Here is a 57,671-nt window from a genome sequence, read left to right as displayed (position 1 = left end):
AGTCCGCGGGTGTAGGGGTGCCGGGGCGCCGCGAACAGCTCGTCCACCGTGGCCTGTTCGACAGGCCGCCCGGCGTACATGACCAGGACACGGTCGGCGGTCTCCGCCACCACGCCGAGGTCGTGGGTGATGAGGACGATGGCGGTGCCGAGCCGGTCCCGCAGCGACTTGAGCACGTCGAGGATGCCCGCCTGCACGGTGACGTCCAGTGCGGTCGTCGGCTCGTCGGCGATGAGGACGGCCGGGTCGCAGGCGACCGCGATGGCGATCATCACGCGCTGGCGCATCCCGCCCGAGAGCTGGTGCGGGTACTCGTCCACGCGCCGGTCGGGCGCGGGGATGCCGACCAGGTCGAGGAGTTCGACGGCGCGGGCCCGGGCCTCCTTGCGGCCGAGTCCCTGATGGCGGACCAGCACCTCGGAGATCTGGCGTCCCACGGTCAGTACCGGGTTCAGCGAGGTCATCGGCTCCTGGAAGATCATGGAGAGCCGTCGTCCGCGCAGGGAGCGAAGGGTGCGTTCACCGGCACCGACTAGTTCCCTGCCGTCCAGGGTGATGGAGCCGCCGACCCGCGCGGTCGGCGGGAGCAGGCCCATGACCGCCATGGACGTGACGGACTTGCCGCAGCCGGATTCGCCGACCACGGCGAGCACCTCACCGGGGGCCAGGTCGTAGGAGACCCCGTCCACGGCGTGCACGGTGGACTCCGGGCCGTGGAAGGCGACGGTCAGGTCGCGGACACTGAGGACCGGTGGGCCGCCACGCCGGGCGACTGCCGCCGGTGCGGCGGATGGTGCGGTGGGGGTCACCGGGAGCCTCCACGGGGGTCGAGGATGTCGCGGACGCCGTCGCCGAGCAGGTTGAACGCCAGGGTCGCCAGCACGATGACGAGCCCGGGGAAGACGGCCATCCAGGGGGCGGTGGCGATGAACGGCTGGGCACTGGAGAGCATCACGCCGAGGGACGGCGAGGGCGGCTGTACGCCCAGGCCGAGGAAGCTGAGGACCGCCTCGCCGATGATCGCGGTCGGGACGCCGACCGTGGCCTGGACGATGAGCGCCGAGGTCGCGTTGGGCAGCACGTGCCGGAAGAGGACCGTGCGGTCACCGCCTCCGTTGGCGACGGCCGCGGCGACGTAGTCCAGATGCTTGAGCCGCAGGGTCTCGGCCCGGGTGATCCGGACGATCGCCGGTATCTGCGAGATGCCGATGGCGATGGTGGCGTTCTCCAGCGACGGGCCGAGCACCGCGGCGAGTCCGACCGCGAGCACCAGGAACGGGAAGGCCAGCATCGTGTCGGTGAGCCGCGACACCACGGAGTCGGCGAACCGGCCGTAGTACCCGGCGAGCAGTCCCAGCGGCACCGCGACCACGAAGGCCAGCGCCACGGAGACCACACCGACCTGCATCGACGCGGTGACGCCGACCAGGACCCGGGACAACTGGTCGCGTCCGAGGTCGTCGGTGCCCAGCCAGTGCGCCCAGCTGGGCGGTGCCAGCGCCAGGTCGAAGTCCGGCCGCGCCGGGTCGTACGGGGCGATCAGCGACGAGAAGACGGCGACCAGGACGAAGACGGCCGCGAGGACCGCCCCGACGAGGGCCAGCTTGTTGCGCCGGAGCCTGCGCCAGCCGGCGCCGATCCGCTCGGCGGTCCGGCCGGCCACGCCCCCCGCACGGGCGTCGTCCGGTGCCGGGCCCGAAGGCCGGGGCAGGGCGGGGGAGTTGACGGTGGTCATCGGGAGCCTCCCAGCCGGATGCGCGGGTCGATCACCGAGTACAGGAGGTCGACCAGCAGGTTGATCAGGATGTACGCGCCGGAGGTGAAGAGCACGACGCCCTGCACCATCGCGTAGTCACGGGTGAAGACGGCGTCGATGGTGAGCTTGCCGAAGCCGGGCAGGACGAAGACCTGCTCGGTCACGACCGCGCCCGAGATGAGTTGGCCGAGCTGGAGGCCGAGCACCGTGATGACCGTGACCAGCGAGTTCCGGAGCGCGTGCGTGCCGATGACGGACCGCTGCGACAGGCCCTTCGCGCGGGCCGTGCGGACGTAGTCCGAGGACATCGCGTCGAGCATCGCCGCGCGGGTCTGCCGCATGACGACGGCGGCCAGGCCCGAGCCGAGGACGATCGCGGGAAGCACCAGACGGCTCAGGTTCTCGACCGGGTCCTCACCGAACGGGACGAAGCCCGAGGCCGCGAACACCGGCACGGCGATCGCGAACGTGAGGACCAGCAGCATGCCGAGCCAGAACGTCGGCACCGACATGCCCAGCAGAGCCACGGCGTTCGCCAGCCACTCCTCCGGCCTGCCGCGCCGGACCGCGGCGACCACACCGGCACCGATCCCGAGCACGACCGCCAGGAGCAGCGCCAGGGCCGCGAGTTCGAGCGTGATGGGCAGGGCGTCCAGGATCGAGTCGAGAACCGGCAGACCGCTGCGGGCGGAGGTACCGAAGTCCCCGGTGACGGCGTGCCGTACGTAGTCCCAGTACTGGACCGCGATGTTGTGGTCGAGCCCGTACTCCTCGCGGATGGCGGAGAGGACCTCGGGGGAGGTCTGCTCGCCGGCCAGGGCCTGCGCGGTGTCGCCGGGCATCGCACGGACACCGGCGAAGACCGTGATGCTGACGAGCACCATGGTGAGCAGCGCCTGGCCGATGCGCCTGCCCGGGTAGGACGTCAGAAGTCTGGCGACGGGGTTCATCCCTGGCCCCCCTTCACGTAACCGGCCTCCTTGACCCTGATGAGTCCGTCGCCGGAGAGCGCTATGCCGCTGATGTCCTTGGACGCGACGGCGTAGTTGATGTTCCGGTAGAGGTAGATCACCGCGTGCTGGCGGTTGATGGCGGCGGTGAGCCTCCGGTAGATGTCGCGCCGCTTCGCCGGGTCGGCGGTGCTGCGCCCGGCCTCGATGAGCCGGTCGACCTCGGGGTCGGAGAGCTTGCCCTGGTTGTTGCTGCCGGTGGTGCCGACGAGGCTGTCGATGTTGCCGGCCGGGTCGGGCTGCCCGCCCCAGCCGCCGGTCCGCGCCTGGAAGTCGCCGGCCAGCGTGCGGGTGAGCCCGGTGGCGAACTCGGTGGGCCGCAGCCGCACGTCGAAACCGGCGTCCTTGGCCATCGCCTGGATGACCTGGCCGAGCCGGTTGTCCTCCGGCGTCGTGTTGATCATCAGCTCCAGCGGGACGGGCGTCCTGACCCCGGCCGCCTTCAACAGGCGCTTGGCCTTGTCGACATCGCGCCCGGGGCAGGTCACCGGAGTGCTGAGCGGCGTCCCCGGCGGCACCGGCCCGCACGCGGGCTCGTACATGTCCTGGAAGACGATCTTGTTGATGAGGGCTCGGTCCAGCGAGAGGTCGAACGCCTCACGGACCCGCACGTCCCGCGAGAACGGCGTGTTCACCCGGCCGGGCTTCTCGGCGATGCCGTGCGCGTTGCCGACGTTGAGCGTGACGGCCATGTAGCCGAGCGAGGGCGTGTTGAGCAGTTGCAGGGTCTTGTCGCCCATACCGCTGCGCACCTCGACCGGCCCCATCTGGTCGCCGATCTGCACATCGCCGGAACGCAGGTTGGCCAGACGGATGTTGCCGTCGGTGATGGTCTTGTAGACCACGCCGTCGAGATGGACCTTGTCCGCGTCGTAGTACAGCGGGTCCTTCGTGAGCTCGATCCGGTCTCCGATGACCCGCTTGACGTATTTGAACGGTCCGACGCACGACGGATGCGCGGCGAAGGCGCTGCCGTACTTCGCTATCGCCTTCGGCGACATGATGAGCCCCGCCGTGTTGGCCAGCCGTCCGAGCAGCGGGGTGTCCGGGTGCCTGAGCGTGAGACGCACGGTGTACGGGCCGACGGTGTCGACCTTCTCCACCGAGTCGATCTCCGACGCCCGGCCGGATCCGCGCAGGTGCAGATGGCGCTCAAGGGAGGTCTTCACGGCCTGCGCGTCGAGCTTCGCCCCGTCGCTGAACCGCGCGTCACGGCGTACGTCGAACGTGAACGTACGGCCGCCGTCGCTGATCTTCGGCAGTGAAGCGGCGAGTTGGGGAACGAACCGGTTGTGCCGGTCGACGTCGTAGAGCTGCTCGCACATGGACGTGAACACCGTCCGCGCCACCAGCGTGCCGGTGAGGCTGGGGTCGAGCTTGTCCGGATCGGACTTGAGCCCGATGACCGCGACGCCGCCGTCACGGACCGGCCGCGCATCGACGAGTCGGGGCGCGGCGGCGGTGTTCTCACCGGGCGGCGACAGTGAGCCGCAGCCGGTGGCGAACGTCAGCAATGCGGCCGCCGCGAGCGCGATGGGTAGGCGACGCACGGGACCACACCTCCTTCACGAATGGCGGGACGCGCGCCCGGTCGGGCGGCGCTGTTGGGGCGACACGGTATACCGGAGCGTCGTTTCACCGATTGGACGACCGCGACGTTGTGGGCAGGTGTGGCGCGAATGTCCCGTACGAATAGGGATATTGCACCCGCCTCCGTTCATGGTGATCGTTATCTTTTCGAGTCCTTGGTATACCAGGCGATTTTTGGCTCCCTGTCGCGGCGGAGTTCGGTCGGCCGGAATCAACTGGCCACGGGAGCAGGCGGGTTGATCGTCCGCGTCGGCCGTGGTCCCCGCCGCGCACCGTCTTCCGGGGTCACCTGCCGTACCGGAGCCGGGATCCCCGGCCATGAGCCCCCGGTGTGCACCGCGGCGGTGTCGCACGTGCCGTCCGCGGGCCGGTGGGGGAGGATGCGCGGGAACGATCAGCTCGAGGTGGAGGTGCGGTCCCGTGGGGGATGACTGGCTGTCGCGGCGTGCACGGGCGGCGGAGCAGGCGGTACCGGGCGGATTCGACCTGTCGGAGTGCGTCCGCGAGCCGATCCATCTCCTGGGCGGTGTCCAGTCGTACGGCACCCTCCTCGCCGTCGACGCGGCGACCGGCCTGGTCGACACGGCGGCGGCGAACACGGGCCCGCTGCTCGGGGTGCCGGCCGAGGACCTCGTCGGCGGTCCCGTCACCCGGGTCGTGGGGCCCGACGACTGGCTGGAGGCGCTGGAGGCGACGAGCGGTGCCGACGCGCCCTCCGCGGCCCTGCCGGTGACGGCCGGCACGGGCTCGTCGCGCGGCACCTTCGACCTGTCCGTCCACCGCCGCGGCGAGCTGCTGGTACTGGAGTTCGAGCCGCGCGACGAGCGGCAGGCGTTCCTCTTCTCCGGCTTCTACCAGGGCGTCCGCCGGGCGCTGGCCCGACTGCGGTCGGCGTCGACGGTCACGGACGGCTGTCGCACCGCCGTGAAGGAGATCCGGTCGCTGACGGGCTTCGACCGCGTGGTGGCCTACCGTTTCGACGGCCCGGACGGGCCCGGTGAGGTCGTGGCCGAGGAGGTCACGGAGGCCTGGGAGCCATGGCTCGGACTCTGGTTCCCGGCCACCGACATCCCTCCGCAGGCGCGTCGGCTCTACCAGGACAACTGGATCCGGGTCATCACCGACGTGGACGACCCGACCGTCCGTCTCCACCCCCAGGTCAGGCAGAGCACAGGGCGGCCCCTGGATCTGTCGGGCGCCGCGCTGCGCACGGTCTCCGAGTTCCATCTGGAGTACCTGCGCAACATCCGGGTCCGCTCGTCCATGTCCGTGTCGGTCATGCGGGAAGGCAGGCTGTGGGGGCTCATCGCCTGCCACGGGGCCGACCCCAAGGTGCTGGCACCGGAGGTCCGCTCCGCCTGCGAACTGTTCGGCGCCGCGTTCTCCCTTCAACTGGCCGCGATCGAGGAGCGCGAACGGGCCGACGGTTTCGCCCGCTCCGGTGCCCGCGCGGGCGCCGTCGCCGAACTTCTGGACGCCGATGTCGAAGCGTCACTGCTGCGCCACGAGGAGGCCTTCCGCGGACTGACGAACGCCGACGGGGTGGCCCTCGCCCGTTCTGGCCGGCTGGTCACCGCCGGACTGCCGCTGCCCGACCGGCTCGCTTCCGAACTGGGCCGTCGTGCCGCCCTGATGACGCCCGGCACGGTGTGGGCGACGGACCGGCTGCCGGAACTCCTCGCCGACACAGACACAGACACAGACACAGACACAGACACAGACACAGACACAGACACAGGCGCAGACGCCGACCGCGAGGTCGAGCGCGGGCCGATCGCCGAGCCGGACGGGGTCGCGGGCCTGCTGATGGTCTCCCTCGGCAGGTCGGGCGAGTTCCTCGCGTGGACCCGTGCGGAGCGGCCGATGCCCCGTGAATGGGCCGCCGACCCCGCGTCGCCCGTCCGCGTCGGTCCCCGCGGGGAGCGCCTCACGCCCCGCGGATCGGGCGCGGTGTTCCGCTCCGTCATGCGCGGCCGCAGCCTGCCGTGGACCGCCCAGGACCAGTCGGCGGCACTGGAGATGTGGCGCCTGCTCACCGGCCTCGTCCTGCGCCACGCGAACGAACTGGGCCGTCTCAACGACGAACTCCGCATGATCAACGTGGACCTGGACTCCTTCGCCCACGCGGCGGCCCACGACCTCAAGGAACCGCTGCGCGGCATCTCGAACGCCGCCACCTTCACCCTGGAGGACGCGGCGGACGGCCTCGACGCGACCAGCGTCCGGCGGCTGGAGACCATGCAGCGGCTGGCCGGCCGCATGGACGAACTCCTCAACTCCCTGCTGCACTACGCGCGGTTGGGCCGCGGTGGGGTGCAGCGCGCCGACGTGCCGCTGGACGACGTGGTCGACGCCGCCCTGGAGGTGGCAGGACCGCGCCTCGCGGACGAACACGTCACGGTCCTGCGCCCCGCCACCCTCGGCCGGGTCCGGGCCGACCCCGACCGGCTCTACGAGATCCTCGTCAACCTGCTGGTGAACGCGGCCAAGTACGCCGCCGACCGCCCCGACCGCACCGTCGAGATCGCCGTGGCGACCGTACCCACGCAGGACGGCCCGGGACGCGAACAGGCCGTCCTGGTACGGGACAACGGCATCGGCATCCCGCCCGGCCGGCAGAGCGAGGTCTTCGACCTGTTCCGGCGGCTGCACGGGCCGGCGGAGTACGGCGGCGGAACCGGCGTCGGACTCGCCGTCGTGAAACGGATCGTCGAACGCCACGGCGGACGCATCTGGCTGGAGAGCGAACCGGGGCAGGGAGCGTCGTTCTACTTCACGCTCGGAGACCCGGGCCCGGCGGCGTCCGGCTCCGCCTGAGCCTTCGTCTGCTGCCAGTAGTCGATCGCCCCCTTGAGGACGGTGCGGAACAGCGCGAAGTTCACCGGCTTGTAGATGTAGCTGTCCGCGCCTGCCGCGTAGCAGGCGTCGACCTCGGCGGGCGCCGTCGACGACGTGAACACGATCAGGGTGACCTCCGCGAGCTGCGGATGACTGCGGATCGCGCTGAGCACGGAATGCCCGCTCGGACCCGGCATGTTGAGGTCCAGCAGCACGAGGCCGGGCAGTTCGGCCGCGTCCAGGAGCCGTTCGGCCACTCCCTCGCCACGGTCGGTGAACTCCAGCCGCAGATCCGGGTGCGTGCGGTTCAGCGCCCGCTCGATGGCCTCGGCGTCCTCGGCGGAGTCCTCCACCACGAGGATCCACTGGTTGTCGACCCGCCGGCCGTCCTCGTCCGCGTGCCCCATGGTCATTCCTTCACCTCGGCGATCAGTACGGCCGTGTCGTCGTCCCCTGTCGCGCGGAACTCCGAGGCCAGGGAGATCAACCGGTCGGCGGCGGACGGTCCCCCGCCGCTGCGCCGCACCGCCGCGGCGAGCTGTTCCTCGAAGAAGGTGCCGTCCGCGCCGCGCGCTTCGAGGAGCCCGTCCGTGAAGAGCACCAGCGACTCACCCCGGCCGAGCCCCAGACGCAGGGGCTCGTACGTGGACCGGGCGAGCACCCCGAGCAGGACGCCCCCCGCCGTGAGCTCCTCGACCACCTGGCCGTCGGCGCCGCGCACCAGCGGTCTCGGGTGTCCGGCATTGGCCAGTTCGACCTCCCAGCCGTCCGGCGCGGGGGTCAGCACCGCCACGAGCGCGGTGACGAACCGGGAGCTCCGCTCCGCGATGAGCGCACGGTTCAACCGCGCCAGTGCCTGCCCCGGCGGAGTCCCGTCCTCCAGGAGCGTACGGAGGGTGTGCCGCGCCAGACCGGTCAGCGCCGCGGCCTCGGCCCCACGCCCGCACACGTCCCCGATGATCAGGGCGAGCCGGCCGTCTCCGGTGACGACGGCGTCGTAGAAGTCGCCGCCGACCTCCAGCGACTCGTCGGCCACCTCGTACGCGCTGCTCAGGATCAGCCCCGGCACCTCGGGCAGGGCCCGGGGCAGCAGATGCCGCTGCAGGATCTCCACGTGGCGGCGCCGCTGCTCGTACAGCGTGCTCGTGTCGATCGCCAGCGCCGCCCGGCCGGCGAGGTCACCGAGCATGCGCAGGTTCTCGATGTCGTCGGATCCGTGGTGCAGGAAGGTCAGGGTGCCGAGGGCGCGCCCCCTGGCACGCAGCGGACTGATGCTCAGGACGCGGACAGCGGCGCCGTGCCCCTCGGAACCGGGGCCGAACGGGCCGCCGGACAGGTCTGCGCCGCGCAGCAGCGCGCCCTCTGCCTGCTCCGAAGCGGCTCGCAGTGCCTTGCCGAGCCATGCGTCGTGCAGTGACACGTCCGCCAGCCAGTCCTGGGCGGGTGCCGCCACATGGGCCCACGCCACCGGCGCGAGCCTGCCGTCCGCTCCGAAGAGGTGGACGACGCAGCCCTCCGCCATCGCCGGGACGGCGAGGCGCGCGACCCGGCGCAGCGTCTCCTCGACGTCCAGGCTGGAGTCCATCTGGAGCGACGCCTCGGCCAGGAAGGCGTCCTCGACCTGTCGGCGTTCATGAGCCCGGTGGTCCAGCAGGCGACGGTTGCTCACCATCAGAATCTCCGCGACCTGTTCCAGCCGTGCCCGCAGAAGCGGGAGGTTCTCCGGAGGCGCGTCCAGGCCCAACCACAGCGCCGCCCGGTCGGCACCGAGCGGGAAGTCGCACTCCAGGACCGTGGCGGCGTCGCCGAACACGTTCGGGGAGTCGCCGGACCCGAGCGCGGCGTCCAGTGCCGGAGCCCCGTGCTCGACGACCACGGGGCCGTCCACGGCGGCACCGCGCCGCCGGATCCTCTCGGGGACGGTCCAGCGCTCACCCGCCGCCGGCCGCCGGGTGTCGGGCGCGTTCATGCCCGTCGTGAGCGTCCGGGTATAGATGAGTCCCTCGGCGTTCCACCGTGCACCGGCCGCGACGACGGCGCCGGGCTGGGTCAGCAGGGCCCGGTACACCAGGTGGGCGAGATCGGTGACGTCCTGGACGCCGTTCGCCGCCATCCAGAGGCTGTGCAGCTCCCTGGGCCAGCCGTCGACGTCCGGGGATCCGGTCGTCCCGGGTACGCCCTGCTCCGTCTGCTCGGGTTCTTCCGGCATGGCCCCGCTTCTTCCTCCGAGCCGCGTCGGGGGGCCTGGACCCGCCCCGAACCCCATCAGTTGTCATGAGGAAACTACCTGAACCGGGAGCCGTACGGCTTCCGGCCTGTCGGGACCGACGCCCCGGCCCCGACTCCATCCTGCGGTGCGGCCGCGCTCCGTGCGAGCGGCACGCCTTCCGCGCCACGACGCCGGCCGGGCGAGCGGGCACCCGGGGAACCTCACAGCCCGCTGCTGCTGGGCTGTCTGTGGGGGAGTGCGCGCCACGCGGCCCGTGCGCTCCGGGAAGGTGCGACCCGGCTGTTAGCTTCATGATCGTCAGTGGCCGCCCGGTCCACGGGTGAGCCCGTGTCGGGCGAACGTGGAGGCTGCGGTGACGGAGACGAAGAGATCCCCCGAGGAGCCGGCGGCCACCGCGCTCAGGCGTCGCAGTTTCCTCGCGTCCGCCGCTCTGGCGGCGACCGCGCCGGTTGCGGCGTCCGCCGTCGCCCACGCGTCCGTGCGGTCGGCACCGGGACGGCTCCCCACTCCCGAACGCGGGCCCGCGGAACGCCTGCTCGCCGTACCGATGAAGAACCGCCGTGACGACTGGCTCCAGGAGGCCCTGCAGATCGCCGTCGCGGTCGAGTTCTCGACCATCCCGCCCTATCTGTGCGGCTGGTGGTCCATCAAGGACCGCAAGAGCGAGGTCGCGCAGCTGATCCGGCGCGTGGTGCTCGACGAGATGTTCCACCTCGGCGTCGTCTGCAATCTGCTCGTCGCGGTGGGCGGCCGGCCCGACATCCACGCGGCGGCGCCCCTCTACCCCGGCCCGCTGCCGGGCGGAGTGCACCCCGGCGTCGACGTCTACCTGTCGGGACTGACCAAGCCGTTCGTGCACGACGTCATGATGGCCATCGAGGCCCCCGCCGCGCCGCTCACGGACGGCGGTGACGACTCGCTCAGCATCGGCACCTTCTACGGAGAGCTGCTGAAGACGTTCCGGTCGGCGACGCCCGATCTGTCCACGGCCCGCCAGGTGCAGCAGCAGGTCGGCGGGGACGACCTCAAACCCGTGAGGACGCTCGATGACGTCGAACACGCCATCGACATCGTCCGTGAACAGGGCGAAGGAACCTCCAGCTCACCCGCGGACGCCCCCGGCGACGATCATGTGGCCCACTACTACGCGTTCGCCGAGATCTACCACGGCCGGCAGCTGCGCGAGGAGGACGACGGCTGGCGGTACAGCGGACCGGTCGTGCCCTTCCCCGACGCCCGGCCCATGGCCAGGGTTCCGGCCGGCGGCTGGGACAGTCCGCCCGACGATGCCGGGCGACTCATCAGCGCCTTCGACAGCGCGTACGCCGGTGTGCTGGATTCGCTCGACGCCGCGTGGGGCGACGGTGGCGCGAGCAGTCTGAACGCGGCGGTGCGGGCCATGGGCAGGCTGGAGTCTCCCGCCGTGGAACTGATGGAGATGCGGATCCCCGGCTCACAGGAGACGTACGGCCCGCAGTTCCGCCCGGTTTGACCGTTCGATTCCTTCGACCCCGCGCGGACTCGGGGCTACGGCAGCGCGGCGGTGGGGGTCACTCCACCGGATTCTCGATCAGCGTGATCCGGTTGCCGTCGGGGTCGTGGAGCGCGGCAAAGCGTACGGTCTGTGCGCCGGGCTGGACCGTCCCTGCCGTGAGACCGCGTGCCGCGAGGTCGGCGAGTGCCTGGTCGAGGTCGTCCACGTTCAGGTTGAGCAGCGTCGAACCGGCGTGTTCGGGGTCATGGAACACCTGGATCCAGCCGGTGGAGGTGAGGTGCCAGTCCGCGAGCCCGGGCATGGGCCGCAGGTCGGCGGGCCGTCCCAGGAGCCGTTCGTACCAGGCCACCGCCCGCTCGATGTCACTGACCGGGGCGACCGCGAGAACGCGTGTGATGGTCATGGGGCAGATCTCTTCTCGCTCTGGGTGCGGTGTGTTCGGGACGGCCGGGTACCCAGGCCTCACGGCTTCTGACCCCAAGCCATCGCCATACCCGGTCCGAACTCGGCCAGGTCGGGAGATGCCAGGTAGGCCAGGGCTTCCTCGACGACGGCGGAGTCGACGAGACCTGTCTCCATCAGGGCGGGCCGCATCCTGTTCCACGTCTCGGACCAGAAGCGGGCCAGGGCGCGGTCGGCGGCCAGAGGCGGGCAGACGAGCTCTCCGGCGACCTGGCGGAGGCCCTCCTCGCGCAGGAAGTGCGGATAGGCGGGGACGCTGGACGTGTCGGTGCCGATGGTCGTCCTCAGCGCCTGCCACATCGCGTCCATGGTCCGGCGGTAGGCCGACCCCGGGTCCAGGACGTTCGGCATCTCCACGGCGTCGCCGAGCACGAGCCAGCCGCCCGGGTTGAGCCACTCCGCGAGCCGTGCGACGAGCCGGCGGCGTTCGGGGAGGTGCATGAGCACGAACCGGGCGTGAATCAGGTCGAAGCCGCCGAGGTCCAGGCCCTCGTCCCGGAGATCCGCGGTGACCACCCGCAGGCGTGCGTCGGCCAGGGTGCCGAGGCCACTGGTGTCCCGGTCGAGGGCGACCACCTCGCGGGCGCCCGCCTCGTCCAGGAGCCACCGCAGGACGGTGCCGGTCCCGGCTCCCACCTCCAGGCAGCGGCCGTCCCGCGCCGCGCCCAGCGCGAGCAGCCGACGTACGGTGACCGGGTCGTACACGAGCGCGGCCGCGTCGATCCGTCCCGCTTCCTCGGGGTGCTCCGGTTCGAACAGGTCCTTGCCGTAGTCGCCCTCGGAGACCGGAGCGCCGCTCACGTCCCCGACTCCCCGCGCCGACCTCCCGTGGCCGCCCTGTCCGTCCATGCCATGAGAACTCCCTGAGCAGTGAAGATCCGCCGTCTCCCAGGGTGGCAGCAATCCGTTGGGGTCGCAGAGCGCCGGGGGGGCGGGAACGCTCGGCCCCCGCCTCCGGTGTGAGCGCCGAAACCCGCCGGCACCTCTCCGATAACATCATCGGTCTCACGGTGATCGTCCTGATCGCCCCACCTTCACCAGAAGGCACCTGCGGTCTGGCCAGAAGGGTGAGCCCGGATGACCAGCACCCAACACATCGGCCAGAACAGTTGATATCAGGAACATCGCGAGAGCCCTCGCCAGCCAACAGCAGCATCGTGTCCGCCGTACGGCGTCGGCCCCAAGCGGTTCTGTGGGCCGTGGCGGCCGTGGCGGTCCTGGGCTTCCTCGTCGCGCTGGAGATCGTCGCGCGGCGGTACGGCGAGCCCGGGCCGATCACCAACCTGGGGCGGGAGTTCGTGCTCGCCCCGCACTCGGGCCCGCTGCTGTACGCCGGACTGGCACTGATGATGGTGGTGCTGTCCTGGCGGGAACGGTTCGTCGCCGCCGGGGCGGCCATCGGTATCGACGTCGTCCTCACGCTGGTGCGCTGGGTAGCCGGCGCCGACCTGAACTTCGGCAGCGGCGCGCTGTGGGTACTCCTGGGCTGCGCGGTCGTCGCCGTCGTACGCCGCACCGGCCGGGAACGTGCCCTGCTGCTGAAGGGCGTCGGGCTGGGCCTGCTCCTCGTGGGGGGCCACAAGACGGGTGACACCTGGCTGCTCATCACCTCGAAGACACGGCACGCGGTGCTCGATCCATACGTGGCGACCGCCGATCACGCGCTGGGCGACCCCTCATGGCTGGTGGGCCGCATGGTCGCGGCCACCGACCCGATCGGCACCCACGTCCTGAACGCGGTCTACGGTCAGCTTCCCCTGGCCGCGGCCCTCTTCGGGCTGTACCAACTGCGCAACGTCGCCGCCGACCGCGGCTTCCCGGGCCATCACCTGGTGCGCACGTTCCTGGTCATCGGGCTGCTCGGCCCGGCCATCTACATGATCTTCCCGGTGGTCGGTCCGGTCTTCGCCTACAGCGCCGAGGGCGGGCCATGGGCGGTGGCCGGTCTGTGGCCGAACACGGCGCCGCCGCTCGGAGCGCTGCACGCGGTCCCGTTCGACGGGATCACCCCCCGCAACTGCATGCCCAGCCTGCACACGGCCTGGGCCACCACGCTCTTCATCCACTCGCGCAAGGCACCGCGCGTCATGCGCTGGGCGGGCGCCTTCTGGCTGGTCGCCACGCTCACCGCCACGCTGGGATTCGGTTACCACTACGGCGCGGACCTCCTGGCCGGTGTGGTGTTCGCGCTCACCGTCGAGGCGGCGATGCGCTCCTTCGACCGTGGCTGGGAACGCGCCGGAGTCCGGTTCGTCACCTACGGGGCGATCGTGTTCACCGCGCTCCTCCTGTCGTACCGCTTCCTGCCACTGGACATGGCCCGGCACCCCTTCGTGTTCGGCCCCCTTCTCCTCCTGGTGACCGGCTCCGTGATCCACCTCTACGTCCGGACCACCGGCCGCTGGGACGCGACACCGGGCCCGAAGCCCGCCCTCGCCCAGCAGAGGGAGCCGGAGCCCGCGCTGCAACAGGCGTAGTCCGCGCCGGTCAGGCCGGGAGGTCGGTCCGGTCCTCGTCGAGTTCGAACCACACGGTCTTGCCCTCCGGCTCCGGGCGGACGTTCCACTGGTGGGCCAGCAGATCGAGGAGGACCAGGCCCCGGCCCGAGGAGGAGAGCTCGCCCGGCGCGCGCCGGTGAGGGACGTCGTCGCTGCGGTCGGTGACCTCCACGCGCAGCCGGCGGTGGTCCGGCGAGCCACTGATCTCGGCCCGCAGGACGGCGGCCTGCTCGGTGTGGACCAGGACGTTGCCGAGAAGCTCGGAGGTGAGCAGGACGGCGGTGTCGACCTGGTCGGGACTCGACCAGTCGTGGAGCAGACCCTGGAGCTCCATCCGCGCTTCGGACAGGCCACGGGCTTGGTCCTGTTCGAGGGTGAGGAAGAGCCGGCGCTCGGGCGGGGCGACTCCCGGCTCGCCCGCGTCACGGCGGAGCAGGAGCAGAGCGATGTCGTCCTCGGTGAGCGACGCGTGCTGCGGGTGATCTCCCGGTTCCTGGGGGGCGACGACCGCGTTCAGCAGGCGGTCCGCCATGCCGTCGAGGTCCTCGGACGAACCGGGGGAGAGGGCGTTGCGCACCCGGAGCCAGCCCGAGTACATGTCGTGACCGCCGGTCTCGATCAGACCGTCGGTGCACAGCATGAGCACCTCGCCCTCGTTCAGGGTGAGGACGTTCACCGGATAGTCGTCCTCCCCGAGATTCAGCCCCAGGGGAAGCCCGCCGCTCAGGTGCTTGAGCAGGCAGGTTCCGTCCGGGAGCCGCAGGACGGGGTGGGGGTGCCCCGCGCGGGCGATCCGCAGGGTGCCGGTGGCCGGTTCGGCCTCCATGTAGATGCAGGTGGCGAAACGGTCCTCGTCCAGCGCCGCGAGGAACTGCGAGGCCCTCACCAGGACGGCGTCGGGCCCGTGCCCCTCGGCCGCGTAGGCGTGGATCGCCGTACGCAACTGGGACATCAGCCCCGCGGCGTGCACGTCGTGCCCCTGGACGTCACCGATCACCAGGCCAAGGCGCCCGTTGGGCAGGCTGAGGCTGTCGAACCAGTCGCCGCCGACCATCAGACCGCCGCCGGTGGGGACGTACCGTGCGGCCACGGTGAGGCCGTCCACGCCGGGGCCGATACGGCTCATGCTGCTGCGCAGGCTCTGCGAGAGGGCCAGATCGGCCTCGTCGGTGTACGTGCGCTCGATGCTCTGGCCGAGCAGGCGGGCCACGGTGGCCAGCAGCGCGCGGACCCCCTCGGTCATCTCCAGCGCCGCGCTGAACCCGGCCACCCATACGCCGGTGACCTGTCCGTAGGTGGTCAGCGGCAGGTAGGCCCAGGCCTCGTGGCCCTTCAGCTCGCAGGACGGTCCGGCGGGGAACCGGGTCCGGTACTCGTCCGACGAGGAGAGGAAGACGGGCCGCCCCGTGCGGACGGCCTGCGCGGCCGGGTGATCGCTGCCGAGAGTGACCCGGAAGTTGTCGACCCCGCAGTCGGTGAATCCGAGCTGGGCCACGCAGTGCAGCCGCTCGCGGTCCGACCGCAGGACCAACTGGCTGCGCAACGGCAGCGACGCGTCGGCCAGCCGGGGGACGAGGGCCAGCGTCTCGCGCAACGTCTCGGCCCGCGCGAGCGCGTGTCCCACCAGGAGATCGGCCTCACGGCCGCGCAGACGGTCCGACGGATCACCCGATCCGTCACCGACGGGGCCCGCCATCCGGTTGAGCGCCTCGACCTGGCGCACCTCGTCGTACTCCTCCGAGCCGCGCCGCTCCCGCCCTTCACCCACCTGCGCACTCCCGTCACTGCTCGGCGGTTTCCGTCCTCCCCATGCTCCGTCGGGCCCGGGCGGGCCGCCTCCCCAGCGCGCCGATCGTCCACGTCCGGTCCGGTGGACCGCACGATCGGGTGCTGCGCCCCGCCACGGCGATCGCGGGCCCGGGCCGGGGATTCCGGCTCTCCGGTGCCGGGCATCCGTACGCGTTCGGCCCACTCGTTCGGCCCACCGGGCGCGCGGGTGTCGTGACCGGACGGCACGGTGGTGGTGCCGACGCGGAGAGGGGTCGGCGGCGTCGTGGAGGCCGCCGCATCGTGCTCCGCGCACGCGGCGACCGGCTCTCGGGAGCGTTCATCAGGAGGTCTCGTGCACGACAAGCCGCTCCTCAAGAGTGTCGGTGAGCTTCTGCACCGGCGGCACGGCGTCTCGACGCGCGCCGCCAGGCCGACGCCGGACGGGTTCGTCCTGGACAACGCGAAGGTCGCCGCGTTCATCTCCGGCACGATCAGCACCGAGGACGAGGTGGCGCTCGCCGACGAGGTGGCCGAGCTGCTGCCGCACCACTGGGACATGCCCACCAAGTCGGTCGAGGCGCTGACCCCGCTCGTCGACCACCTCGGCGGCCAGCCGCAGCTGATGGCCTGGCTCGACCACCAGCCGGGCCTGCCCCGGTTGACGGCGCGGATCTACGTCCTGCTGGGCCACCTCGACCAGTACAGCGAGGACAGTGCCGTCCTCGACGCGGTGCGAGACGCCAGGTCCCAGAACCCCTATCCCACCGGGCTACGCGGCTACCTGACCCCGGAGACCAACGACGAGACCCTCGGCGGTCTCGCGTTCCGGATCGAGGAACTCCTGGGTGACAACCGACAGGAGGACGCCACCGCGCTCGCCCTGACGACCGCGGACTGGCTGCGCCGCGCCGCCCGGGACGCCGAGGGCCCGAACGCCGACGTCCGCGAGATGGGTGAGCTGATGGGCCACCTGCACGACGACATCAGCGCGGCCGCACCGCGTTCGTAGCGCGGAAGCACCAGCGAGCGCGGGTAGGCATGAGCAGGCACCGGTGACCACGAGGAAACCCCAGTCCAGAGGCCCGTGTCCGTCCTCCGCATCCATCGACACCCTGTCGCGCGAAAAGGGTTAAATCGCGCCAAAAGAGGGCGCCGATCGGTGACGAGAGGAACATCATGATCGTCAAGAAGCTGCACGAAGCGGGCGTCCAGAGCGAGCACGCCTATGTGGCGGCCTTCGGCTCCATCGGCCTGTCGCTCGTCTCCTGGCTGGCGTCCAACAAGCAGGAGAACATCGAACGGGCCGACCGGTGGGGGATCTTCGTGGGGGAGTGGGCGCCGACCTTCTTCGCCCTCGGCCTGGCCCTGGCCAACTACGAGAAGGCGGACCTCTACGCGGCCGATGTCTGAGGCAGGTGCGCCGGACTCCCCGCAGGCGGCGAACGGTCGAGAAGTGACCGCGGACGACGGCCATCGGGCAGGATGACCTCATGACAAAGCTGCCCGCACGGTCGGTCGGTCGTGACTCCTCCGGTTCCGTGCTGTCGTTGTGGTCGCAGGACTCCGTCCTGTCCATCGGCTCGGTGGGCTCGGTGCTGTCCGTGGGATCGGTCGGGTCGGCCCTGTCCGTGGGGTCGATCGGGAGTGCCCTGTCCTTCGGGTCGATCGGCTCGTCCCTGTCGCTGATCTCGGCGGGTTCGTGGCTCAGCACGGGCTCCGTCCTGTCCGCGCAGTCCCGCTGGTCGGTACTGTCCTGGCGCTCCTCCCGCAGCTTCCTGGCCGCCGGCGCGGTGGGCGCGGCGGCGGGAGGCGTCGTGCTGGCGGCCCAGTTGCTGCGCACGGCCTGGAGCGACTGACTCGGAGGGACCGCACCGTCGGCCTCCTTACCCCGCCGGTCGGGCCTGGGCGTCGCCGTCGCCCCGTCGACCTGTGGCGCCGCCGTGCCCGAATCGTGCGAGGCGCGGTCGCCGACCAGTCGGGCAACTGCCCGCGCGATGCCGTCCTGGACCCGCCGCACGGCTCGGCGGACCGACCGGCTCGCCGTCGCGTCACCGCTCTCAGGTGGACAGATCCCTGCCGGGATCGATGACCCAGTGGTTGGAATGGATGACGCGCCCCGCGAACTCCACCGCGACCTGGGAGAGCAGCCGGAATCCGACGGAGCGGCAGACGCCGTTCGAGGCCGCGTTCCGGGTCGCCGGAAAGGCGTGCACCCTGCCCCAGCGGTCCTGGTCCCGTGCCTGCTCCAGGAGGACGCGGACGGCGCGCTTGCCCAGACCTCGACCCTGGAACTCGAGCAGGACCATCCAGCCGATCTCGGAGATCAACCCCTCCTCGCCGTCGTGCGACCAGAGGGCCACCGATCCCGCCACGACGCCTGGGTCGCCCGCGTCGGGGACGATCATCCTGATCCACTCCCGGTCGGCCGCCGCCTGTTCGGCGTCCCTGCGGACCTTGTCGGCCATGCCGTCCGCCGGGAGCGGCCCGCCGAGGTCGGCCATCATCGCGGGATCGCACCGCATCCGGACATACGCCTCGACGTCGTCCGGCGTGACATTGCGCAGGTGCACCTGTTCCTCCTCGATCGCCTCCGGGAGACCCTGACAAGGGGCCCCGCGGTCCGCCCCGCGGCTCACGAACCCGTCACACGGACGCCGGCCGGTACGGCCCACCACTGGTCCGGACGGTCCACGACAGGAGAGTTCGGTCCGGTCTCGATGAACCGGGCGAGTCGCAGCAGGTAGGCGGCGATGCCCGACGCCCCCTGCATCCACGCGGTGCCCGGCGGCAGCAGGGGGTCGTCGTCGCGGTACTCCAGGAATCGCCAGCGGGCCCCCGACGCGTCGTGGATCGCGCGCTCCACGAGAGCGTCGCCCATCGTGCGGGCTCCTCGCAGGAGCGTCTCCGACCACTCCGTGTCCGCGCGGTCCTGCGCGGCGTCCAGGAGGACATCGCCGACACCCGCCGTTCCGCAACAGCGGCCGTCGTTGTCCCAGAACCCGGGGCGGAGCCGTTCGGGCACCCCCGACGTGAGGAGGGAGGTCAGGCAACGCCGGCGCAACGCGTCGACCGGGAAGCCGGCCACGTCCGTCACACCCGCGTACGAGAGGGCCGAGAACAGGTGCGAGGTGCCGGCCGGACCGTGGCACCACGTGTACGTGAGCGGCTCCACCTCCCGCTTCGACGGCGGGATGGTGTGCGGGACGACGAAGCCGTCGTCGTCGAGCAGGCCAACCGACAGGACGTGCCGGGCGCCCTCGACCGCGGCCTCGACGAAGTCCGCCCGGCCGAGTGAGGCACCCGCCACGGCCAGCGCGGCGGCCACCCCGGCGGTGCCGTGGGAGTAGTTCGGCGCCCGCGACGCTGTGGTCGGCGCGATGCCCCAGTCCAGCCCCGCCTCCGTGCGGTCGGCCGTGCGCAGCAGTGCCTCGCCGCCGGTCGTCGCGATCGCGTCGGCGAACTCGCCCCCGGCCCAGACGGCCGTCATGACGACACCGGCGGACCCCATGATGATGTCGTTCAGCGGGGCGTCGGAGCCCGGTTCGAAACCGACGGTCGTCTTCCAGCCGTCGGGGGTCGTCAGGTCGTCCAGCCGCCGAAGGGCGATGGACTCCTCGCCGGGTGCGAGCAGTTTCAACGCCGTGGCGTCGCCGGCCAGCCCGTCGTACAGGGACGGCTCGACGCGGCCCTTCGCCTGCGCGGACAGCCTCGTCACGACCCCGTCGGCCAGGGCTCGTTCGCGCTCGCTCAGGTCACGGTGCTGCGCGATCTCCGCCAGTACCGGCGCCAGGCCCGCGATCCCGGAGTAGAGCGAGTCGCGGTCCTTCGCCGGTGTCACGTCCCTGCCGTCCCCGGACACCGTCTCGGGGAGCCATGGGCCCTCGTCCTCGCGCACCTGGTCCAGCACCCAGGACCACGCCGCCTCGCCCAACTGCCTGTATTCCTCGCTCGTCGCCACCCGGCAACGTTACAACCGGGGCCGCCCCTCCAGCAGGCCGCGGCTAGGGGATGTGAGACGGGTCCGGGACGACCGCGGTGCGGCGCCGGGTCACGAGGAACAGCGTCACTCCACCGGCCAGGACGATGACGCCGACGGCGAGCGGTATCCGCGGGTCCAGCAGGCCGTCGGTGCAGCTGCCGCCGGACGTCGAGGTGGTGCAGTAGGTGCCGGGGCCGTGTCGGTTGAGGTAGCCGAGGAGGAACAGAGGCAGGCTCGCACTCGACACCAGACCCGGCAGGCCCCGCCGGGCGTCATGGCGCGTCGCCAGCACGATGGTGGCGATCAGCGGAACCGGCAGGATGAAGAGCCCGATCGTGAGCACGCTCAGCAGTGCCAGCAGGTAGGCCGCCCCGGTCAGCGCCCATCCCGTGAAGAGCAGCCAGTCACGTCTCCTGAGGGTCATGGGTCCTTCCTTCCCCGCGGACACGCCCCTTCACCGTGCGGGGACGTAGCGCTTGGTCTCACTGTGGGGAGGTCGTCGGCCGGGGCGGGGATCCATGTCCGGCCGGCCCGCCACGGTTCGCGTTTATCGGCGTGCGTCCGCTGGATCGCGCACGTTACGGTGACGTCGTCCGGGTGCGCGGGCAACGGCTGCTTCTCCTGTCAAGAGAGCAACACGGGTTCGAATCCCGTCGCCGGCTCCGGCCGGTGTCGTCCAGTGGCCCAGGACGCTACGTCGCCGTCGCCGACCCTGATCTCCGGACACCCGACGCGGTCGGTCGTCACGGGCGAGTGGCGGCCGACCCGCAGACTCCGATGTAATCGATGTAAACGGTTCGTCCGGAGGTGTCCGGCGTCCCGCCCGGCTCCCTCATCCGCCCGAACTCTCCCGCACCATCAGCTGATGTCCGGCGACATGCTCCGCCGATCCCGTGCCCATGTCGGGCCGCTCGATGCGGTCGAGGAGCAGGTCGACCGCCGCCCGGGCGATGCCCTCCTTGTCGGGGGCCACCGTCGTGATCGTCGGGATGCTGTACCGCGACGCCTCGATGTCGTCGAAGCCGACCACGTCGATGTCGTCCGGCACCCGCAGCCCTCGGTCGTGGAGTGCGCGCACGGCGCCGAGGGCCAGGTGGTCGTTGAGACACAGGAGTGCGTCCGGCCGCTCGGGGCGCTCGATCAACTGGGCCGCGGCGCGTGCTCCGTCGAGCCAGTGGAAGGCGTCCACCGGAGCGACGAGATCACCGTCGAACGGCAGGCCGGCGGCTTTCAGGGCCTCGGCGTAGCCGATGGTGCGCAGTCGGTCGGTGCCCTGCCGGCCGCGCAGCGATCCGCCGACGACGGCGATCCGCCGGCGCCCCCGGGCCAGCAGGTGGGCGGTGGCCTCGCGGGCGGCGGCGATGTTGTCGATGCCCACGTGGTCCAGGCTGCCGGGGGTGTGCCGCTCCCCGAGCAGCACGACGGGCAGGTGCTTCTCGTGGTTGTCGAGGTCGCGCTGGCGCAGGGTCAGGGCGCTGAGGATGACGCCGTCGGTGAACTGGGCGTCGAAACCGTTCAGCGCCGACAGCTCGCGGTCCCTGCGGCTGCCCGTCGCGTGGATGAGGACCGTGCAGCCCCTGCGGTCGGCCGCGGCCATCACGTGTTTGGCCAGCTCGGAGAAGTAGGCGACGTCCAGCTCGGGCACGGCCAGAGTGATCATTCCCGAACGGCCGCGCCGCAGTTGGCGGCCCGCGATGTTGACGCGGTATCCCAGTTCCTCGATCGACTCGCGTACGGCGGCCCGCGTCTCGGGAGAGACGTGCTCGAAGTCGTTGATCACGTTGGACACGGTCTTGGGCGAGACCCCCGCGTGCGCCGCGACGTCCTTGATCCTGACCCTTGCCGCCACTGTGTCCTCCTCAGCCCCCGGCGATCGTATCCGGCATCACGAAGGGGGTCCCGCGTCGGGGCTCGCTTCGCCCAGGGTATTTACATCGATGTAATCGCATGGTGGCATAGGCGCCGCAACGATCGCCGGCACGAAGCGAGACGCACATGAGTTCTCCCCAGCCCCAGGACGTTCCGCGTCCCGAGTACCCCCGGCCCCAGTTCGCCCGCACGGACTGGCTGAACCTCAACGGCAGGTGGCAGTTCGAGATCGACCGGTCGGACTCGGGCCTCGAACGCGGCCTGCGCGAGCGTGACCTGACGGACGCGATCACCGTGCCGTTCTGCCCCGAGTCGGAACTGTCCGGAATCGGCGACACGGACTTCATGGAAGCCGTCTGGTACCGCCGCACCGTCCGGATACCCGAACAGTGGGGCGACGCGCGCGTACTGCTGCACTTCCAGGCCGTCGACCACGACACGACCGTCTGGGTCAACGGCACCGAAGTGGCCCGCCACCGCGGCGGCTTCACCCCCTTCACCGCCGACCTCGACGACGTCGCCGCACCCGGCACCGAGGCCACCGTCGTGGTCCGGGCCCGCGACACCCGGCACGGCCCCCAGGCCCGCGGCAAGCAGGCGACCTGGTACGCCAACACGCACTGCCACTACACCCGCACCACCGGCATCTGGCAGACGGTGTGGATGGAGCCGGTGCCGCGCGCCGCCCGCCTCAAGCGGCCGCGCATCACCCCCGACCTCGGGTCGGGCGCCTTCCACCTGGAACTCCCCGTCACCGCCAACCTCCCGGGCCACCGCGTGCGGGCCGTGCTCACGAGCGCCGGGACCGAGGTCGTACGGGCCGAGGCGCGCGCCGACCTGGACCTGTGCCCGCGTCTCACGCTCACCGTGCCGGCCGACGCAGTCCGTCCGTGGTCCCCCGCCGACCCGCACCTGTACGACCTGCGCCTCGAACTCCTCGACGCCGACGGGGCGTTGACCGACGCCGCCGACTCCTACGCCGGGCTGCGCTCCGTGGCCCTGCGGGGCAAGCAGGTGCTGATCAACGGGGAGCCCGTGTTCCAGCGGCTCGTCCTGGACCAGGGCTACTACCCCGACGGCCTGATGACCGCACCCTCCGACGCGGCCCTCGTCCGCGACATCGAGCTCGGCCTGGCCGCCGGATTCAACGGAGCCCGCCTGCACCAGAAGGTCTTCGAGGAGCGCTTCCTCCACCACGCCGACCGCCTCGGCTACCTGGTCTGGGGCGAGTTCGGCGACTGGGGCTGCGAGACGGGTGTGCGCGACGACAACCAGCAGCCCACCGCCTCGTACACCGCCCAGTGGCTGGAAGCGCTGGAACGCGACTACTCGCACCCCTCGATCATCGGCTGGTGCCCGCTCAACGAGACCTACCAGCACCTGCACGACCGCATCACCCAGCTCGACGACGTGACCCGGGCGATGTACCTCGCCACCAAGGCGACGGACACCACCCGCCCGGTCGTCGACGCCTCCGGCTACGCCCACCGCGTCGCCGAGACGGACGTCTACGACTCCCACTGCTACGAGCAGGACCCGGAGGCGTTCGCCAAGATCATGGGTGGTCTCGCCGAGGACAAGCCCTACCTCAACACCGGTCCCGACCAGGCCGCATGGTCCCTGCCGTATCGCGGACAGCCCTACTTCTGCAGTGAGTTCGGCGGCATCTGGTGGGACCCGCAGGCCGCCGCGACCGCGGCCGGCAACGAGACCGGCGACTCCTGGGGCTACGGCGAACGACCGCGCACCGCGGCTGAGTTCACCTCCCGGTTCACCGGACTCGTCGACGTGCTCCTCGACGACCCGGACATGTTCGGTTACTGCTACACGCAGCTCACGGACGTCTTCCAGGAGCGCAACGGCGTCTACGCCTTCGACCGCTCCGAGAAGGTCGACACCACCCTCCTGCGGGACGCCCAGCGGCGCGCCGCGGCCTTCGAACGCCGCTGAACCCCCTGTCTCCGGTCAGGCGCAGGCCCTGACCGCTCCCCGCTTTTACAACGATGTAAGGAGGGCTCATGAGCGATCTCCCCCCGAACCCCGGAAACGGCGCGCGCCTCTCCCGGCGCCGCCTCCTCACCGCCTCACTCGCCTCCGCGGGAGCGCTGGCCGCCGGCGGTGCGCTGAGCGGCTGCGGCTCCGCGCTGGCCGCCGACGACACGACCGTGCGCCTCTGGGACCTGTTCAGCGGAGCCGACGGCGGACTGTTCAACACCATGGTCGACGCCGGGAAGTCCGACATGCCGGGCACCCGCGTCGACCGCACCGTCCTGGAGTGGGGATCGCCCTACTACACCAAGCTGGCCATGGCCTCGGCCGGCGGCCGAGGCCCCGACGTGGCCATCGCCCACATGTCCCGCCTCGCCGGCTACGCGCCCACCGGCCTCCTCGACCCGTGGGACCTGGACACCCTCGCCGAATTCGGCGTGGGCCAGGACGACTTCGCCGAGGCGGTGTGGGCCCGCACCCAGTACCGGAACCGCACCTACGCGATCCCGCTCGACACCCACCCCTTCATCGTCTTCTACCACCCCGAACCCGCCCGGAAGGCCGGTCTGGTCACCGCCGACGGCACCCTGGACATGGACGCCTTCTCGTCACCCGACCGCTTCCTGGCGGCCGGGCGCGAACTCGCCAAGGCCTCCGGCGAACAGGGCATCGCCTTCGGCTACGTCACCGACGCCTCACAGGGGTGGCGGCTGTTCTACGGCCTCTACCAGCAGACCGGGGGCCGCTTCGAGCTGCCCGAGGGCGGTCCCGCCGAGGTCGACGAGGACCGCATGGCGGAAGTCATCGCCTTCATGGCCAAGCTCGTCGACGGCAAAACGAATCCGCACCGGCTCGACTACCCCTCCGCGATCGCGGCCTTCGCCAACCGGCAGACCGCGATGATCCTGTCCGGCGAATGGGAACTGGGCACCTTCCGCGCGGCGGACAAGAACGTCGAAGCGGCCCCCTTCCCCACCGTGTTCGGCACCCCCGCCGTCTACGCCGACTCGCACTCCTTCGTCCTGCCCCGCCGCCCGAACGCGGACCAGGCCCACCGCAGGCGCACCCAGCGAGCCGTGGCCGCGCTGCTCAAGGCCTCCCGGGTGTGGGCGACCGCGGGCCACATCCCGGCGTACAGCCCCGTCACCCGCACCGCGGAGTACGGCCGTCTGCGACCCCAGTCCCACTACGTCGCCGCGCAGAACCACGTCGTCCTGGACCCGCCCGTGTGGTTCGCGGGCGCCGGCTCCGACTTCCAGAACGCCATGTCGCAGGTCCTCCAGCAGGCCATGCTCGACGGCCTCGCGCCCGACCGCGCGGCCCGCGCGATGGTGCGCCGTCTCAACACCTTCCTCTCGAAGCCCAGCCCGGCCTGACACCGGCCGATCCGTCCGCGCAGGAGGCACAACGATGTCCTCTCCCACCGCTCCACCCCGCACCGCCGCCCGCCCCGCACGCCGTTCGGTTCCGCCGGGCCTGCTCTTCGCGCTCCCCTTCCTCGTCCTGTTCGGCCTCTTCATGGTCTGGCCGTTGGTGCAGGGACTGTGGATGAGCCTGACCGACACGTCGCTGTCGGCGCACAGTCCCTCGTTCATCGGTGCGGACAACTTCAGCGAGGCTCTCCAGGACGCCGAGATGTGGCGCTCGCTCGGTCACACGCTGCTGTTCACCCTGGTCTCGACCGTCCCGCTCGTCGCCGTGGCGCTCGGCATGGCGCTGCTCGTGCACACCGGCCTGCCCGGCCAGTGGGTGTGGCGGCTGGCGTTCTTCGCCCCCTACCTGCTGCCGGTCGGCGTGGTGAGCCTGCTGTGGATGTGGCTCTACCAGCCCGACCTCGGGCTCTACAACCATCTCCTCGGCGTCCTCGGACTGGACGGATACGCCTGGCTGAGCGACGAGTCGGTGGCCCTGTGGGCGATCGTCCTCACCACGCTCTGGTGGACGGTCGGCTTCAACTTCCTGCTCTACCTCGCCGCCCTGCAGTCCATCCCGGACCACCTGTACGAGGCGGCCGCCATCGATGGCGCCGGTGCCTGGCGCCGTCTGTGGTCGATCACGCTGCCCCAGCTCGGGCGTATCACGGGCGTGATCACCGTCCTCCAGATCCTCGCCTCGCTGAAGGTCTTCGACCAGATCTACCTGCTGACCAAGGGCGGCCCGAACAACTCCACCCGACCGGTCATCGAGTACATGTACGACGTCGGGTTCACCGGCTACCGGCTCGGTTACGCCTCGGCGATCAGCTACATCTTCTTCGCCCTCGTCCTGCTCGCCTCCGCAGCGCAGTTCGCTGCCCTCCGCCGCCGGGAGAAGTGATCATGGCCACCACCGAACTGCCCGCCGGGCCACCGAGGACGAGCCCGGACTCCGCCCGTCCCGGCACACCGCGCAGGCGGCCGGCCAAGCGTCCGACGGCACCACGCGAGGGCCGGCCCCTCACCCTCGGCGAGAGCCGCACGGCCCGTGTCCTCGCCCTCGTCGTCCTCGGCGTGCTGGCCCTCGTATGGCTGCTGCCCATGGCCTGGGCCCTGCTGACCGCCTTCAAGTCCGAACAGGACGCCAGCGACCCGGTCCACTGGTTCTGGCCCGGTTCCGGATTCACCCTGGACCGCTTCACCGACGTGATCACCCGGGGCGACCTGCCCCTGTGGATGTTCAACAGCCTCTTCATCTCGGCGGCCGTCACCGTCATCACCGTCGCCGTGTCCGCGATGGCCGGGTACGCCTTCTCCCGGACCCTGTTCACGGGGCGCCGCGCCCTCTTCGCCGTCACCGTCGCCTCGATGCTGGTGCCGCCGCAACTGCTGATCGTCCCCTGGTTCCAGCAGATGCTCACGCTGAACCTGAGCGACACCTACGCCGCGGTGATCCTGCCCCAGACCGTGGCGCCGATCATGGTCTTCATCCTGAAGAAGCACTTCGACTCGCTCCCGAGGGAGCTGGAGGAGGCGGCGCGCATCGACGGGGCGGGCCCCTGGCGCATCTTCTGGTCCGTCCTGCTGCCGCTGTCGCGGCCCATGCTCGCCGCGGTCTCGATCTTCGTGTTCATCGGCGCCTGGAACAACTTCCTTTGGCCGTTCATCTCCACCTCCGACCCGTCCCTGATGACGCTCCCGGTCGGCATCACCTCGGTGAAGAACGCCTACGGACTCCAGTACGCCCAGACCATGGCCTCGGCCGTCGTGGCCGCACTGCCCCTGGTGGTGGTCTTCCTCTTCTTCCAGCGGCAGATCGTCAAGTCCGTCGCCACCACGGGGCTCGGCGGACAGTAGGCCGGGGGCGGGCGGAAGGGAAGGGAGCGGAGGGGAGGGGAGCCGCTCACCGCGAGCGGCTCAGGGCATCCGGCCGCTCATGCCACCCGGTCGTGCTCCAGCTCGCGCTTCAGGTTGCGCAGCGTGATCTCGATGTTGCGTGCCTGGAAGGCGGCGAACGTCCTGCCCGACGTGACGACCCAGTCGAAGGCGCGGGCCACGAACGCCGGCCACGTCCGGCGGTCGTCGGTCCACGTCTCCGTCACCCGGGTGCCGCCGTCGACCGCCTCGAAGCGGTACTCCCACGTCGCGATCGGGGCCCGCAGCCGGGGGCGGCCGACACCGATCGCGCAGACGCGGAACGCGAAGCGGCTCCCCGGATCGGCCGCCGTGACCTTGCACCGGGTGACCCACCGGAACATCCCGCGCTTGTTGCGTCCGACGAAGGTGGTGCCCAGGGCGGCCGGACCGGTCGGGGACCCGGCCGTCGTGCCCCGGTTCTCCGGACTCCAGCGGCCCATGTCCGCCGGGCTGCTCACTGCCCGGAAGGCGGCCTCGGGCGACACGCCGTCGACGATGATGCTGCTGCTCACGGTGAACACACGGGTCACTGCACGCCTCCCGACCGACCGGACACGAAATTACCGCCGAGTAGGGATCATGGCATGCACGGCTCCCCGCGCCCAGGGCAGGGGCGGCGCGAGGTGACGGGAGGCCCCATGATCCGCCGCGTTCGACGGGTCGATCTTGGAATGTACGGGGCTTTGGCATTGCTGCACGCCTGGGGGCCTCACACTGGTCCCAGAGGTGCTCCGGGCAATGGTGCTCGGCACGACCGGACCCGGGAACCGTCGGCGATCTCCGTCCCGACCGCTCCCACGTCCCCTGCCCGCTGTCCTCGAAAGGTTTCCCCGCACCATGCCCCTGGCTCTGCTGGCCCTGGCCGTCGTCGCGTTCGGCATCGGCACGACCGAGTTCGCCACGATGGGGCTGCTGCCCCAGATCGCCGACGGAATCGACGTGTCCGTACCGCAGGCCGGCAACGTCGTCTCGGCGTACGCGCTCGGTGTCGTCGTGGGCGCTCCGATCCTGACGGGCATCGGCGCGCGCATCCCGCACAAGCGCCTGCTGCTGCTCCTGACCGGCCTGTTCGTGATCGGCAACGTGGCCTCGGCGCTCGCTCCCACCTTCGGCACCCTCTTCGCCGCCCGCTTCCTCGCGGGGCTGCCGCACGGCGCCCTGTTCGGCGTCGGTGCCGTCGTCGCCTCCCGCCTGGTCGCCCCCGACCGTGCGGCACGAGCGGTCTCGAAGATGTTCCTCGGCCTCACCGTCGCCAACATCGTCGGGGTGCCCCTCGTCACGGCCCTCGGCCAGCACCTGGGCTGGCGGTCCGCCTACGGCGCCGTCGGGGTCATCGGCCTCATAGCCCTGGCGGCCCTGGCCGCCTTCGTCCCGCACCAGCCCCGCGGTCAGCAGTCCGGCATCCGCCACGAACTTCGGGCCATGGGCAACCGGCAGGTCGCGATGGGCCTGATCACCGCCGTCGTCGGATTCGGCGGCTTCTTCGCCGTCTACAGCTACCTCGTGCCGATGCTCACGCACCTGACCGGCATCTCCGGCACGTGGATCACCTGGGTCCTCGCGCTCTACGGCGTCGGCATGACGCTCGGGACACTGATCGCCGGACCGCTCACCGACCGTGCCCTGCGTCCGACGCTCTACGCCGGACTCATCCTGCTCACCGCGGGTCTGGTGACGTTCTACTTCACGGTGCACAGCACCGTTCCCGCGCTGCTCACCATCACCTTCATCGGCGCGATGGGATCCCTCATCACCACGCCCGTCCAGATGCTCCTCATGGCCAAGGCGAAGAACGCCCCCACGATGGCGGCGGCCTCGAACCACTCCGCGTTCAACCTGGCCAACGCCGGCGGCGCCTGGCTGGGCGGCCTGGTCATCTCCGCGGGCTGGGGCTGGGCGTCCCCCAACCTGGTCGGCGCGGCCCTCGCCCTGGCCGGGCTCGGCCTCGCCTTCGCCGGCGGTCTCATGGACCGCGGCCGGCGACGGTCCGAGATCATCACGGAAGGCAAGCCCGTGACCGGTCAGGAGACCGCCGTCCACAACGCCTGAGCCGCGGGGACTACTCCGCCGCACCTTCGGCGGCCGGGGCGGCGGGGCGTGCCGCGGCAGCACCGCTCGCGACCCCCGCCCGGTGCGCCGGGGTCGCGAGTCCGCACGGCGTGCAGCCGGACTCCACGTCCGACCGCAGCGGCACACCGTTGCTGCGCAGTACGTCGCGGAGGTCGAGGATGAGCGGGAACACCTCGTGGTTGCGGTCCTCGCCCTGTTCGTCCCAGGCACGCTGCTCCGCCTCGACCGCCGTCCTGTCCTGCGCGAACACGCGCTCCGTGAAGCGCCGGATGAGGGGCCACGCGAGGTGCATCGCCCCCGGTACCGGCGGCTTCGCGATCGTCAGCAGGCCGTAGGCGTGATTGAGGCGCTGCTCCGCGTCCTCGGGAACGTAGGCCGCCCACAGCGAGAACGCCGGGAGATCCGTGCCCTCGGGCACTCCCCGCAGCGTCTGGTACGGGTACTCGGTGCGGATGGTGATGACGTCGGGCGTGTCCCGCCCGCCGACCCCCTCCGCCGACAGCAGACCCGCGCCCCGGTCCTTGCGGCCCCCGGCGGGCACGAACAGATACCGGGCCTCGACGTGCCGGGGCCCCGTCTCGTAGCCGAGCAGCTCCGGCCGGATCCTGCCGAGCACACTCCGGTGCAGGAACTGGTGGTTCATGTCGAGCAGGTTCTCGTGCATGAACGAGTAGTGGCAGCGCACCGTACGCGAGAACGTCATCGTCCGGTGCGCGGGCGAGTGGTACTCGGGCAGCCGCGGGAACGCCGCCGCCTCCGCCAGGGCAGGGTCGCCCGGGAACACGAACACCAGGCCGTACGCCTCGCGCACCGGATAGGAACGCACACCGCGCGGCGGGCGCTCACAGCCCTTCGGCAGATAGGGAATCTGCGAGATGCGGCCGTCGCCCCGGTAGGCCCAGGCGTGGTAGCAGCACCGGAGGATGTCGCCCTCGACCACGCCCATGCTCAACGGCACCTGACGGTGGGCGCAGCGGTCCTCCAACGCGTGCACGGTGCCGCTGCGCCCCCGGTACAGCGCGATCCGCTGCCCGGCGAAAGCCGTCGCGAACGTACGGTTGCGCCGGACCTTCCGCGAGGTCGCCACGGGGTACCAGTGGTCCGGCGCGATGCCGATCCGCCGCAGATCCGGCACCGGCCCCGGGAGGCCTCCGGGACGTCCGTCCACATGATGCGGCGGGAATCCCCCGGGCGAGGGGGCGGACCGCCGGTCCTGCCGGTCTGTTCCGGGTCGGTCGGGTCGGGCCTCGGTCATGGCTGGGGTCCCTTGCGCTCGGGCGGAAGGTCATGTCCTGCGACGACAGGGGGCACCGCGGCTCAGGACGCAGGACGTGCGCACCCACGACGCCGCCACGGCACCCCCGCACCACGCGCGGTGCTCCGCTCGCCGCCCCGCGGGGCTCCACATCCCTACCGTGGCCGGGGGCCCCATGGCCGTCAACCGCGCAGGTGCGCAGGTGTGGCGCACGGGATCGCCGGTACGGGGCCGGCGGCAGCCGGGTGCTCCGGCGCCCTGGGCCGTCCGGGCGCGGCGGTGTTCTGCCCGGCTGACCGCGGGGCCGCTGCTCCGAACGGGGGAGAAGGGCGTGGGGCGCCACCACCGTCGAGTCCGCCGGCACGTACGGCGTCCCTCCGCGTCCGCCGACCGGAGCGCGCCTCGCCGGTCGTGGGGTTCCGGTGGAGATCGTCGTGTGCTCCGCAACGGGTGGGGCCGTCGAGCGGTCGTAGTGCCTGTGGCGGCTCGGAGTGCCACAGACAGGTCGACGGTCGGTGGAGGGGGATGGCGTGGGACGGTGGGGATGGGCCGCAATGGCGGTGCTGATGCCGGCGGTTCTACTGGCGCAGACAGCAGGGGGTGCGAAGGCCATTGCGGCGGGCGAAGACTGCCGCAATCCGCGGATCATGGTTCTGGGAACGCTGAAGTCAGACCGGACGGGCGCCGTTGAGGACATCAGCGCGAGCGGTCTCGCCGTCGGTGTCTCCGGACAGCGGCCCGTGTACTGGACCGGGACGCGGGCGCACAAGGTTCCCGTGCCGGCGGGATTCGACGGCGGGCAGGTCGCGGCGGTCAACGGCACCGGGCTGATGGTGGGTTGGTTCACCGCCGGCGGGGATCCGTGGAACCGCACGCCGTTCAGCTACCGGGCCGGTGCGGCGGCCGCGACCCTGCTGCCGACGGGCGGAGTGTCGGGCTGGGCGGCCGACGTCGACGACCGCGGGTGGATCGTGGGCACGGTGAACGGAGCCGACCGCGGGGCCGTCTGGAGGAAGGGGCACCGGGTCGCGACCCTCCGGGTGGCCGACGGACAGTCGATCACGGAGGTCACGTCGATCGGGTCGGCCGGTACGGTCGTCGCGAACGGCACGGTCTGGAACGCCGGCATGGAGGACTACCAGAGTGTCGTGCTCCGGTGGGAATCCGTCGGCACTCCCGCCGAGATCCTCGGTCCGCCGGTCGGACCGAGTCTCCAGGGATGGGGGCGTCCGGCAGTCGACGGCCAGGGGCGGGTGGTCGGATCCCTGCTGAGCAGTGTCGAGGCCACCGCGATGCACTGGGACCCGCCGGGGTACGACAGCCCCGCCGACGTGCCGAATCTGCCGGGCTTCAACTCAGGCCGGTTCACGGCGATCAGCCCGCACACGCACCTCGCCGCCGGCATCGCGGACACGCGGGACGACGTGGGGCCCGCGGACCAGGCCGAGGTGTGGCCCGGCAGCGGACCCGCCCTCGCCCTGCCGCGTCCGGCCGCCGACCGGGCGTCACACGCCTATGCCGCGTCCGACAACGGATCGGTCGGCGGAGACGCGGCCGACATCCTCGGTGACGCGAAGCCCGTGGTGTGGACATGCGCGCTGAAGCAGGCCTACGTTCCGGCGCGTTGACACGACGGTCGCCCACTGGTCGAAAGCCGCCTCACTCCGGTGGGGCGGCTTTCGCGTGCCGGAAGGCGCGCAACCGTTTGCGTGTGGTCGACGCGGAGATCGACCCCTTGACCGCCCCACGTCTACGCAAGAAATTGCGCACATTGCATCCGCTTGCACGTGGGCTCGAACGTCCCCGGGCGGCAGCCGTGAGGAGAGGCGTCGGGGGAGGGAGTCCCAGGGGTGCTCCACCGCCCCATCTGACCGAAATGCTGTCGACAGGTCATATGGCCGACATGCCGCGGCAGTTGGAGTCCCCTATCCGTGGCTCCTGCTGCCCCGTGCTGGCGGCGGCTTCCCGTTCGTCCGTCTCCCCGCTGGTTCGAAGCCGCGCACGTCACGCCTCCGTGGTCGAGACGCAGGTGCGTCCGGTGAAACTTGTGCCGCACGGACCGTAGACGGACTCGCATTGCTCTGCAATATTGCGATGAAACATTGCAAGAACCTGCGTGTGCGTTCTCCTTGGAGGGCGCGCACAGCTCCAGGGACGACCGCTTCAACCGTCCCGCCCGTCGAACCGCGCCATCGCTCTGCCCAGGAACGAGCCGACCTCGCCGCCCCTCCGGCGCGCGAACCTCCGCAGGGAGTGACCCCGCATGACTCGATACAAGCCGAGATCGTGGAGACGACGCGCAGCGACCGCTGTGCTCGCCTCGACGGTCATGGTTCTAGGCCTGCCCGCCGTAGGCGCCACCGCGGCAGGTGGTCCCAACACCGCCGCGGACGCCCCGACCAAGGCCGGTAGCGCCCGTGACGCCCATGCCGCCGCCAACGTCACCGACGGCGACCTCGACACCTACTGGCAGGCGGGAAAGAAGTCCGCCCAGTGGGTGCAGACCGACCTCGGGCGCACGCAGCGCGTCCGCCAGGTCGTGCTCCGGCTGCCCGAGCACTGGCAGACCCGCAAGCAGACGCTCGCGCTGCAGGGCAGCGCCGACGGGAAGAGCTTCGCCACGCTCAAGTCGTCCGCGCGGTACGTCTTCAGCCCCGGCAACGACAACACCGTGAAGGTCTCCTTCCCCGCGACCCTCGCCCGCTACGTCCGCGCCGACTTCAGCGACAACTCGGTCGCCTCCACCGCCCAGCTCGCCGAGATGCAGGTCCTCACGGCCGCCGCGTCGACCCCCAACCTCGCCCAGGGCAAACCCTTCACGGAGAGCGGCCACGCCGACGTCTACGGCGCGGCCAACGCGGGTGACGGCAACCGGGCCACCTACTGGGAGAGCAAGAACAACGCCTTCCCGCAGTGGATCCAGGTCGACCTCGGGTCCTCGGTCAAGGTGAACCAGGTGGCCCTGCGGCTGCCCGGCGGATGGCCGAGCCGCAGCCAGACGCTCAAGATCCAGGGCTCCACCGACAACCAGAACTTCACCGACCTGACGGCGTCGAAGGCGTACACCTTCGACAGCAGCACCGACCAGTCGGCGACCATCAGCCTCGACACCACCACCACGCGCTACGTACGCGTGCTGATCACCGCCAACACCGCATGGCCCGCAGGGCAGTTGTCCGAGCTGGAGGTCTACGGACCCGCGACCGGTGACACCCAGGCCCCCACCGCGCCGTCGAACCTGAGCTACACCGAACCGGCCACCGGGCAGATCAAGCTCAACTGGAGCGCGGCGACCGACGACACGGCGGTCACCGGGTACGACGTCTACGCCAACGGCCAGCTCCGCGCGAGCGTCGCCGGGAACGTCCTGACGTACACGGACACGCAGCCGGCCGGCTCCGACATCACCTACTTCGTCCGGGCCAAGGACGCGGCGGGCAACGTCTCCGCCAACAGCAACAGCGTCACCCGCAAGGGATCGGGGGGCGACACCCAGGCGCCCACCGCGCCGGGCAACCTCGCCTACACGCAGTCCGGCAGCGACGTGAAGCTCACCTGGCAGGCGTCGAGCGACAACGTCAAGGTCACCGGCTACGACGTCTACGCCAACGACCAGGTCATCAAGACCGTCGCGGGTGACGTCCTGACCTACACGGACACGCCGTCCGCGGCGGCCACCGTCACCTACTACGTGAAGGCGAAGGACGCCGCCGGGAACACGTCCACGGCGAGCAACAGCGTCACGCGGACCGGCTCCACCGGCGGCGGCTCCAACCTCGCCCAGGGCAAGCCCATCGACGCCTCCTCGTCCACCTTCACGTTCGTCGCGGCCAACGCCAACGACGGCTCGACGAGCACCTACTGGGAGAGCGGTGGCGGCGCCTACCCGGCCACCCTCACCACCAAGCTGGGTGCCAACGCCGACCTGAGCCAGGTCGTCGTGAAGCTCAGCCCGGACTCGGCGTGGGCGACGCGCACCGAGAACATCCAGGTCCTCGGCCGCGACCAGGACGCGACGGCCTTCACCAGCCTCGCCGCGGCGAAGGACTACACGTTCAACCCCGCGAGCGGCAACACCGTGACCATCCCGGTCTCCGGCTCCGCCGCCGACATCCAGCTCAAGGTCACCTCCAACACCGGCGCCCCGGGCGCGCAGGTCGCCGAGTTCCAGGTCATCGGCACCCCCGCCGCCAACCCGGACCTCAAGGTCACCGGCATCACGAACTCGCCGGCGGCTCCCGTCGAGTCGGACGCGGTCAGTCTCACCGCGACCGTCACCAACAGCGGCAGCAAGGCGTCCAAGGCCACCGACCTGAACTTCACCCTCGGCGGAACGAAGGTCGCCACGGCGGACGTCCCGGCACTCGCCGCCGGCGAGACGAAGACGGTCACCGCGAGCATCGGCGCCCGGGACGCGGGCAGTTACTCCGTCGGTGCGGAGGTGGACCCGTCGAACAAGGTCATCGAGCAGAACGACGCGAACAACGTGTTCACCCGCTCCGACGCCCTCGTCGTCAAGCCCGTCTCCAGCTCCGACCTGGTCGCCGCCCCCGTGGCCTGGAGCCCCTCCAGCGCCTCGGCCGGTGACGACGTCAAGTTCACCGTCGCGATCAAGAACCAGGGAAGCATCGCCTCCGCGGCGGGCGCCCACGGCGTCACCCTGACGGTCCTGGACTCCAAGGGCGCCACGGTCAAGACGCTCACCGGTTCCTACAGCGGCGCCATCGCCGCGGGCCAGACGACCGCACCGGTCGGCCTCGGCTCGTGGACAGCCGTCAACGGTAAGTACACCGTCAAGACCGTCATCGCCGACGACGCCAACGAACTGCCGGTCAAGCGCACCAACAACACCACCAGCCAGGCCCTGTTCGTCGGCCGCGGCGCCGACATGCCGTACGACATGTACGAGGCGGAGGACGGCACGGTCGGTGGCGGCGCCAAGGTCGTCGGCCCGAACCGGACCGTCGGCGACATCGCCGGCGAGGCGAGCGGCCGCAAGGCGGTGACCCTCAGCGGGACCGGCCAGTACGTCGAGTGGACCACCCGCGCGGCCACCAACACCCTGGTGACGCGCTTCTCGATCCCGGACGGCACCAACACCACGCTCAACGTCTACGTGGACGGCCAGTTCCTCAAGGCCATCGACCTCACCTCGCAGTACGCCTGGCTGTACGGCAGCGAGACCGCGCCCGGCAACTCGCCCGGCTCCGGCGCCCCGCGCCACATCTACGACGAGGCGAACCTGCTGCTCGGCAAGACCGTGCCGGCCGGTTCCAAGATCCGGCTGCAGAAGGACGCCGCCAACACCTCCACCTACGCCATCGACTTCGTCAACACCGAGCAGGCCACCGCCGCCGCGAACCCGGACCCCGCCGCCTACGCCGTCCCCGCCGGCTTCACGCACCAGGACGTGCAGAACGCGCTCGACAAGGTCCGTATGGACACCACCGGCAAGCTCGTCGGTGTCTACCTGCCGGCCGGCGACTACGAGACCGCCAGCAAGTTCCAGGTCTACGGCAAGGCCGTCAAGGTCGTCGGAGCCGGGCCGTGGTTCACCCGCTTCCACGCCCCGTCCTCGCAGGAGAACACCGACATCGGCTTCCGGGCCGAGGCGACCGCGAACGGCTCGTCGTTCGCCGGATTCACCTACTTCGGCAACTACACGTCCCGGATCGACGGCCCGGGCAAGGTGTTCGACTTCTCCAACGTCTCCAACATCACCATCGACAACGTCTGGGTCGAGCACATGGTGTGCCTCTACTGGGGTGCCAACACCGACAGCGTGACCATCAAGAACTCCCGTATCCGTGACACGTTCGCCGACGGCATCAACATGACGAACGGCTCCACGGACAACCACGTCGTCAACAACGACGCCCGGGCCACCGGCGACGACAGCTTCGCGCTCTTCTCGGCGATCGACTCCGGCGGCGCGGACGAGAAGAACAACCTCTACGAGAACCTCACCTCGACGCTCACCTGGCGAGCGGCCGGTATCGCCGTCTACGGCGGATACAACAACACCTTCCGCAACATCCGCGTGGCGGACACCCTGGTGTACTCCGGCATCACGATCTCCTCGCTGGACTTCGGCTACCCGATGAACGGCTTCGGGACCGACCCCACGACGATCGAGAACGTCTCCCTGGAGAGGACGGGCGGGCACTTCTGGGGCTCGCAGGTCTTCCCCGCCATCTGGGCCTTCTCCGCCTCGAAGGTGTTCCAGGGCATCCGGGTCAACGACGTCGACATCGACGACTCCACCTACGGAGGCGTCATGTTCCAGACCAACTACGTCGGCGGCCAGCCGCAGTTCCCGGTCAAGGACACCATCTTCACCGACATCTCCATCACCAACTCCAAGAAGAGCGGAGACGCGTTCGACGCCAAGTCCGGGTGGGGCATCTGGGCCAACGAGCTCCCCGAGCCCGGTCAGGGCCCCGCGGTGGGCGAGGCGACCTTCCGCAACCTGCGGATGAGCGGCAACGCCCAGGACATCCGCAACACCACCAGCACGTTCAAGATCAACGTCGAGTAGACGGCACGGCACGCAACAGCGCGGGGTCGCCCTTCGGGAGGGCGGCCCCGCGCTGCCGTGTTCCGGAGGGACCTCGCCCTGAGCGCTGCGTGCGCCGGCGGGGCACCGTACCGGGAGCGGTCATCCGGTGACGTCGATGTGCTTGGCCAGCGCCGTGACACTCAGGTCGCCGTGGTCGACCCACTCGGGGAAGGCGAGGGTCTTGTGCCGGGTGGCGGCGGGCGGCGTGATCTCGAGGTAGGCCGCGTGAACCGCCTGGGATGTGCCGGTGCCTGCGTGCGTCCAGGAGACGACCGCTTCGGCGCTCTCGCCGTCCTTGAGCGTGAGGGTCCTGGTCCCCGGGTCTGCCGCGTACCAGGTGTCTCCCCACTGCGTGTGGGACGCCAGCGTCCTGTGCGCCGCGTCCTCCAGGCCCAGCCCGGGGAACCCGCGCAGCGCGCAGGTGGTGCCACTGAGATTGCGCAGCCGCACGACGACGCCCTGGTGATTCATGCCGCCGGCCAGCCTCTCGCCGAAGGTCCCCTTGAGCGCCGAGGCGGCACAGGTCGGTGTGGCCTTGGCGGCGCCGCTGTCGCCTGCCGCCCGAGCGACGCCCGCTCCGGTGAGGCCGAGCGCGGCGGCGGCGGCCGCCGCGAGGGCGGCACGGCGCAGCCGGCGGTCCGGGCGGCTGTCCCCCGTGGAACCGGAGACGGCGGTCTGGTCGGCGGTGCTGTGGCGGTCGCTCATGAGCATGCTCTCCACTCGTGTTCGTCGACGCGGGCCGTGCCCCGCACCCGCGTCGCCCTGTGGTGCCGTACACGAGGTCCGATGACCGACTGAACGGAAAAGTTCGCTGGAGACCCAAAAAAGTTCAGACGCGTCCGCATGGTTCCGGCTCGGCTCAGCGTGGCGGGTCTGTCCGGGCGAGGTCGACGTCGTCGAAGAGCTCCAGCATCCGGGCCAGTACGTGGAGGCACGAGTCGACGTCGGCGCCGGTGAGGTCGCCGCCGGTCCGACGCAGGAGTGCGTGCTCGCGGGTGGTCACCTCGGTGATCGCGGTGCGGCCGTGGTCGGTCAGCCGGATCAGCGAGGAGCGCTGGTGCGCGGGATTGGGGACGGTCTCGACGAGGTGGCGCGCCGCGGCCTCGTTGACCATCCGCTGGACGAACTGGCGGCTGAGCGACTGGGCCCGGCCCATCTGGGGGACGGTCATCGGTCCGTGCCCACGCAGGAGGTCCAGCACGGCGCGGATGCCGGCGGACAGGTCCGGCGCGGCGTCCTGCTCGATCTTGCGCTGGACGCGCCGGTAGAGCGGCCCGACCAGAGCGAAGACCTCCATGAGCCGCTCGGGGAGTTCGTCGGGAGCGAGGGGGCGGGAAGCATCGGTCACGCCCCCATCATGACACTCAGGTTGTCATGATGGCGCCATTGTGACACCTTGGTTGTCATGACGGAGACCACGCACCCCGCCCAGGCCGCACGGCCCGTGCCCGCGTTCGACACCTTCGCGTCGGAGGACGGCCTCCTCGCCTACCGCGACGAGGGGCCCCGCTCGGGCCGGCCGCTGGTCCTGCTGCACGCGGGGTTCGCCGACCACACCGAGTTCGACAACCTGGTTCCCCGCCTGGTCGAGCACGGTCACCGGGTCGTCGCGCCCGATGCCCGAGGTCACGGCTGGTCCGCGAACGCGACCAGGCCGTTCCGTCAGACCGACGACCTCGCCGCTTTGTTGGACCACCTCGACCTCGCCGCTCCGGCGGTGCTGGTCGGTGTCTCGATGGGCGCGCTCATCGCCATCGACACCGCCATCGAACATCCCTCTCTCGTAGCGGCGTTGGTGGTGAGCGGCCGAGGTCTGGGTGAGCCCCGCATCGAGGATCCCTGGTCGGCGGCCCGGCAGGAAGCCCAGGCGAAGGCGCTGGCCGTCGGTGACGTCTCCGGCTGGCTGGACGGCCTGGCCCGCTGGGCGGCGGGTCCCTCCCGCACCCTTGAGGATCTCGACGCCGAAGTGGTGCGACACCTGCGGGAGATGGCGACCCGCACGCTGGTCAAGCACACCCCGGACGAGCCGGACCGCACCGTCGCGGTGTCCGACGTGGCCGCGCGGGCCGAGGACATCGCCGTACCGGTCCTGGCCGTCAACGGGGCCCTGGACTCACCCGCGTGCCTGGAGACCGTCGCCGCTCTGATGGAGGTCGTCCCGCACGGACGGACCGTCGCCATCGAGGGGGCCGGTCATCACGCATCGCTGGAGTGCCCGGAACGGTTCGCGCGCGTTCTCGTTGACTTCTTGGACGAGGTGCACGGTGAGGCGGGCCGCCGTTGACGCGGTGCGGGGCCGGACTGCCCGCCCTCCCGGCGCTCTTGGGGTCGGTGCACCCGTAGTTGGTGCACCGCGAGGCGGCTGGTACAGTGGATCTTGAGCTGAACGGCGGAAGCCCGCAGGTTCATGATGCGTCGGTGGTCCAAGGAAAGACGCCCCACTTCCTGTGGGGAGATGCAGGTGCAAGGCCTGCCCGGCGCTCTGTGAAGGCCCTGTCCCCCTGGTGGGGGGCAGGGCCTTTTGCTGTGCGCGGTGACCCGGACTCGTGCGCGTCACACGGCTGTTACCCACTTTCGGGTGATCGTGAAATGACTGCCGGGGTGGCGGGACCTGGCGAAAGTGGCCCCGTGACCAGCGGTGGCAACGGATCGTCGGTCACGCGAGCGTCAACCTGATGCCTACACGACCTAGATGGACGCTGCAATCAAGCGTCACGGAAATGTAGTTGAACGGAAACGCGATCCACGTCTCGTTCACATCGCGGCGATGTGGTGGGCAAGGTGTGAATGCGCGGTCGACCGACCGCCACCCGCACGCCGCACGACCGGCCCGTATTCCTGCCGGCTGTGCCCGCACAATGCAGGGGGAACCTGTGACCGTATCCGTGACTGCCCGCCGTCTGACCGCTGCCGCGCTGACCACCGCGGCCGTGACCGCGGCCATCGCGGTGCCGGCGTCCGCCGCCGACCACCGCCCGCACCGGCAGAGTGTCGAGATCAGCCGAGTGCAGTACGACTCTCCGGGTCGTGAGGACCGCTCCAACCGCTCCCTCAACCAGGAGTGGGTGGAGATCACCAACAACACCCGGCAGGCCGTCAACCTCGACGGCTGGACCCTCTCCGCCCGGGACGGCCGCACCTACACCTTCCACCACTACCGCCTCGACGGCCGCTCGACGGTCCGCGTCCACACCGGCGTCGGCCACGACACCCGCCGTGACGTGTTCCAGGACCGGCGCAACTACGTCTGGGACAACCACGCCGACACCGCGACGCTGCGCAACGACCACCGCCGCTTCGTCGACGACGCCTCGTGGGGGCGCCGCCACCACGACGCGCGCCGCTAGCCGTACCTGAACCGTCACCGTAGGCCGTGGATGCCCACGGCCGCGGTGGGCGGGTGCGTGGTACGCGCTACCTGACGGGCGGTGGAATGGTCCGGGTCGGTGACGGCCTCGGACACTCCACCGCCCGTTGTTCCGCCTCGGTCCGACGGTCGGTGATCTCAACCGTGGGCGCGCCGGGCGGCCTTGTCGCGAGGGCTGCGTCTACGAGGCCGGCCCGGGGGCACCCGTGAGGTGGGTTCGTCGAGGGGGGACGCACATGCTGGAACGTTCGCACGGCCGCACCGTGCCCGCGTGGGCGCGGCCAGGTGCACGGTGGGGGCCGTTCGTGTACGGGCCGCTGCTCTGCATCAGTGCCGGACTCCTGGTCCTGCGGATCGCGGACCGTGCCGGCGCCGCGAGCATCGTGTGGAGCTCGCTCCAGGTGCTGCTGTGGGTGGTGCTGCTGGCCGGCAACCTCGCGGCTCGGCACAGGAACCAGGAGACGTGAGCTCCCCGTGCTCCCCATCTCCTGAAGGCGAGGCCGCCCCGGTCGGCGGCCGGGCCGGAGCCGGTGTCGGTGCCGGGTGCGAGACTGCCCGGCATGATGGATCACGACGCCAAAGCCGATCTGCTCCGCTACTTGCAGGAAGCCCGGGACTCCTTGGTGTGGAAGGTGGAGGGGCTGGGGGAGTACGACGTCCGGCGCCCCCTCACCCCGACGGGGACGAACCTGCTGGGTCTGGTCAAGCACCTCGCGGGCGTGGAGTTGGGCTACTTCGGGGACACCTTCGGACGGCCGTTCTTCGACAAGGAGCCGCCGGCGTGGTGGTACACGGAGGACGCCGAACTCAACGCCGACATGTGGGCCACTCCGCAGGAGTCGCGTGAGCAGATCGTCGACCTGTACCGACGAGCGTGGGAGCACTCGAACGCCACGATCGCCTCACTGACGCTGGACGCGGTCGGCCGTATCCCCTGGTGGCCGCAGGAGCGCGGCGAGGTGACGCTGCATCACGTCGTCGTACGGGTCCTGGCGGAGACCCAGCGACACGCCGGTCACGCCGACATCGTGCGCGAGCTCGTGGACGGGTCAGTCGGTGACAAGAAGGGCAGCGGCAACATTCCGGACGGCGACCAGGCGGATTGGGAGCGCTACCGGGACCGACTGGAGCAGGCGGCACGGGAAGCCGGAGACAGATGACCCCGCGCTGCGCTGCGGCCCTCCCCGGCCGTGAACCAGAGGTGAACCCCGCGGCAATCCCCGCACAACCTCAGCCCCCTCTCGGCTGTCACAGGAGTGCCCCCTGTGTCTGCGAACCGAGTTGGAGCCCCCGTGCGCATACGGACGTACGCCATAGCAGTGACGGTCGCCGTCTCGGCCACCGCCGGCCCGATCCTCGCCCCGCCCGCGAGCGCGGCTGTCCCGAAGGCGTTCGCCAGTGACCTCGACGGCGACGGCTTCGCCGACCTCGCCGTCGGAGTGCCGGACGGCGCCGTCGACGGAAAGGCCAAGGCCGGATACGTCGACATCGTCTGGGGCGGGGCGAAAGGGCTCGGAACGCGCGGCGACACCCGGATCACCCAGGCGAGACCCGGTATCCCCGGCACCCCCGAGAAGGGCGACCGGTTCGGCGCCGCGGTGTCCGTGGCCGACGTGAACGGCGACGGCAGGGCGGACGTGGTCATCGGCGTCCCCGGTGAGGACATCGACGGAGTCGGCGCCGACGCGGGCACCGTCTCCGTCCTGTACGGCGCGCACGGTGGCCTGGGTACCGGCGCCACCGTCCAGAACGGCCCCGGGTCCTCCGCCGCCTACGGAAAGTCCCTGGTGGCCGCCGACTTCACCGGCGACGGCACCACGGACGTCGCGATCGGCGCGACGGACGAGGTCGTGCTCAAGCGGGGCGGCGGTCCCGCGACCACCGTGTTCACCGGCGCCATGGGCGGACGCGCGCCCGTCCTGGCGGCCGGCGATTTCGACGGCAGTGACGACGGCGTCCCCGACCTCGCCACCGGGTACTGGTCCACGGCTCCGTTCACCCAGTCCCACGTACGCCTGTGGAGCTGGTCCCCCGAGGAGAAGTCGCTCGCCAACTTCTGGAACACCGACAACGCCGGCGTCTCCGCGCTGGCCGCGGGCGACTTCGACGGGGACGGCCACGACGACCTCGCCCTCGGCGAGTGCCGGGAGATAGCCGACGAGAACATCGACGACCCCTGTGGCCCGGAGGAGCTCGCCGAGGGCGGCGGCATCCACATCCACTACGGCGCCGGCATCCCCTGGAACTTCGGCTACCGCCGGCAGACCCTCAACCAGGACACCGCCGGTGTGCGGGGCGTCGCCGAGGCCGCCGACCACTTCGGTGCGGCGCTCGTCGCGGCCGACGTCGACGGCGACGGCCGCGACGACCTGATCGCCGGTGCCCCGGGCGAGGCTATCGGCAGCCGCGCGCAGGCGGGCGCCGCGACCCTGCTCCTGGGCGGTCCGACCGGACTCGTCGACGCGCACGGCGAGGCCCGTTCGGTGGCCTACCAGCAGAACACCCCGGGTGTTCCCGGCGCCGCGGAGGCGGGCGACGCGTTCGGGGCGGCGGTCGCGACGGGCGACTACGACCATGACGGCGCGGCGGACATCGCGGTCGGCTCGCCCGGCGAGAACACCGGATCGGGCGGAGTCTGGGTGCTTCCGGCAGCCTCTCCCGACGGCTCCTCCGTGTTCACCCCCGCGAAGCTCGGTCTGCCGTCTCCTTCGAGCGCGCTGAAGTACGGCGGAACGCTGACCAGCGACTGAGGCAGGCCGGACGGCGTCACGGGGTGACCGAGGAGGTGACCTCGCTCGAAGACGCGTGCCGGGCCCGCTGCGTGGGGCCCGGCACGCGTCTCCGAGGACGCGGTGCCGCCGTACCGGCTCGGGATGCGCGTCCCGGGTGTCTCAGCCGATCGAGCCGAGGTCGGTGCCCGTCCAGTGCGTCGGACGCATCCGGACCACCACGTGGTCGTCGAGTTGGGACTCGGCCCAAGCCGTGTACGTGTCGAGCGCCTCGCCGGACAGGTAGCGGGCGGCGAGTTCGCGGTGCACGCCCGCGGCGGGTTCGGTGACCTCGGCGACGGGACCTTCGACGGAGACATAGCGAGGAGTGGGCTCGACGCGTTGCACGAGCAGACTGAAACGGCCGGCCGCCTTGATCAGCTTCATCTTGCGGGAGTCCGCGCCGGTGAGGATCCAGGGCATCCCGCCGGGCTCGTAGTCGTACCAGATCGGTACCAGCAACGGTCCACGGTCCTCCCCGGCGGCGACGCCGAGCGTGGCGACGTGCGGCTGGGCCAGGAAGGCTTCGCGTTCTTCACGTGAGAGTGCCATGCATTCGACTGTAGGGCGGGGCTCCGACAATGTCTCCGCGAACGGCCGGACGCCGCGGGGCACGGCGGGGACGCGGACCGCCCCCGCGTCCGTCAGTGGCTGTCCTCGCCCGGGCCGTCGGCGTCGGTCCTGCGGCGGACCGCCCTCGCGCGAAGCCCGAGAACCAGGGCGCCACCGACGAGGCACGCCGCGAACGCCAGGGCCACCGTGAGGTGGGAGCCGTCGTCGTCCCCGTCCCGCCCGGTGGAGGCCGCGAGCGATCGCGCGCTCGGCTCGGACGGCTCGACGAGTGGACCGCCCGTGGAACGCACGGCGAAGGAAGCCGTGTTGTCCGCCAGGTGCGGGTCGTTCGCGGGCCGCTTCGCATCCTGTACCGCTTCCAGGAGTCCCTCGGCCCCGCGTACCCGCCGGTCGATGCGGAACTCCAGCGTCGTCTGCCAGGTGTCGCCCGGCTCCAACGGATTCGGAGGTCGGCAGGTGTAGACGCGCCGGCCGGCAGCGGCGCATTCCCACTGCCACTCCGACTCGTTGTCGGGGTCCGGCGGCGGTGTGGGCCGGACCACGCTCAGGCCTTCCGGGACGGTGATGCGCAGCACCGTGCCCGAGATACGGCCCGGTCCGGCGTTGTCGACCCGGAACGTGGCCTCGTCCGTGCCACCGGTCGTGCCCACCACGGCCTCGGCGCTCACCCGCAGGTCGGTGGTCTGCGAGGTGTGCATCCGGATCTCGCCGAGGTTGTACTTGTCGACGAACGAGCCGGCCCCGGCGTCGATGGGGCGCACCCTCAACTCCGTTCCCGTGCCCTGCCGCAGAGCGGGGTCGGTCCCGGTGGCGCCGGGATCCTCCTCCGCGTTCCCTGTCATCCCCTGGAGGTACGGGGCGTAGCTGAAGCTGCCGTTCACCATCGTGTCCGGAACGCCGACGGAGACGGGCGCGGTGAACTCGTACGCCTGCCCGGGCGCCAGCGGTTGGTCGAACCAGCAGTCCGCGTAGAGCCCGGGTCCTTCCGCGGCGTACCGGCAATTGCTGTACTGCACCGGGAAGGTGACCTGTGCGGCGGCGAACTTCACGCCGAAGCCCTGGGCCGGGAACCTGCCCGCGTTGCGGATCCGTGGGGTGAAGCCGAAGGTCTCGCCCGCCGGGTCTCCCGTACGAGGCTTCTCCACCCGTGCGCGAAGATCGGGGCCTTCGATCCAGACGTCCGTCTCGAAGACCGCGTCCTCGGTGCCGGGCGCGCTGAAGGTGTAGCGGATCGTGCCGTGACTGCCACGGCGGACGCCCTCGACGGCTTCGATGTAGATCCCGTCCGGGTAGGTGTCCTTGCCGCGTGTGAGGGTGCCGAGCGTGCACCGGACGACGTCGGTCGTGCCGAAGGCGTGCTCTCCGCAGGCGCGGCGGGTGCGCAGACGGGCGATGCCCTCCAGGCCTGACGCGTCGACCGTCAGGGTCACGTCGGTCTGCGCGGCCTGTCCCGCCCCCGGCTGCGGGGCGAGCCACAGACGGACGCCCCCGCTGGGGCTCACACCTCGCTTGGTCAGGTACGCCGTGTGCGGCACCCTCAACTCGACCGCCGGGGTGGCGGCTTGCGCTGTCACCGTGGACGGGAGGAACGCCGCGAACAGCAGAACGATCAGAGCCGCGCCCCGGCGACGTATGCGATACACCCGCAGATCTTCCCAGGGACACGGTGCGTACGCGAGACGTTTCACCGGCCCGCGGGACGCCGCCCGACGAAGGCACCCGTGCGAGGGGGCGGTTCGGCCGGTCGGCGTCCCCGTCCCGGATCGTCCGTCGCCGCACGGTCAGTCGATCAGAACACCCGGATTGAGGATGTGGTGGGGGTCCAGCGCCTCCTTTGCGGCTCGGAGCACCTTCGCGAAGGGCTCCGGACGCTGGCGGTCGTAGGCGGGACGGTGGTCGCGGCCCACGGCGTGATGGTGGGTGACGGTCGCGCCGTGGCGGTGCAGTACGTCGCCGGCGACCGCCTTGATGTCGTCCCAGACCTCGATCTCCTCGCCCGGCCGACCGGCGACGGCCACGGTGAAGTAGGGCGCCGCACCGTCGGGATAGACATGGGTCAGGCGGCAGTTGACGGTGGCGGGATGGCCGGTCGCCTTGACGGCGGCCGCACCGACCTCGGTGCGGACGGCGTCGATCAGTGCGGGAATCCTGTCCCAGGTGGCGGCGGTCTCGAAGGTCTCGACGACGGCACCCATCCGGGCCAGTCCGTCGCGGAGGTACGGCATGCGTAGGAACGCCGACCGCCAGGCGCCCACGGCCGAATCGGGCCTTGACGCGCGGTCCGCGGTCGTTGTTCCGCCCCGGCCTCCGTGGGCGTGGGCCATGTCGAGCGCGGCGGCGAGCCGGTCGTCGACGGGCGCGCTCGCGGACTCGAACCCGAGGACGAGGACGGCCGAGCCGTCGCGTGAGGCCCCGGACAGAAGTGCCTCACCGGGGTCGAGGAGACGGCAGTTGGCCGGGGCGAGGTCGGACTGGGCGACGGCGCGCACCGCGTCCAGCGCCTGCCGGAAGTCGGCGAAGGCCACCGACGTGGAGGCCTTGTGCCGCGGCCGCTCCTGGAGCCTCATCCACGCTTCGGTGATGACACCGAGCGTGCCCTCCGAGCCGAGGAACAGGCGGTCGGGCGACGGTCCCGCGCCGGACGCGGGCAGACGCCACGAGGTGCTGACTCCGGCGGGTGTGACGACGTTCATCGACTGCACGAAGTCGTCGATGTGGGTGCGGCCGGTGGCGTAGTGACCGCCCGCCCGGGTGGCCAGCCAGCCCCCGAGAGTGGAGAACTCGAAGCTCTGCGGGAAGTGCCGCAGGGTGAGCCCGTGGGGTCGCAACTGGTCTTCCAGAACGGGCCCGAGGGCGCCGGCCTGGATCCGCGCCGAGCGGCCGACGGTGTCGATCTCCAGGACCCGGTCCATCGAGGTCAGGTCGAGCGAGAGCACCGCGCCGTGGGCGTCGCCGCGGTACTCCACGCCGCCGACCACCGAGGAGCCGCCGCCGAAGGGGACGACGGCGACGCCCCGTTCGCCGGCCCACTCCAGCAGGTCGACGACGTCGTGGTCGTCGGTCGGCCGGGCGACCAGATCGGGGATCCGTCCGGGACGGCCCCGGAGGGCCCGGACGACGTCGCGGTACGCCTTGCCCATCGCGTGTGCGGCGCGCACGTCCGGATCGGCGCTCACCAGGTGGGCGAGGGAGGGCGGCGGGGTCACGGCGGGCCGGCCGACGGCCAGGTCGGAGACCCGGGGTATCGGGAGGGGACGGGCCAGGGTGCCGGGGAGCAGGGCGCCCAGGGCGATGCATTCGGCGTCGTCCGGGTGGGCGTCGACATGGCCCCAGCCCCACCAGGAGCGCCTGCGGGACGGACCGGGGTCGGACGGAGTGGCGGACATACGTGAGCTCCCAGCGAGGTCCGGGGAATTGACCCAACGAAAAATTACCCTAGGGTAATATCCGGACCATGACAACGCTCCCTTCGAAGGCCGGCACCAAGGGCGTCCCCAGGGCCGCGCGGGAACGCCAGGTGCTCGCCGTCGCGACCGAGGAGTTCGGCCGCAATGGGTACGAGGCCACCACCGTGGCCGCGGTCGCCGCCCGCGTCGGCGTCACGAAGCCGCTGGTGCACCACTACTTCGGGAGCAAGGAAGAGCTGTACCTCGCGTGCCTGGACCCGGTCGGTGACGGTCTGCTGGAAGCCATCCGCGACGCGATGGTCGGACATGCGACCACGGATGCGGCATCCACCCCCCTGCGTGTCATGGGCGCCCTGTTCGCCGCCCTCGACGGGCGGCGCGAGGCGTGGTTCGTCCTCTACGACGGCACACTGCCACCCGGGAGTGCCGCCGCCCGACGCGCGGCGTACTACCGCGGGGCCGTCGACGACCTCGCCGCGGTCGGCACGGCCGAGCTCCTTCAGGAGGCCGGAGCCGGCGACCCGCTCGACGCCGACGCGCTCAAGTACGCATGGCGGGGCCTGTGTACGGCGCTGGTCCGCTGGTGGGCCGGCCATCCGGAGGAGTCGCCCGAAGCCATGACGCGCCGCTGCGCCCGGCTCTTCGCGGCGAGCCGCGCCATCCTCGTCGTGGACGACGAGAGCGCGTAGGCGTGGGTGGGCGTCTCTTCGCCCGCCCTCTGTGGAGCCGCTCTCGACAGGGCCGCAAGCGGTGTGCTGAGCGGTTCCCGCACCGCCCGACGGCCGGGCGCCGCCCGTCCGGCGCGGTGAGCGTCACGCGCCACGGCCACAGGTCGTTCGGAGCCCGCACCGCACGCGGACCGGCCCCGTGCGGTGGTCCGCGCGAAGCCGGTCCGCGTGCGGGAGTCGGGCGCCTGTGTCAGCTCGCCGTGACGGCGTCGAGCGCGGCGAGAGCGGAGGCGTCGAGCACGACGGCTCCGGCGGCGACGTTGGCCTCCAGGTGGGAGGCGTCGGCGGTGCCCGGAATGAGGAGCGTGTTGGGGGTGTGGTGGAGGAGCCAGGCCAGTCCGACCTGGGCCGCGGTGGCGCCGAGGGAGTCGGCGATGTCCTTCACCACGGGGTGCTCGGACACCTTGGGGAGGCCGGGGAACGCGCTGCCGAGCGGGAAGTACGGTACCCAGGCGATGTTCTCGGCGGCGCACGTCCGCGCCAGGTCCTCGTCCTCGCGGGCCAGGAGGCTGTACGCGTTCTGCACACAGGCGATCCCCGCCGGCAGAGCCCGCTTCAGGTCGTCGAGGCCGACGGTGCTCAGACCGATGGCCCCGATCTTCCCCTCGTCCCGCAGCCCGGTCATCACGGCGAGCTGATCGTCGAGGTCGACGACCTGGTCGGGCGTGACCGTCAGGCCGAAGCCGCTGGTGGTCGGGCGCCGAAGGTTGACGAGGGGAATCGTGTCGAGCCCGAGGCTCTTGAGGTTGGCCTCGACGTCGGCGCGCAGCTCGTCGGGGTGCTGGGCGTAGCGGAGCGGAACCGGGCCGCCCGCGTCGGGTGTGGCTCCCACCTTGCTGACGACGGTGACGCCGTCCTCGGGGCGGATCGCTTCGCGGATCAGGTCGTTGGAGTAGCCGTCGCCGTAGAACTGCGCGGTGTCGATGTGGTCGACACCCAGCTCGACCACGCGGCGCAGGATCGCGAGGGCGCCGGCGCGGTCGTCGCGCAGCCGCGGGAGCTGCATCGCTCCGAAACCGACACGGGAGACGACGAGGTCGCCGAGCCGGCCCGGGCCGCCGGCCCGCGGAGCGCCGGTGGCCGTGGTGGGGGACGAGGGGATCGGGGCGGGAGAGGTCATGGGATGTCCGTCCTCGGAGAGGCGTGAGAGCATGGTCTAAGTGGAGGAATCCTCCGCCATATCGACCGTAACACATACGGAGGGATCCTCCACTTTGTCTGCGCACGCTTCTTCCGCCGACAGAAACCCCGGCACGCCGGAACCCGGGGCGCAGCGCGCACCCCGCGCCGACGCGCGCCGCAACCGCGACAAGATCATCGAGGCTGCCCGGGCCGCGTTCACGTCCGCGACGGAACCGGTGGCCCTGGAGACCGTCGCCAAACAGGCCGGCGTGGGCATCGCGACGCTCTACCGCAACTTCCCCACCCGGGACGCACTGGTGGAGGCCGTCTTCGCGAACGAGCTCGACCAGGTCGCCGCCTGTGCGACCCGGCTTCTCGAGGAACTTCCGCCGCCGGCCGCGCTGCGGGCATGGATGGACCGCTACATCGCCTTCGCCGCGACCAAGCACGCCATGTACCGGGACCCGCGCACCGGTCCCACGGCGGGGAGGATGCCCGTGATCCCCACCCGTGAACGCATCGTCGAAGCGGTGGAGACGCTGCTCCTGGCGGGCGCGCGGGACGGCTCCCTCCGTGCCGACGTCACGCCCGACGACCTCACCACGCTGCTGCTCGGCGTCTCTCTTGCCGCCGTCTCGGGCATCAGGCCCGAACAGACCGCCCGGCATCTCGACCTCGTCGCGGACGGGCTGCGACCGGCTCGGCACGCCTGAGCGTCGGCCGCTCTCGTCCTCGTCGAGGCGGCGTGACCCGGTGCCCGCCGGTTCCGTTCATCAGCCCGCCCGACGTCCCGACGTCCCGGCCGACCGTGGCGAGCCGGGGTTCCGTCGTCCGACGGGCTCAGTCCCCGACGAGGGGGAGGGGCGGGAACGTGTGGTCCCGCCAGATCCGGCGGGAGGACTCCTCCGGGTAGGCGAGGACGGCGGACTCCGCGTCGAGGCGGTGGACGAGCCGCTGACGCGTGTCGTACGCCGGCCAGCCGGGATCGCCGTGGGTCGCGAACGAGGTCCATGCGGCACGCATGCGCGCGGACAGCGCCTCGGCCTCGGGGGAAGGCGTCTCGCCGATCAGCAGAACGGTCTGTCCCCGATCCAGGTTGCCGAAGACGAGGGGCACGTCGAGGCCGTGGCAGGCACCGAGGACACCTCCCATGCCGGGGGCCGGCCAGGTCAGCTCGTAGACGTGCGCCCGCCCGCCGGCCGTTGCCTGCGCCTCGGCGAGGTGGAGTGACGGCATGCGGAACAGCCAGTCGGAATGGACCAGTTCGTACAGCTCGTCGGGGCGCGCCGCCGGGAAGGCCTCGCGATAGCGGCGGGCGCCGTCCGTGCCGGGGGCCAGCTTGGCGAGGGCGGTCTCCGCCTGCGCCTCGCCCACCTCGCCGAGGAGGCCGCTGATGGCGGTGAACAGACGCTGCTCGTCACGGGTGTGGCCGACGAGGAGTTCGATGCCGCGCCCGGCGCCGTCCGCGAGGGCCTGCCACGGCGTGACGGTCAGGAACTCGCCGTCGACGACCGGCGAGAACACGATCGACCGGTAGGCGGCGAGGCCCCAACGGCGTTCCCACTGACCCAACTTGGCGCCGACCGTGTCGGCGGCGACGGACAGCTCGCGCGGGGCGACGGCGGACAGCTCGGCCACCGTGGGCCGCAGCCCCAGCTCCGCCGCGCAGGCGGCGGCGATGTCGGCCGCGAGGTCCGGCGTGAAGAGCGTGCCCGTCGCGCTCTGCACGACGGCCCGGCGGAACAGTCCGGCCGCGCGGTCCATCGCCAGCAGCGCGGCGACGGATCCCGCGCCCGCGGACTGACCGAAGACCGTCACCTGGTCCGGGTCGCCGCCGAAGGCCCGGATGTTGTCACGCACCCAGGTGAGGGCGGCGATCTGGTCGAGCAGTCCCCGGTTGGAGGGGGCCCCTTCGATCTGCGCGAAGCCCTCGATCCCCACCCGGTGGTTGAACGTCACCACCACGACACCGTCGCGGGCGAGCCGGCCACCGTCGTACTCGGGGAGGCCGGACGTGCCGATCACGTAGGCGCCGCCGTGGATCCACACCATCACCGGCAGTCCCGCGCCCGGGGCGGGATCGGGCGACCAGACATTGACCGTCAGCCAATCGTCACCCGGTGCCTCCCGCGAGGAGGCGTCCATGCCGAAGTGGCCGCCCTGCGGGGGAGGCGGGCCGTACGCCAGTGCCTCGCGCACGCCGCTCCAGCCGCGTACGCGTCGCGGCGCGGCGAAACGCAGGCCGTGGACCGGGGGCTCGGCGAACGGGATGCCGCGAAAGACCGCCGTGCCGGACTCCCAGGCGCCGCGCAGCCTTCCCGCGGTCGCGCGAACCTCGGGCCGGGGCTCGGATGTCTCCGGTTCGGCAACGGTCATCACGACCACCTGTCAGGCGGGACGGGCGCTCGCAGGCACCCCGGACTCCCGGGATCCTCCACCGCGGCGGGCGGCCGCGCCAGCGATTTACGGCTGCCGCGCACGCCCGCCGTCGCCCGGCTCCGCCCTTCGCCGCACCGTGTTCGTGCTTCCGGCGGCACGCGTGCGGGCGGCGACGGGAGGGGGGCACCGGGGGAGGAGCGGAAGGCTGGGGCCCCCGTCCCGTGTCAGCGCCGCCAGAACAGGTGGTGCACCACCCCGCTCGGGCTGGGCACGACGTCGAGGTGGAACCGGTCGAGCAGGTCCTCGGGCGAATCCCAGAGGCGGAGACCCGTCCCGAGCTTCAGCGGCGAGACCGCCACGTGCAGGGTGTCGACGAGGTCGGCGTCGAGGAACTGCCGGACCGTGGTGACCCCACCGCCGAGCCGGACATCCTTGCCCTGGGCCGCCTCCCGCGCCTGTTCGAGAACGGTGGCCGGGTCACCGCCGACGAAGTGGAACGTGGTGTCGGACAGCGTGATCGACGGGCGCTCGTGGTGGGTCAGGACGAACACCGGGGTGTGGAACGGGGGCTCGTCACCCCACCAGCCGCGCCAGTCGTGGTCCTCCCACGGCCCGCGCTGAGGGCCGAACTTGTTGCGGCCCATGATCTCGGCGCCGATGTTGTGCGCGAAGTCCCGCGTGAAGTAGTCGTCCAGGCCACGGCTGCCTCCGGGATCGGAGCGCATGGGCCAGCTCGCCGTGGCGCCGGCCCAGGAGAAGAGCCGTTCGGGATGGGGGAGGCCGAAGGGGCGTTCGAGGGTCTGGTCCTCACCGGCCCCGATTCCGTCACTTGAGACATTGAAGTTCATGACTTTCAGCAGCTGATCCACGTGATCTCCTCGTCAGGTCGCGTCGCGTACGCACGCGGGGCGGAGAGCCCCACACCAGCACGTCGAACGGAGGACGCCCGGATCGACACGGCTGCGAATTCTTCTTTCCCCGGAGGCGGGACGACGGCTCGGATGCGGAGTCCGGACGGCGTCCGGCCTGCGCGGCAGCGGTGTCCGGCACGTCGACCTCGGCCCTAGCAGCTTTCGTCGGGGCCGAGAGCGGCGCTCTGCGCGGTGTGGGCGACGCGTGTCAGCAAGGTGCGCAGGGCGGCGGTGTCCGACTCGTCGAGATCCGCCAGCAGGCGACCCTCGGCCGTGGCCAGGCCGCGCCGGGCACGGGCCAGCTCGTCGCGTCCCTTGTCGGTGATCACGACCTGGCGTGCACGCCGGTCGCGTGGATCGGGCCGCCGCTCGATGAGTTCCCCGGCCTCGAGGTCGTCCAGCAGGTACGTCATCACCGTGCGGTCGAGGCTGACCTGCTGGGCGAGAGCCAGCTGCGTAGGGGGCTCGCCCGCGGCCAGGGCGACGAGGACCAGGTATCCGCGCGGCCCGCCCGGAAGGCCGGCCACCGACTCGCCCGCCACCCGGCGAAAGGCCGACGAGACCATGCGGATGGCCCACCCGAGGTCGGTGTCGAGGGTGATGTCCTCGTCCGCGGTGGACCGTCGCGTGCCCTTGCTGCCGCCCTTGGTAGCACTCATGTCGCCAATCTAGCACTCTGTGCTGCGCCACAGATGTTCTTGCTAGCAGAACATCTGTGGCACATAGTGGTTTGAGGATGCGGCCGCGATCGGACGACGCGACGGGCCGCAGCGGACCGCTACTCGTGCGAGACAGAGATCGAGGATCGCCATGCATGACATGGACACACTGCGGGGCAGGACGGCACTGGTGACCGGGGCGACATCGGGGATCGGAAGGGCTGTGGCACGGAGCCTGGCCGAGCAAGGAGCCGAGGTCGTCGTCCACGGGCGGGACCGGGACCGCGGGGAGTCCCTCGTGAAGGAGATCGAGCAGCAGGCTGGAGCGGCCCGGTTCGTCGGCGCCGATCTGGCGGATGCGGACGATGTGGCCCGACTGGCGGCCGAGGCCGGGAGCGTGGACATCCTCGTGAACAACGCCGGTCTCTACGAGTTCGCGCCGACCGCCGCGACCGATGCCGCGAGTTTCGACCGGCAGGTGGCGGTCAACACACGCGCCCCGTTCCTGCTCGTCGGCGCACTCGCCCCCGGGATGGCCCGGCGGGGGCACGGGGCGATCGTGACCGTCAGTTCCAGCGCGGCGCGTATGCCGGCGCCGGTCGGAGGGGCCTACGCGGCGTCCAAGGCGGGCGTCGAGATCCTCACCCGGTACTGGGCGACCGAGTTCGGCCCGCACGGCGTGCGTGTCAACGCCGTCTCGCCCGGACCCGTCCGCACGGAGGGCACCGCGGCCATGCTCGGCGACCAGATGGAGGCGTTGGATCGGGTCAACGCGCGAGGCCGGGCGGGTGACCCGCGTGAGATAGCCGAGATCGTGACGTTCCTGGTGGTCCCCGCCAGCAGTTACGTCAACGGCGCCACCCTCTTCGCCGACGGCGGCGAGATCAGCGCCCTGCCCGGATGAGGCCGGGCGGCCCTGTCCTCCGACGACCCGAGGGCCACCTGCCTCCGACCGGCGGCAAATGGCCCTCGTGAGCGTGGGGCTGGTGCGCCCACTCGGTGGAGCGGAATCAGACGGGCACCACTTGCTCGGCCTGCGGCCCCTTGGGGCCCTGGTTGACGTCGTACTCGACCTTGGCGCCCTCGGCCAGCTCCTTGAAGCCGGTCGTCTGGATCGCGGAGAAGTGCACGAACACGTCGGGACCGCCGTCATCCTGCTGGATGAAGCCGAAGCCCTTCTCCGAGTTGAACCACTTCACGACACCTGTTGCCATCTGTGCATCCTCTGTGACTACGTGCAGACGGCCGCGCCTTGCACACGGCCTGCTCGATCTTGCCCCGTGCAGACGAAAAACTAACGCACCGCATCGGGTGAACGACGCACGGTGACATCGGGGACGGGTGTCCATCAACCCGTGTGGTCGGCCAGGGCATCGATCAGGGTGGGCCACAGCTCGCGCGGGCGGTCGTGGCCCATGTCGGGGACCAGGAGGAGGGTCGATCCGGGGATGAGGTCGGCGGTGCGCCGCCCGCCGCTGGGGTCGATGAGGGTGTCGTCCAGGCCGTGGATCACCAAGGCCGGCAGATCGAGAGCGCGGAGGCCGTCGGCCCGGGAGCCGGCGAGGATCATCGCGCCGAGCTGTCGCCCGACACCGGCCGGGTAGAAGGAGCGGTCGAAGCTCCGTGCGGCCAGGTCCCGCAGCGCGGCGGCGTTGCCGAACCGCTTGGACGCCCACACCAGTTCGCGCTCGGCCGCCGCGACGTGTCCCGCGCGGTCCGAGGGCTTCGGGCCGAAGAGCACCGCCTGGGCTTCGGCGCTCGGCCGGCCGTACTCGGGCTCGCCGGTCGAGGACATCATCGACGTCAGGCTCAGCACGCGTTCCGGTCGGCCGACGGCCATGGTCTGGGCGATCATGCCACCCATCGACGAACCGACGACATGGGCCTGTTCGATGCCGAGCGCGGTGAGCAGGCCGAGGCCGTCGTCCGCCATGTCCCGCAGCGTGTACGGCACCATCGCGACGGCGGCCGCGATGTCCCCCGAACTCACCGCGCCGATGAACCGGCCCACGTCGACGGGATGATCGTCGAACTTCGTGGACAGCCCGCAGTCGCGGTTGTCGTACCGGATCACGTACCGGCCACGCTCGGCGAGCGCACGGCAGAAGCCGTCGTCCCAGGCGATCATCTGGGCGCTGAAACCCATCACGAGCAGGACCGCGGGGTCCGAGGGGTCACCGAACGTCTCGTACGCGACGGACACTGCTGGCGAGACGTCGATGATCGGCATGCCAGGAGTTTCTCAGCACCACCTGGCCGCTCGCACCCGGGTTGTCCTCCGCTCCCCGCGGGACGCGCAGGCGTGTCGAGGTGCTCCCTCAGGGAGCGGCGGGGGCCTCACTCGTGCCGCCGAGTGGCCAGGCCTCGATGTCGCGGTAGCGGACAGGCCCTTGGCCGCGGATCGCGTTGCTTGCGACCAGGTGCAGTCGCTCGGCGGACCATCGACGGCCGGTGAAGTCGGTGATCCCCTGGGCGATCTCGCGTACCGAGGTGTGGTCTCCCCGGCGGGCGCGGGCCAGCGTCAGGTGCGGCCGGAGCGGCCGCTCCTCGAATGCGATCCCGCGGTTGCGTACGGCGGTACGGACGTCGGCGGCGAGTTCGTGCAGTTCGGTGAGATCTCCGTCGATCCCGCTCCACAGCACGCGATCGTCGAACGTGCCGCTGCCGCGCAGGGCCAGAGCGGGCGACGGGCGCTTCGCCGCGAGCCCGGCCAGCGGCGACCGCAGATCGGGGACCGTGTCGGCGGGCAGTTCTCCCAGGAACGCCAGGGTGATGTGCCAGTCCTCGACCCGGTTCCACCGCATCTCCGGGTGCGAGACGTAGGCGGGGCCGAGCGCCGCGGCCAGCTCCTCCTTCGCCCGGTCGGGCGGGGCGAGCGCGATGAACACACGGACGGTCGGGGGCGCGGTCTCATCCTTCACTGCGACTTCGTACCGCACCCGGGACGCGGAAGCGAAATGCCGTAGGGGCGGGGCCACCACGTGCGGCCCCGCCCCGAACCTTCCTCAGCCACGCAGTGCCGACGCGAAGATCGACGGCAGGCGGCTCCATCCGGGATCCGTCGTGTACGCGGTGAGGCGCCGCAGGGTGGTGCGTCCGGTGCGGTTGGTGACGTAGTACGGCGGGCGGGGTGACAGGGAGGGGGAGCCGGTGAACAGTCCCCGGGGCGCGGGGGCGAAGGGGGCCCGGAGCACGGTCTTCTCGATGTCCTCCAGCATGAAGGTGTTGTGGACGAAACCGATGCCGCTGCCGATGTCCTGGGGTGTGTGGCCGGGGTGGGCGCCCCAGGGGGTGTGGCCGAGGAGGAAGCCGAAGGCCGACCAGCAGTTGACGCCGAGGGTGCCGTAGCGCAGCGCGGTGACGGCGCCGTCCACGGCGGCGCGGTGCGCGCGCTCGGTCCGGGGGTGGACGAGAAGGGTGGCGCCCAGGGTGCCGGGCAGTTTCTCGTTGGCGAACTCCGTTGCCGCCGCGAGGAATGCGGGAGCGTCGGCCCCGGGGAGACGTACGACGCCCAGGGCACTGGCGAACACCTCGTCCGTCAGCATCGGGTCGTCGGGGTCGGTGACGTCCGGGACCAGCACGCGACCTTCGCCGTCGCCGTAGGTCTCGGCCTCCGGGTGGGCCAGCATGACCGCGCTGAGGCGCGTCTCGGCGCCGGGGTAGTAGTCGCCCCGCGCGGGGAGACGGCCCAGGACCTGACGGATCTCGGCCAGCAGACGCTCCGTGCCGTCCCAGTCGCGGGGGACGAGCAGGATCTGGCTGGCCACGCAATTGTGGCCGGAGTTGTTGAGTTTGCTGGTGACGATGTGTTCGGCCTGGAAGCGGAAGTCGGCCGCGCTCCAGGGGCCCGGTGTCACGATGCAGGGGCTGATGCCGCCCAACTCGCTGGTGAACGGCTTCGTGTTGAGCGGCGTGTTGGCGCGGCGGCGTTCCGGTGCCTGTTCGTCGGTGCCCCACACGATGGCGTCGTGGGTGCGTTCGCTGCCGGTGACATGGATGGCGTCGATGCCCTCGTGCCGGGTCAGATGGGCGCCTTCCGCCTGGCCTCCGTCGACGAAGCGGACCAGCCCGCGTTCCACGAACTCGCCGAACACCGACTCGAAGTGGGGGCGGAGATAGGCGTTGACCGGGTTCATCTTGGCGATGACGACCTGCCCCTCCGCGTAGAGCTTGTGCAGGATGTCGAGCGGGGTGATGGCCGCGATGTTGCCGGCGCCGAGCACGAGAGCGACGGCGGGGCGGCCGGCCCGTCCGCGGTACTCGCCCGCGGCCCGCTCCAGGGCCTGCTCCCGGGAGGTGCCCGGCACCGTCCACACGTCGGCTGTGAACCCGTTGAGGAGCAGGCGGTCGGAGGCGGTGGCGGGGAACACCCGTATCACCGTGCGGTCGTTGTGCGTACGCGCCTGTGCGGCGGTGACCGGGTCCTTCCCCGCGTGCAGGCGCCGCAGCACGTGCAGGTAGGCGCTCACGGTCTGGGCGAGCGCCCAGGGAGCCGACGCCCAGTCCTCGGTGGCCCATTCCGACCGTTCGTCGTACCCCTTCGCGTGGGCCGCGGCGGCAACCATCGCCGGGGCCTCGGCACCGATGCGCGGCAACATCCGTTCCAGCAGGCCGATGCGCTCCGCCAGGGAGGTGGCCGTCCAGGAGTCGGCGTGCGCGCGCAGTTCGCCGACCGCGAGGTCGAGTTGGGCGGTGTCGAGCGCGGGTGCGGTGCTCAAGGGGGGCAACTCCTTCGGTGGGGGGTGCGGGAACAGGTGCGCCGGGATCGGTCGGGTCCGGTCAGTCGTGCATACGGGCAGTGTCGCGCACGGGGTCGACGAGCAGGAAGGACGCGGCGGCGCCGAGGGCGAGAAGCAGCCCGGACAGGACCATGGCGGTCTGGTAGCCGGCGGTTCCCCGGGTGTCGACGAGCGCGCCCACGACGGCGGGTGCGGCGAGGCCGGCCGTCGTCACCACGGCGTTCATGCCGCCCAGGGCGCCGCCGGCACGCGAGGGCGGGGCGAGTTCGGCGACGGTGGTCGCGGCGACGGTGGCGTAGGAGCCGCCGAGCCCGAA

At 71.3% G+C, this 57,671-nt stretch carries 50 protein-coding genes (2 of these 50 running past the window's edge); 21 read left to right on the top strand and 29 right to left on the bottom strand.

From position 1 onward, the window contains the following. The 4 genes in view from B0675_RS28175 to B0675_RS28160 are tightly spaced (each overlapping or abutting the next) and all read right to left on the bottom strand, a layout consistent with a single transcriptional unit that may run on beyond the window. Positions 1 to 809 carry the 5' portion of an ABC transporter ATP-binding protein gene (locus tag B0675_RS28175; RefSeq protein ID WP_081222413.1) on the bottom strand. 247 nt of this gene lie to the left of the window's left edge, so 809 of the gene's 1,056 nt are visible here — the first part of the coding sequence; it begins with the start codon at positions 807 to 809; its stop codon lies beyond the left edge, outside the window. Further along, positions 806 to 1,735 (bottom strand): ABC transporter permease, encoded by a 930-nt coding sequence (locus B0675_RS28170; RefSeq protein WP_081222412.1) that lies wholly within the window; start codon positions 1,733 to 1,735, stop codon positions 806 to 808. The genes B0675_RS28175 and B0675_RS28170 overlap by 4 nt, the downstream gene beginning before the upstream one ends. Then, a complete protein-coding gene (locus tag B0675_RS28165; protein ID WP_081222411.1) occupies positions 1,732 to 2,706 on the bottom strand; it encodes an ABC transporter permease in 975 nt (324 codons plus the stop codon). The genes B0675_RS28170 and B0675_RS28165 overlap by 4 nt, the downstream gene beginning before the upstream one ends. Further along, positions 2,703 to 4,316 carry an ABC transporter substrate-binding protein gene (locus B0675_RS28160; protein ID WP_081222410.1) on the bottom strand — a complete coding sequence of 538 codons (1,614 nt, stop codon included), beginning with the start codon at positions 4,314 to 4,316 and terminating at the stop codon, positions 2,703 to 2,705. Before B0675_RS28160 ends, B0675_RS28165 begins: the two co-directional genes overlap by 4 nt. Before the next feature lie 460 nt (positions 4,317 to 4,776). On the opposite strand from B0675_RS28160, the gene B0675_RS28155 reads away from it, so the two are divergent. Continuing rightward, on the top strand, positions 4,777 to 7,173 hold the full coding sequence (locus tag B0675_RS28155; RefSeq protein ID WP_241540039.1) for an ATP-binding protein: 2,397 nt from the start codon (positions 4,777 to 4,779) through the stop codon (positions 7,171 to 7,173). Here B0675_RS28155 and B0675_RS28150 read toward each other — a convergent pair. Both B0675_RS28150 and B0675_RS28145 read right to left on the bottom strand, forming a co-directional pair. Beyond that, positions 7,125 to 7,601: a response regulator gene (locus tag B0675_RS28150; RefSeq protein WP_081222408.1), complete on the bottom strand. Its 477-nt coding sequence runs from the start codon at positions 7,599 to 7,601 to the stop codon at positions 7,125 to 7,127. The genes B0675_RS28155 and B0675_RS28150 overlap by 49 nt on opposite strands. Before the next feature lie 2 nt (positions 7,602 to 7,603). Further along, positions 7,604 to 9,403, bottom strand: a complete 1,800-nt coding sequence (locus B0675_RS28145) for a GAF domain-containing SpoIIE family protein phosphatase (RefSeq protein ID WP_081222407.1) — start codon at positions 9,401 to 9,403, stop codon at positions 7,604 to 7,606. Positions 9,404 to 9,776: 373 nt separating this feature from the next. Between B0675_RS28145 and B0675_RS28140 the strand changes: the two genes are divergently transcribed. After that, a complete protein-coding gene (locus B0675_RS28140) occupies positions 9,777 to 10,916 on the top strand; it encodes a ferritin-like protein (protein ID WP_081222406.1) in 1,140 nt (379 codons plus the stop codon). A gap of 58 nt (positions 10,917 to 10,974) precedes the next feature. On the opposite strand, the gene B0675_RS28135 is transcribed toward B0675_RS28140, so the two are convergent. Beyond that, the gene (locus B0675_RS28135; RefSeq protein WP_081222405.1) at positions 10,975 to 11,322 is read right to left on the bottom strand and encodes a VOC family protein; all 348 of its coding nucleotides are present in this window, start codon (positions 11,320 to 11,322) and stop codon (positions 10,975 to 10,977) included. 59 nt (positions 11,323 to 11,381) lie between these two features. Continuing rightward, on the bottom strand, positions 11,382 to 12,182 hold the full coding sequence (locus tag B0675_RS28130; RefSeq protein ID WP_241540038.1) for a class I SAM-dependent methyltransferase: 801 nt from the start codon (positions 12,180 to 12,182) through the stop codon (positions 11,382 to 11,384). Between the two features lie 356 nt (positions 12,183 to 12,538). Between B0675_RS28130 and B0675_RS28125 the strand changes: the two genes are divergently transcribed. After that, the gene (locus tag B0675_RS28125; protein WP_241540037.1) at positions 12,539 to 13,858 is read left to right on the top strand and encodes a phosphatase PAP2 family protein; all 1,320 of its coding nucleotides are present in this window, start codon (positions 12,539 to 12,541) and stop codon (positions 13,856 to 13,858) included. A gap of 10 nt (positions 13,859 to 13,868) precedes the next feature. Here B0675_RS28125 and B0675_RS28120 read toward each other — a convergent pair whose 3' ends face one another. Continuing rightward, positions 13,869 to 15,647, bottom strand: coding sequence for a SpoIIE family protein phosphatase (locus B0675_RS28120; RefSeq protein ID WP_241540036.1), 1,779 nt, complete (start codon positions 15,645 to 15,647; stop codon positions 13,869 to 13,871). Between the two features lie 354 nt (positions 15,648 to 16,001). Here B0675_RS28120 and B0675_RS41560 point away from each other — a divergent pair, with 354 nt between their 5' ends. The 3 genes from B0675_RS41560 (at position 16,002) to B0675_RS28105 (ending at position 17,505) form a co-directional block, all read left to right on the top strand. Further along, entirely contained in the window at positions 16,002 to 16,658 is a 657-nt protein-coding gene (locus B0675_RS41560; RefSeq protein WP_081222403.1) for a hypothetical protein, read from the top strand. Between the two features lie 167 nt (positions 16,659 to 16,825). Further along, on the top strand, positions 16,826 to 17,059 hold the full coding sequence (locus tag B0675_RS28110; protein ID WP_081222402.1) for a hypothetical protein: 234 nt from the start codon (positions 16,826 to 16,828) through the stop codon (positions 17,057 to 17,059). Positions 17,060 to 17,139: 80 nt separating this feature from the next. After that, entirely contained in the window at positions 17,140 to 17,505 is a 366-nt protein-coding gene (locus B0675_RS28105; RefSeq protein WP_081222401.1) for a hypothetical protein, read from the top strand. Positions 17,506 to 17,706: 201 nt separating this feature from the next. Here B0675_RS28105 and B0675_RS28100 read toward each other — a convergent pair whose 3' ends face one another. From B0675_RS28100 to B0675_RS28085, 4 genes are all read right to left on the bottom strand, one after another. Then, positions 17,707 to 18,219, bottom strand: coding sequence for a GNAT family N-acetyltransferase (locus B0675_RS28100; RefSeq protein ID WP_081222400.1), 513 nt, complete (start codon positions 18,217 to 18,219; stop codon positions 17,707 to 17,709). Positions 18,220 to 18,281: 62 nt separating this feature from the next. Continuing rightward, on the bottom strand, positions 18,282 to 19,607 hold the full coding sequence (locus B0675_RS28095; protein ID WP_241540035.1) for a lanthionine synthetase LanC family protein: 1,326 nt from the start codon (positions 19,605 to 19,607) through the stop codon (positions 18,282 to 18,284). A gap of 43 nt (positions 19,608 to 19,650) precedes the next feature. Next, positions 19,651 to 20,052 carry a hypothetical protein gene (locus B0675_RS28090; protein WP_081222398.1) on the bottom strand — a complete coding sequence of 134 codons (402 nt, stop codon included), beginning with the start codon at positions 20,050 to 20,052 and terminating at the stop codon, positions 19,651 to 19,653. A 408-nt stretch (positions 20,053 to 20,460) separates the two neighbouring features. After that, on the bottom strand, positions 20,461 to 21,477 hold the full coding sequence (locus tag B0675_RS28085) for a LacI family DNA-binding transcriptional regulator (protein WP_081222397.1): 1,017 nt from the start codon (positions 21,475 to 21,477) through the stop codon (positions 20,461 to 20,463). A 146-nt stretch (positions 21,478 to 21,623) separates the two neighbouring features. Between B0675_RS28085 and B0675_RS28080 the strand changes: the two genes are divergently transcribed. From B0675_RS28080 to B0675_RS28065, 4 genes are all read left to right on the top strand, one after another. Beyond that, positions 21,624 to 23,447, top strand: a complete 1,824-nt coding sequence (locus B0675_RS28080) for a sugar-binding domain-containing protein (protein WP_081222396.1) — start codon at positions 21,624 to 21,626, stop codon at positions 23,445 to 23,447. Between the two features lie 68 nt (positions 23,448 to 23,515). Then, positions 23,516 to 24,862 carry an extracellular solute-binding protein gene (locus B0675_RS28075; protein WP_081222395.1) on the top strand — a complete coding sequence of 449 codons (1,347 nt, stop codon included), beginning with the start codon at positions 23,516 to 23,518 and terminating at the stop codon, positions 24,860 to 24,862. A 34-nt stretch (positions 24,863 to 24,896) separates the two neighbouring features. Continuing rightward, positions 24,897 to 25,802, top strand: coding sequence for a sugar ABC transporter permease (locus tag B0675_RS28070; protein WP_081222394.1), 906 nt, complete (start codon positions 24,897 to 24,899; stop codon positions 25,800 to 25,802). A 2-nt stretch (positions 25,803 to 25,804) separates the two neighbouring features. Then, positions 25,805 to 26,758: a carbohydrate ABC transporter permease gene (locus B0675_RS28065; RefSeq protein WP_081222393.1), complete on the top strand. Its 954-nt coding sequence runs from the start codon at positions 25,805 to 25,807 to the stop codon at positions 26,756 to 26,758. A 77-nt stretch (positions 26,759 to 26,835) separates the two neighbouring features. On the opposite strand, the gene B0675_RS28060 is transcribed toward B0675_RS28065, so the two are convergent. Beyond that, positions 26,836 to 27,348 carry an SRPBCC family protein gene (locus B0675_RS28060; protein WP_081222392.1) on the bottom strand — a complete coding sequence of 171 codons (513 nt, stop codon included), beginning with the start codon at positions 27,346 to 27,348 and terminating at the stop codon, positions 26,836 to 26,838. 307 nt (positions 27,349 to 27,655) lie between these two features. Between B0675_RS28060 and B0675_RS28055 the strand changes: the two genes are divergently transcribed. Next, positions 27,656 to 28,867, top strand: a complete 1,212-nt coding sequence (locus tag B0675_RS28055) for an MFS transporter (protein WP_081222391.1) — start codon at positions 27,656 to 27,658, stop codon at positions 28,865 to 28,867. A gap of 10 nt (positions 28,868 to 28,877) precedes the next feature. On the opposite strand, the gene B0675_RS28050 is transcribed toward B0675_RS28055, so the two are convergent. Then, entirely contained in the window at positions 28,878 to 30,023 is a 1,146-nt protein-coding gene (locus B0675_RS28050; protein ID WP_241540034.1) for an aromatic ring-hydroxylating dioxygenase subunit alpha, read from the bottom strand. 767 nt (positions 30,024 to 30,790) lie between these two features. Between B0675_RS28050 and B0675_RS28045 the strand changes: the two genes are divergently transcribed. Both B0675_RS28045 and B0675_RS28040 read left to right on the top strand, forming a co-directional pair. Beyond that, positions 30,791 to 31,771 (top strand): hypothetical protein, encoded by a 981-nt coding sequence (locus B0675_RS28045; RefSeq protein ID WP_081222389.1) that lies wholly within the window; start codon positions 30,791 to 30,793, stop codon positions 31,769 to 31,771. Between the two features lie 635 nt (positions 31,772 to 32,406). After that, positions 32,407 to 36,681 carry a discoidin domain-containing protein gene (locus tag B0675_RS28040; RefSeq protein WP_081222388.1) on the top strand — a complete coding sequence of 1,425 codons (4,275 nt, stop codon included), beginning with the start codon at positions 32,407 to 32,409 and terminating at the stop codon, positions 36,679 to 36,681. Between the two features lie 120 nt (positions 36,682 to 36,801). Here B0675_RS28040 and B0675_RS28035 read toward each other — a convergent pair whose 3' ends face one another. Then, the gene (locus B0675_RS28035) at positions 36,802 to 37,407 is read right to left on the bottom strand and encodes a DUF4232 domain-containing protein (RefSeq protein ID WP_107482929.1); all 606 of its coding nucleotides are present in this window, start codon (positions 37,405 to 37,407) and stop codon (positions 36,802 to 36,804) included. Between the two features lie 154 nt (positions 37,408 to 37,561). After that, a complete protein-coding gene (locus B0675_RS28030) occupies positions 37,562 to 37,999 on the bottom strand; it encodes a MarR family winged helix-turn-helix transcriptional regulator (RefSeq protein WP_081223931.1) in 438 nt (145 codons plus the stop codon). Between the two features lie 108 nt (positions 38,000 to 38,107). Between B0675_RS28030 and B0675_RS28025 the strand changes: the two genes are divergently transcribed. From B0675_RS28025 to B0675_RS28005, 5 genes are all read left to right on the top strand, one after another. Next, on the top strand, positions 38,108 to 38,986 hold the full coding sequence (locus B0675_RS28025; protein WP_081222387.1) for an alpha/beta hydrolase: 879 nt from the start codon (positions 38,108 to 38,110) through the stop codon (positions 38,984 to 38,986). Positions 38,987 to 39,587: 601 nt separating this feature from the next. Then, the gene (locus B0675_RS28020; RefSeq protein ID WP_267052154.1) at positions 39,588 to 40,049 is read left to right on the top strand and encodes a lamin tail domain-containing protein; all 462 of its coding nucleotides are present in this window, start codon (positions 39,588 to 39,590) and stop codon (positions 40,047 to 40,049) included. Positions 40,050 to 40,305: 256 nt separating this feature from the next. After that, positions 40,306 to 40,536 carry a hypothetical protein gene (locus tag B0675_RS28015; protein WP_081222385.1) on the top strand — a complete coding sequence of 77 codons (231 nt, stop codon included), beginning with the start codon at positions 40,306 to 40,308 and terminating at the stop codon, positions 40,534 to 40,536. Positions 40,537 to 40,629: 93 nt separating this feature from the next. Then, the gene (locus tag B0675_RS28010; RefSeq protein WP_081222384.1) at positions 40,630 to 41,229 is read left to right on the top strand and encodes a DinB family protein; all 600 of its coding nucleotides are present in this window, start codon (positions 40,630 to 40,632) and stop codon (positions 41,227 to 41,229) included. A 132-nt stretch (positions 41,230 to 41,361) separates the two neighbouring features. Next, positions 41,362 to 42,819, top strand: a complete 1,458-nt coding sequence (locus B0675_RS28005) for an FG-GAP-like repeat-containing protein (RefSeq protein ID WP_241540033.1) — start codon at positions 41,362 to 41,364, stop codon at positions 42,817 to 42,819. Positions 42,820 to 42,960: 141 nt separating this feature from the next. Here the strand turns inward: B0675_RS28005 and B0675_RS28000 are convergent, their stop codons facing one another. The 3 genes from B0675_RS28000 to B0675_RS27990 all read right to left on the bottom strand — a co-directional run bounded on the left by B0675_RS28000 (position 42,961) and on the right by B0675_RS27990 (position 46,796). Next, positions 42,961 to 43,389 carry a pyridoxamine 5'-phosphate oxidase family protein gene (locus tag B0675_RS28000; RefSeq protein WP_081222383.1) on the bottom strand — a complete coding sequence of 143 codons (429 nt, stop codon included), beginning with the start codon at positions 43,387 to 43,389 and terminating at the stop codon, positions 42,961 to 42,963. Positions 43,390 to 43,481: 92 nt separating this feature from the next. Beyond that, entirely contained in the window at positions 43,482 to 45,053 is a 1,572-nt protein-coding gene (locus tag B0675_RS27995; protein ID WP_081222382.1) for a hypothetical protein, read from the bottom strand. 138 nt (positions 45,054 to 45,191) lie between these two features. Next, on the bottom strand, positions 45,192 to 46,796 hold the full coding sequence (locus tag B0675_RS27990; protein WP_081222381.1) for an FAD-binding oxidoreductase: 1,605 nt from the start codon (positions 46,794 to 46,796) through the stop codon (positions 45,192 to 45,194). 68 nt (positions 46,797 to 46,864) lie between these two features. On the opposite strand from B0675_RS27990, the gene B0675_RS27985 reads away from it, so the two are divergent. After that, the gene (locus tag B0675_RS27985; RefSeq protein ID WP_081222380.1) at positions 46,865 to 47,506 is read left to right on the top strand and encodes a TetR/AcrR family transcriptional regulator; all 642 of its coding nucleotides are present in this window, start codon (positions 46,865 to 46,867) and stop codon (positions 47,504 to 47,506) included. Positions 47,507 to 47,735: 229 nt separating this feature from the next. Here B0675_RS27985 and B0675_RS27980 read toward each other — a convergent pair whose 3' ends face one another. Then, positions 47,736 to 48,665 (bottom strand): aldo/keto reductase, encoded by a 930-nt coding sequence (locus B0675_RS27980; protein ID WP_081223929.1) that lies wholly within the window; start codon positions 48,663 to 48,665, stop codon positions 47,736 to 47,738. Positions 48,666 to 48,759: 94 nt separating this feature from the next. Here B0675_RS27980 and B0675_RS27975 point away from each other — a divergent pair, with 94 nt between their 5' ends. Next, positions 48,760 to 49,380, top strand: a complete 621-nt coding sequence (locus B0675_RS27975) for a TetR/AcrR family transcriptional regulator (protein WP_081222379.1) — start codon at positions 48,760 to 48,762, stop codon at positions 49,378 to 49,380. Positions 49,381 to 49,507: 127 nt separating this feature from the next. Here B0675_RS27975 and B0675_RS27970 read toward each other — a convergent pair whose 3' ends face one another. The 3 genes from B0675_RS27970 to B0675_RS27960 form a co-directional block, all read right to left on the bottom strand. Continuing rightward, positions 49,508 to 51,043: a carboxylesterase family protein gene (locus tag B0675_RS27970; protein ID WP_081222378.1), complete on the bottom strand. Its 1,536-nt coding sequence runs from the start codon at positions 51,041 to 51,043 to the stop codon at positions 49,508 to 49,510. Positions 51,044 to 51,270: 227 nt separating this feature from the next. After that, complete coding sequence (locus B0675_RS27965) at positions 51,271 to 51,915, bottom strand: dihydrofolate reductase family protein (protein ID WP_081222377.1); 645 nt, start codon at positions 51,913 to 51,915, stop codon at positions 51,271 to 51,273. A gap of 194 nt (positions 51,916 to 52,109) precedes the next feature. Next, on the bottom strand, positions 52,110 to 52,616 hold the full coding sequence (locus B0675_RS27960; protein WP_081222376.1) for a MarR family winged helix-turn-helix transcriptional regulator: 507 nt from the start codon (positions 52,614 to 52,616) through the stop codon (positions 52,110 to 52,112). A 151-nt stretch (positions 52,617 to 52,767) separates the two neighbouring features. On the opposite strand from B0675_RS27960, the gene B0675_RS27955 reads away from it, so the two are divergent. Continuing rightward, on the top strand, positions 52,768 to 53,520 hold the full coding sequence (locus tag B0675_RS27955; RefSeq protein ID WP_081222375.1) for an SDR family oxidoreductase: 753 nt from the start codon (positions 52,768 to 52,770) through the stop codon (positions 53,518 to 53,520). 106 nt (positions 53,521 to 53,626) lie between these two features. Here the strand turns inward: B0675_RS27955 and B0675_RS27950 are convergent, their stop codons facing one another. From B0675_RS27950 to B0675_RS27930, 5 genes are all read right to left on the bottom strand, one after another. Next, positions 53,627 to 53,830, bottom strand: coding sequence for a cold-shock protein (locus B0675_RS27950; RefSeq protein ID WP_081222374.1), 204 nt, complete (start codon positions 53,828 to 53,830; stop codon positions 53,627 to 53,629). A 134-nt stretch (positions 53,831 to 53,964) separates the two neighbouring features. After that, complete coding sequence (locus B0675_RS27945; RefSeq protein WP_081222373.1) at positions 53,965 to 54,846, bottom strand: alpha/beta hydrolase; 882 nt, start codon at positions 54,844 to 54,846, stop codon at positions 53,965 to 53,967. A gap of 88 nt (positions 54,847 to 54,934) precedes the next feature. Beyond that, positions 54,935 to 55,537 (bottom strand): RNA 2',3'-cyclic phosphodiesterase, encoded by a 603-nt coding sequence (gene thpR, locus B0675_RS27940; RefSeq protein WP_081222372.1) that lies wholly within the window; start codon positions 55,535 to 55,537, stop codon positions 54,935 to 54,937. 84 nt (positions 55,538 to 55,621) lie between these two features. Beyond that, entirely contained in the window at positions 55,622 to 57,334 is a 1,713-nt protein-coding gene (locus tag B0675_RS27935) for an aldehyde dehydrogenase family protein (protein ID WP_081222371.1), read from the bottom strand. Positions 57,335 to 57,395: 61 nt separating this feature from the next. Further along, positions 57,396 to 57,671: the end of an MFS transporter gene (locus B0675_RS27930; RefSeq protein ID WP_081222370.1), read on the bottom strand. Its footprint extends 1,023 nt past the window's final position; the window shows 276 of its 1,299 coding nt (coding positions 1,024–1,299); its start codon lies off the right edge, out of view — the gene reads right to left on this strand; it ends in the stop codon at positions 57,396 to 57,398.

This window comes from Streptomyces sp. M41(2017) (genome assembly GCF_002078175.1).
Taxonomy (GTDB): Bacteria; Actinomycetota; Actinomycetes; order Streptomycetales; family Streptomycetaceae; genus Streptomyces.
Note: the sequence above shows the minus strand (reverse complement) of the source record. Positions and strands in the feature narration are given on the sequence as shown.

Excerpts from the sequence above, each read along its gene's own strand:
- B0675_RS28170 (WP_081222412.1), bottom strand. The coding sequence starts at position 1,735 with ATGACCACCGTCAACTCCCCCGCCCTGCCCCGGCCTTCGGGCCCGGCA.
- B0675_RS28165 (WP_081222411.1), bottom strand. The coding sequence starts at position 2,706 with ATGAACCCCGTCGCCAGACTTCTGACGTCCTACCCGGGCAGGCGCATC.
- B0675_RS28150 (WP_081222408.1), bottom strand. The coding sequence starts at position 7,601 with ATGGGGCACGCGGACGAGGACGGCCGGCGGGTCGACAACCAGTGGATC.
- B0675_RS28145 (WP_081222407.1), bottom strand. The coding sequence starts at position 9,403 with ATGCCGGAAGAACCCGAGCAGACGGAGCAGGGCGTACCCGGGACGACC.
- B0675_RS28135 (WP_081222405.1), bottom strand. The coding sequence starts at position 11,322 with ATGACCATCACACGCGTTCTCGCGGTCGCCCCGGTCAGTGACATCGAG.
- B0675_RS28110 (WP_081222402.1), top strand. The coding sequence starts at position 16,826 with ATGATCGTCAAGAAGCTGCACGAAGCGGGCGTCCAGAGCGAGCACGCC.
- B0675_RS28105 (WP_081222401.1), top strand. The coding sequence starts at position 17,140 with ATGACAAAGCTGCCCGCACGGTCGGTCGGTCGTGACTCCTCCGGTTCC.
- B0675_RS28090 (WP_081222398.1), bottom strand. The coding sequence starts at position 20,052 with ATGACCCTCAGGAGACGTGACTGGCTGCTCTTCACGGGATGGGCGCTG.
- B0675_RS28080 (WP_081222396.1), top strand. The coding sequence starts at position 21,624 with ATGAGTTCTCCCCAGCCCCAGGACGTTCCGCGTCCCGAGTACCCCCGG.
- B0675_RS28075 (WP_081222395.1), top strand. The coding sequence starts at position 23,516 with ATGAGCGATCTCCCCCCGAACCCCGGAAACGGCGCGCGCCTCTCCCGG.
- B0675_RS28070 (WP_081222394.1), top strand. The coding sequence starts at position 24,897 with ATGTCCTCTCCCACCGCTCCACCCCGCACCGCCGCCCGCCCCGCACGC.
- B0675_RS28065 (WP_081222393.1), top strand. The coding sequence starts at position 25,805 with ATGGCCACCACCGAACTGCCCGCCGGGCCACCGAGGACGAGCCCGGAC.
- B0675_RS28055 (WP_081222391.1), top strand. The coding sequence starts at position 27,656 with ATGCCCCTGGCTCTGCTGGCCCTGGCCGTCGTCGCGTTCGGCATCGGC.
- B0675_RS28045 (WP_081222389.1), top strand. The coding sequence starts at position 30,791 with ATGGTTCTGGGAACGCTGAAGTCAGACCGGACGGGCGCCGTTGAGGAC.
- B0675_RS28040 (WP_081222388.1), top strand. The coding sequence starts at position 32,407 with ATGACTCGATACAAGCCGAGATCGTGGAGACGACGCGCAGCGACCGCT.
- B0675_RS28035 (WP_107482929.1), bottom strand. The coding sequence starts at position 37,407 with ATGAGCGACCGCCACAGCACCGCCGACCAGACCGCCGTCTCCGGTTCC.
- B0675_RS28030 (WP_081223931.1), bottom strand. The coding sequence starts at position 37,999 with ATGGAGGTCTTCGCTCTGGTCGGGCCGCTCTACCGGCGCGTCCAGCGC.
- B0675_RS28025 (WP_081222387.1), top strand. The coding sequence starts at position 38,108 with ATGACGGAGACCACGCACCCCGCCCAGGCCGCACGGCCCGTGCCCGCG.
- B0675_RS28015 (WP_081222385.1), top strand. The coding sequence starts at position 40,306 with ATGCTGGAACGTTCGCACGGCCGCACCGTGCCCGCGTGGGCGCGGCCA.
- B0675_RS28010 (WP_081222384.1), top strand. The coding sequence starts at position 40,630 with ATGATGGATCACGACGCCAAAGCCGATCTGCTCCGCTACTTGCAGGAA.
- B0675_RS28000 (WP_081222383.1), bottom strand. The coding sequence starts at position 43,389 with ATGGCACTCTCACGTGAAGAACGCGAAGCCTTCCTGGCCCAGCCGCAC.
- B0675_RS27990 (WP_081222381.1), bottom strand. The coding sequence starts at position 46,796 with ATGTCCGCCACTCCGTCCGACCCCGGTCCGTCCCGCAGGCGCTCCTGG.
- B0675_RS27985 (WP_081222380.1), top strand. The coding sequence starts at position 46,865 with ATGACAACGCTCCCTTCGAAGGCCGGCACCAAGGGCGTCCCCAGGGCC.
- B0675_RS27980 (WP_081223929.1), bottom strand. The coding sequence starts at position 48,665 with ATGACCTCTCCCGCCCCGATCCCCTCGTCCCCCACCACGGCCACCGGC.
- B0675_RS27970 (WP_081222378.1), bottom strand. The coding sequence starts at position 51,043 with ATGACCGTTGCCGAACCGGAGACATCCGAGCCCCGGCCCGAGGTTCGC.
- B0675_RS27960 (WP_081222376.1), bottom strand. The coding sequence starts at position 52,616 with ATGAGTGCTACCAAGGGCGGCAGCAAGGGCACGCGACGGTCCACCGCG.
- B0675_RS27955 (WP_081222375.1), top strand. The coding sequence starts at position 52,768 with ATGCATGACATGGACACACTGCGGGGCAGGACGGCACTGGTGACCGGG.
- B0675_RS27950 (WP_081222374.1), bottom strand. The coding sequence starts at position 53,830 with ATGGCAACAGGTGTCGTGAAGTGGTTCAACTCGGAGAAGGGCTTCGGC.
- B0675_RS27945 (WP_081222373.1), bottom strand. The coding sequence starts at position 54,846 with ATGCCGATCATCGACGTCTCGCCAGCAGTGTCCGTCGCGTACGAGACG.